Here is a 57,671-nt window from a genome sequence, read left to right on the forward strand (position 1 = left end):
GCCTTAGGTAGGCAATGGCAATTAGGAACTATTCAGGTAGATTACACCTTACCCGAACGTTTCGAATTAACATACAAGGGCAGTGATAATGAATTGCACCGTCCTATCATGATCCACCGAGCTCCTTTTGGTAGCATGGAACGCTTTATAGCCATTTTACTTGAGCATACTGCTGGTAATTTCCCACTTTGGTTAATGCCAACACAGGCTATTATCCTATCAATTAGCGAGAAATATGAAAAATACTCTGAAAAAGTTTTAAATTTGCTAGAAAATGACGAAATTCGCGCCCTTGTTGACCATAGAAATGAAACTATCGGAAAAAAGATTCGGGAAGCCGAAATGCAAAAATATCCGTATATGCTCATAATAGGTGAACAAGAGGAAAAAGAAAATAAAATAACTGTGCGTAAGCATGGTGGTGAAGATTTGGGAATGATTTCTATAGAAGACTTCTCAAAAATTATTAAAAATGATATTAATAAAACGCTCAAACCGTTTTAAAAAATAAGTTTAACTAAAAAAGGATAAGGCCATAGCAATTAGAAGAAGATCACAACCCCAAAAAAGGGTTTCACAAGAGGACAAACACAGAATTAATAACAAGATTACCTCACCAAAGGTTCGTCTTGTTGGCGATAATGTTGAAATTGGTATATACTCTATAAAAGAAGCTTTAAAAATAGCAGACGATCAAGGATTTGATCTTGTAGAGATATCTCCAAATGCCGATCCTCCTGTATGCAAAGTTATGGATTACAAGAAGTTTCTTTATGAGCAAAAGAAACGTGATAAGGCTTTAAAGGCCAAAGCAACTAAAGTTGTTATTAAAGAAATACGTTTTGGTCCGCAAACCGATGACCATGACTATGAATTTAAAAAGAAACATGCTGAAAAGTTCTTAAAAGAAGGGGCTAAGTTAAAAGCTTTTGTATTCTTTAAAGGGCGTTCCATCATATTTAAAGAACAAGGTCAAATATTGCTCTTGCGATTAGCACAAGACCTTGAAGAGTATGGAAAAGTAGAGCAAATGCCTCGTTTGGAAGGAAAACGTATGACGATGTTCATTGCTCCCAAAAAATAAATAGCGCTGTATAGTTATACAGCATTAAAGATAATTAAGCGAAATAATTAAAACCTAGGAAGAAAATGCCTAAAATGAAAACTAAATCCAGTGCCAAAAAACGTTTTAAATTAACGGGTACTGGTAAGATTAAGAGAAAGCACGCTTTTAAAAGTCATATCTTAACAAAGAAGTCTAAAAAGCGTAAGTTAGCTCTGACTCATGATACGTTAGTACACAAGTCAGACGAAGATAATGTTAAATTGATGTTACGTTTAAAGTAACAAACTATTTAACTGGTTAAATAAATTATAAACCCTGGAGTTAGGCCTTAAAAAGAGTTAAAAGTTAAGAGTTAAGAGTTAAGAGTTTCTAGAAACCAATAACAAACAACCGACAACATAAGACCGCCTACTACAAAAAACAATTAAAATTATGCCAAGATCAGTAAATTCTGTAGCAAAAAGAGCCCGAAGAAAAAAGGTTCTAAAACAAGCAAAAGGTTACTTTGGAAGACGTAAAAACGTTTGGACAGTAGCAAAAAATGCGGTAGATAAAGCCATGCTTTACTCGTATAGAGACCGCAGAAACAAAAAGAGAACATTCCGTGCTTTATGGATCACACGTATTAATGCTGGTGCCAGAGAACATGGTTTATCTTATTCTCAATTTATGGGTAAATTAAAAGCTAACAATATCGATTTAAACCGTAAAGTTTTAGCCGATTTAGCAATGAATAACCCAGAGGCTTTCAAAGCTGTAATAGAGAAAGTAAAATAAGGCGTTTCGCCTATTGTTAAACATATTAATTCGCTTAATAAAAAATCCGATTCTTTTAGAATCGGATTTTTTTATGCCCTAAAGGCCGTTAGTACTAGTGAGTGCTTACCTCCAGTCTTTAAATTAGCCTCTTAAACGCCGCATCACAATATTTTTTGTTCGACTTACATATTTATATATCATAGGCAACGGATCTTTTAACGCATATATAATAGGCGTGTTATTTAAAAGGTATTTTAACCTAAAAACAAAGAATACGTTATTTTTTATACGCCTTACCAAACCTTTTAATCCCAAATGTTCAATATGTTTATAGGTAGGTAATTCAAAAGGCCTATTTAAGCTTGCCATACAATATAAATAGGGAAAATTAACACCCGCCATTAAAGAGGCATCCAATGATCTCCAAAATCGGGTGTTTACTTCAATTACCTTAAATGTCTTGGTATTTACATCATACCTAAAATCTACATGAGCGACACCAGACCAATTTAGGGATTTCATTAATGCTGTAACACAGTCGTACAAAGCATTCTCATAAACCAATTTAACCCCCCACAATGGCTCAAAAGGATTATCGGCATGCATTATGGCTTTTTGCATGGTGTATGCTATTATTTCTCCATTCTTACACAGCACACTACAACCAATATCATATCCCTCAATATAAGCCTGTACAATATGATTGCAAGTAAACGTATGGTTTTTAAAGTAATATTGCAATGCATCCGGGTCTTTAAACAAACGCACTTCTTGCCCTCCTCCATAGCCTTTAACAGGCTTTGCTATTACAGGGTATTTGTAGGTATCTATCTTTTTTAATCCAGATACAGGTATATAAATAGCGGTTTCTGGAGCTAGTATGTTATTACGCTTTAAATGAGCAGCTAGCTTACCTTTATTCAGGGCTGTTTCAAAATTATTGGCAGAAGGCAAAACACACAGGGTTTCATAATGCGTAATTTTATCCTTGTGTCTTATAACGGCTTCTATACCCCTTTCAAATATGGGCATTAGCACATCTATTTGGTGGGCTGTTAGTTCCTTATTTATATTAGCTATCCATTTCGTTTCATAATCAGGATCAGGGTAATATGCAAAATGGTGAACATACCTAGAGTATCGCATAGGAATTTGCTTTTGCCCAGACATGATGTAAACTTTAAGCCCTTTAATGTGCGATAAACTATTAACTACATAAATCAACAAGTGGCTATCGCCATCAGGAATTAAAACCGATATCGTTTTCTTATCATACTTCATAAGCCATTTAATAAACCCCTTTACCCAAGTAAAACTAAAGTAATTTCATTAAGAGCGAAAATACACATTTAAACGATTATTTAATCGTAGTCATCTAAAATTTAAATGATATACTCTTAAATGCTATACATTTATGTTGTTATTTTAAATTGATTAATCGCAGTATGAATAAAAACTATTCATATTTAATTTAATAATAATTTTAACCATGCTATTTATTATGAAAAAAAAATTAATTAATCACTATGGACTATTAGTTTGTCTTGCCCTCATTTTTGGTCTTTATAGTTGTCAAACAGAACAACTAGGAGCCGAAGACGCATCATTATCTGCAGACGCAAATTTAGCTGCCAAAAAAGGTGCACCATCTATAACTTTTGCGGACTGTACTTCAACTTACGAAACCACTGACTTATATGCTGGCCAAAACATGCTGGTAGGTAACGTATCTGTTGAAGTTGTAGGCGATAACTACGAAATCACGTATAATATAACTGAACAAGGTTACTGCTTGACCTCAACGCATTTATCTGTAGTTAAGTCGCCTTATGATTTTCCTATGACAAAATCTGGCAATCCTATTCCTGGACAATTTGAATATTCTGGATCTCACGGTTGTATAACTTCTTTTATGTATGAGGTTCCAACTTCTAAAGGGATGTATATTGCTGCTCATGCTGTTGTAAACTGTGTAACAGATATTACAACTGAGGCTTTTGAAGCGTCTTTACCAGCTCAAGTAGAAGTTTGTGTAACAGAAAAAGGTCTAGAAGCTGTAGACAGCTACTTTAACATAGAAATCGCTCCTGAAAATTCTTTATCTGGTGCTTTCGATGCTTGGTGTGCCGATCAAGATGCCTCATTAAATGATGGCGAGTGTTTTACTGCCGATGTTTACTCTTCTTATGAAACATTACCTGCAGGGAAATTTGAAAAACCAGGGAACTTTGGTGCCGTTAACTGGCTTATGAACCAAGGTTTCTTAGGTATGGAAGCCACTCCTGAATTAGGTAACTATACATTTGGTGATATTCAAATTGCTATTTGGAATCTTATAGATGATAGTGTATGTTTTGAGTGTTTATATACCGGACCATACGATAATGATAGAATTGACATGCTAGTAGCTATGGCTTTAGAACATACCGACTATGTTCCTAGCTGTGGAGAGGATGTTGTAATTGTATTGGTGCCAACCGATTACAAGCAATCTGTATTCATTACCATTCCTGCACCATGTGGTGAGTGTGATGAAACTGCTTGGGGTGCTGGATGTGATTTCCCTGGAAATAATTGGGCTACCTATTTTCAATATGCAGCTGCACAATAATTAACAGTAACATATATTTAAAAAATCCGATTCTTATAGAATCGGATTTTTTTATGCCCCAAAGGCCGTTAGTACTAGTGAACGCTTACCTCCATAATCACGGTGTTCACATAAGTAAATACCTTGCCAAATTCCAAGATTTAACTGCCCATTCGTAATGGGTATTTGCAAAGAAGCTCCTAACAACGATGCTTTTATATGAGCTGGCATGTCGTCAGGCCCCTCATAAGTATGTTTATAATAAGGAGCGTTTTCTGGAACCATAGTGTTAAAATGACTTTCAAAATCGCTACGCACCGTATGGTCGGCATTCTCATTAATAGTTAAACTGGCGGAAGTATGTTTAATAAACACCTGCAACTGTCCTATATTTATATCTCGTATTTCGGGCAGGGCTTCTATAATAGTGTCAGATATTAAATGAAAGCCTCTTGGGTAAGGCTTTAGCATTATGGGCTTTTGGTAAAATTTCATAATGTTGCTTTTTGGTTTTAGGTTTTATGTTCTATTAAGTAGCTTTTAACTTTAAAAATAACGCTTCTCTATAAAAAAGACGATTTTTTACGCAACCATTTTATAGCTTTACCATCTAAATAAAAACAAACGGATTAAATTTTATGAAAAAATATTTTTTAATAGTGCTCGTAAGTGTACTTGCATTAACAAGTTGTTCTATAAATAATGACGATAATAGTGAAACTCCCGATGTAAAAATATTGTGGCACTTGGTTAATGTGTCAGGAGGTTTGGAAGGCGTAGATAACGATTTTGAATTGGATGATATTGTTTGGACTTTTAATGACGAAAACGGGATACTAACAGTTGAAAACAATAATACCGATGATACGCTTGAAGACGGATTGGATTCTGGCACCTATTCTTTTTCTGTTTCCAATGATACCGATAACTATTACTTGTCTATTGATGGTACAGAACTAGGCGCCTATACCATTTCGCAAACGGAACTAGTGATTGACGAAAACACAACCTCCAGTGGTGCTGGTGCAGATGGCTTTATATACACTTTCAAAAGAACTTTGGTTGTTGATGAATAATTAATTAGGTCTTCTGTTTTTTCTTTCTGGCTGCTGGAAATAAAACATTGTTAAGTATTAACCTATAGCCAGGTGAGGTAGGATGTAAATCGAGTTCGGTTTTGGAATCCCCTACCCGGTGTTGGTAATCTTCAGGATCGTGTCCGCCATAAAAGGTAAAGAATCCTTTTCCTTTTATACCATGAATGTATTTGGCTTCGCCATTGGATTTGTTTTCCCCCATAACCAAAACATTGGATTTTATCTCATTACGTGTAAAGGAGGTGGTTTGTCCCATAAACCCTTTAACTAAAGCAGTGTGATTTTGGCATAACATGGTTGGAACTGGGTCCCATTTTGCCGAAAACTCCATGAGTGAAAAGTAATCGATAGTCTTGGGCACCATACGTTTACGCGTCATGTCTATAGAGGAAAACTCATAAACCATAGGGCTTCGTTCCAAAGTATAATTTGTAAACGCAAAGGTTTTACTGTAATCAATAAGGTTTTGGTATCCTGCATCACTCCCATCGCCATCAAACATGGGTTCACAAATATCAACGCCCTCAGCCGATAAAGCAATATCAAAACTATCGGTAGCACTACACATGGCAAACATAAACCCGCCACCTATAACATAATCCCTAATCTTAAGGGCTACATCCAGCTTTTCTTTAGAAACTTTACTATAACCCAGTTTTGCAGCCAAGTCCTCTGCAGCCTTTTTTTCTTCTATGTACCATGAGGCAGCTCGGTAAGCACCATAAAACTTCCCATATTGCCCCGTAAAGTCCTCGTGGTGCAAATGCAACCAATCAAACAACAACAAGCCATCGTTAAGCACTTCTTCATCATATACCGTTTCATAGGGTATCTCGGCATATTGTAAAACCATGGTTACAGCATCGTCCCAAGGTTGGTTGCCATAAGGTGTATAAACCGCTATTTTAGGTGCCTTTTCTAAAACCACTGCTTCCATGTTCTGGCTGGGGCTACTAATGTCTTGAAGAATACTTTCTGTTTTGGCATCTGAAATCACTTCAAAGGAAATACCCCTAATTTGGCATTCGCGTTGTATGGTTTCAGTATCTGGCAATAAAAAAGAACCGCCACGATAGTTAAGCAACCACTTTACTTTTAGTTCTTTACTTAGTACCCAATACGTTAGTCCGTAGGCCTTTAAATGGTTTTTTTGACTCTCTGCATCCATAGGAATAAGCACATAAGATGCAAATGCATTGATAGAGAGGCATAAAAACAATAGAATAATCAGGGTCTTCTTCATAGACCGAAAGGTAATCAAAAATTGCGATTAGTTAAAATGGTACATCACTCTCATCGTCCTCATTAAAAGAGCTACCAAAAGCTTCATCAGGATTCGCCTTAAAGTTGTCTGATTTAAAGGTGTCATCGTTGGCAGCTGCATTCATTTTGGAATGGAATTCAAAGGGAGAATCAAAATCATCCAAATTGTCAAACTTACCTAAATGCCCAATAAATTTTAAACGAATATTTTCCAACCCACCATTACGGTGCTTAGCGACAATAAACTCGGCCTGTCCTTCGGTTGGAGAGCGTTCCTCGTCATCCCACTCATCAATCTTATAATACTCTGGTCTGTAAATAAAGCTTACAATATCGGCATCTTGTTCTATGGCACCAGATTCACGTAAATCGGATAATAGTGGTCGTTTACTCCCACCACGGGTTTCAACGGCACGCGATAATTGCGATAGGGCTATTACAGGCACATCCAGCTCCTTGGCCAAAGCCTTTAGGTTTCTAGATATCATTGATATTTCCTGCTCCCGGTTTCCGCCATGCGAACTACCCCCCGTCATCAACTGTAAATAATCGATCATGATTAGCTTAATACCATGTTGCGATGATAAACGTCTAGCCTTAGCTCGCAAATCGAAAATAGAAAGCGACGGGGTATCATCAATAAACAGCGGTGCTTTTTCCAGTCCCTTAACTTTAACATTTAGTTGTTCCCATTCATGTTTTTCCAATTTTCCTGTCCTTAATTTCTCGGACGATAAGCCCGTTTCACTTGAAATTAAACGGGTTATTAATTGTACCGAAGCCATCTCTAAAGAGAAAAATGCAACAGGAATGTTTTGATCTACAGCAATATTTCGTGCCATAGAAAGCGTTAAAGCCGTTTTACCCATACCAGGACGTGCTGCTACAATAATCAAATCAGATGGTTGCCAACCAGATGTTAGTTTATCCAACTTGGTAAACCCTGTTGGAATACCACTAAGCCCTTCTTTATTGGAAATCTCCTCGATCTTCTTTTTGGCTTGTATAACCAAATCTTGAGCCGTTTCACTGGACTTCTTAATGTTGCCTTGAGTAACTTCATATAGTTTTGCTTCAGCTTTATCCAAAAGGTCAAAAACATCCTTGGTTTCGTCATAGGAATCCTCAATAATCTCACTGGAAATTTTAATCAAACTACGTTGGATAAATTTCTGCAGAATAATACGTGCATGGAACTCAATATGTGCTGAAGAGGATACTTTTTGTGTAAGCGAAATAAGATAAAAATCGCCTCCTACCAATTCTAATTTTGCGCTTTTCTTTAATTGTGTTGAAACAGTTAATAAGTCAATGGGTTCACTATTTTCAAACAACTGAAAAATAGCCTCAAAGATGTGTTGATGGGCCTCTTTGTAGAACGCCTCAGGACTTAAAATATCAATAACCTCATCAACCCCTTTTTTATCAATCATCATAGCACCTAATACAACTTCCTCTAAATCAAGTGCTTGCGGTGGTATCTTACCCTTCTCTAGGTTAATGATCGTGCTTTTATCTATCTTGTATCCTTTAATATGATCGGGCTGTTTCATAACTACGAAAGTAACTAAAAAGAACTTGTTATTGAACAGAAAATAATTTTCTATTATTAACTGGTCTTTAACAATCTAACTGTTAATAACTTAAAAAAATTGTGAATAAGCACAAAAAAAACCTGATGCCAGTAACATCAGATTTTACTTTGTGATGGTTTTAAGGGTAATATCATTTATATACCCCCATATCGGTATATTTTTCCATTCGCTTTTCAACCAAATCTTTTGGTGATAAGTTTTTAAGTGTGTTAAAATGTTTTACAATAGCATTGCTAACCGAAGTGAATGTTTTTTCTCTATCACGATGCGCACCTCCTAGTGGCTCCTTAATAATACCGTCTACCAATTTAAGCTTTTTCATATCGGTGGCCGTTAATTTTAAGGCTTCAGCAGCTTGCTCTTTAAATTCCCAACTATGCCACAAGATGGATGAACAGGATTCTGGAGATATTACAGAATACCAAGTGTTTTCCAACATCAACACCACATCGCCAACACCAATTCCAAGGGCGCCACCAGAGGCGCCTTCACCTATAATAATGGTAATGATTGGTACTTTTAAACGGGTCATTTCCAAAATGTTTCTGGCAATAGCTTCACCTTGTCCGCGCTCTTCGGCCTCTAAACCAGGATAAGCTTCAGGAGTATCTAAAAGCGTCACTACTGGGATACCGAATTTTTCGGCAGACTTCATTAAGCGCAACGCTTTTCTATAGCCTTCAGGGTTGGCCATTCCAAAATTTCTGTATTGGCGTGTTTTGGTATTGTACCCTTTTTGCTGACCAATGAACATAAAGCTTTGATCACCAATTTTACCCAAACCTCCTATCATGGCCTTATCATCTTTAAAGCTTCTATCGCCATGTAGTTCTAAAAACGTATCACCGCATATCGCTTTAATATAGTCTAGTGTATATGGTCTGTTAGGGTGTCTAGACAACTGTACGCGTTGCCAGGGGGTTAGGTTTTTGTATATGTCTTTTTGGGCCGCAGCCAATTTTTTCTCTATTTGAGCGCATGTTTCTGTAACATCCACTTCACTTTCTTCTCCAATAACACGACATTTTTGTAGCTGGTCTTCTAATTCTTTTATTGGGAGTTCAAATTCTAAGTATTCCATAAGAATTTTAATTAATGCTATTAATTGTAGTTAGCCTACAAATATAAAAACTTTAATTATGTTACACAGCTAAGATGGTGTTCTTTTTACTTTTCTAAAGCTTTTTAGCACACCATTCAATAATACCGTAACAATAATAATAAGGGCTCCGTAATAAAATGAGGGACTCATTTGTTCTTTCTCTGGAAACAATACCACAGCCATTGCTATGCCGTAAACAGGCTCTAAATTAAAGGTAAGCACTACGGTGTAAGGGCTAATCTGCCGCATAACGTAAATGGCCGCTATAAAAGCATATGCCGTGCATACCGATGCTAAAATAAATAGGTAACTATAATCGGAAAGGCTTAATTTAAAAAAGCTGATGGAGAACCCATCACCAAAAAAAGCAATGTACAAGGTTAAAAACAGCACCCCACTTAAAAACTCATAAATAGAAATAACCGTTGCGGTATGCTGCTTTAAGAAACTTCCATTCAACACTGCAAAAAGCGCTGACAGAAATGCCGAGCAAATGCCTAAAACAATACCGTTTGTATACCGTGCTTCGCTTTGGGTAACAATGTAAACACCTATAATGACTAATATACCAAATAAGATTTCGTACCAAACAATACGGCGTTTGTAGATAATGGGCTCTATAAGCGATGCAAAAAAAGCTCCTGTAGAAAACATGGCCAGGGCAATAGATACATTAGCAACATCAATAGCACCAAAAAATGTAATCCAATGCAGTGCTATAATAATACCTGCCAATGAAAACCGCAAAATGGATTGTGGCTTGGCATACCATGTAATGTTAGCCACTTTAATATATACAAACATTAAAATGCTTGCCATAACCATTCTAAACCAAACCAAAGGCACGGCCGTAATGGTAATAAGCTCGCCTAAAATAGCCGTAAACCCAGCTATAAAAACCAAAACATGAAGGTGCAGGTAATTTTTTAAACTAGCGCTTAGCATTCTGTAATAGGTAAATGGCTAAAATACCAAAAAGGACATTGGGAAACCAAACGGCCACAAGAGGCGAAAAATCAGATTGCTCTGCCATAACACCAAAAATCTTATCAAAAAACACAAATACCATGGCTATACAAATACCAACGGCTAGGTTTACCCCCATACCACCACGGCGTTTTATAGATGATACTGCAACAGCAATAATGGTTAATATAAACACCGATACCGGTAAGCTCCACTTTCTGTAAAGCACCAATTTAAAACGTCCCACATTGGAGGAGCCACGCGCTTCTTCTTTAGCAATAAAACGCTTTAAATCGCCATACATTTTTGTTTCTGCTGCATAAATAACGGGGATTAAATCTTCTACATCAAAATTAAACAGCGTGTCCTTACGCTTTTCAAATTCAATGGTGTCTTCATTTTCACCCACATACCGCTTGGCATAGCTGGTTAATCGGTAAATAGAATCTTCTTCCATATACCTAATGTTAGTAGCCGTTATTTTGTACTTTAGTTCATTGCCTTCAAAATGTTCCAAGGTAAAATCCCGGCCGTTTTTATTCTTAACATCAAAGCTGCTTACATAAATAATGTCGTTGTCGTTAATTTGCCTAAATACATCTACATTGGTGTTTTCAAACTTGTTTTTCCCTTTCTTAAGGTACTTATAACTAAAGTCGTTAAACCCTTCACTGGCTTTGGGTGCCAAATACAGGCCCATAACAATGGCCAGTACAGCAACCATAGAAGCCCCAATCATATAGGGTCTTAAAAATCTTGAAAAGGATACCCCCGAGCTTAAAAAGGCAATGACCTCGGTATTATTTGCCAGTTTGGATGTAAACCATATAACGGACAAAAATAAGAACAGCGGAAACAGTAAGTGGGCAAAATAGATGGTAAAATCCAACAGGTACATCATAACTTCGCCAACGGGCACTTCGTTTTCTAGAATACGCCCAATCTTTTCTGCCAAGTGTACCGTAATTCCAATGGGAATAAAAAGCAGCAACATCATAAAGAATGTAAACAAATAGCGCTTTAATATGTACCAATCCAGTATTTTCATTTAGCTATAAACGATTATCCATTTGCTTAACCATGGTGTCTTTCCAAGTTCTAAAATCTCCTGCTAATATATGCTTTCTTGCTTCGCGAACCAACCACAAATAAAAGCCTAAATTGTGTATGGTAGCAATTTGTTTTCCCAAGAGTTCGTTTACCGAAAACAGGTGCCTTAAATAGGCCTTACTATATTCGGTATCTACAAAAGTAATCCCCATAGGATCTACAGGCGAAAAGTCGGCTTCCCACTTTTTATTTTTAATATTTATCGTTCCATGCGCTGTAAACAGCATACCGTTTCTGGCATTACGGGTTGGCATTACGCAATCGAACATATCTATACCTAACGCTATATTCTCTAAAATATTGATAGGGGTACCAACCCCCATTAAATAACGGGGTTTATCTTCTGGTAAAATGTTACAAACCACATCGGTCATGGCATACATATCCTCAGCTGGTTCGCCAACCGATAAGCCACCAATGGCATTTCCAACAGCTCCGGCATTGGCTATATACTCGGCAGACTGCTGCCTTAAATCCTTATAGGTACTTCCCTGTACAATTGGAAAAAAGGCTTGATTATACCCATATTTTAAAGGTGTTTTCTCTAAATGGTTTATACAACGGTCTAGCCAACGATGGGTCATGTGCATAGAACGCTTGGCATACCTATAATCACACGGATATGGCGTACACTCATCAAAAGCCATGATAATATCGGCACCTATGCTTCGCTGGATTTCCATCACATTCTCTGGAGTAAACACATGGTAACTACCATCAATATGCGACTTAAATTTAACACCCTCTTCCTTGATCTTTCTATTGGCGGACAATGAATAAACTTGATACCCACCCGAATCGGTTAAAATATTACGGTCCCAGTTCATAAACTTATGGAGTCCGCCAGCTTTTTCAATAATATCGGTTTGCGGGCGCAAGTACAAATGGTAAGTATTTCCCAAAATGATATCAGGATTAATGTCTTGCTTTAGCTCCCTTTGGTGCACCCCTTTAACGGTAGCCACTGTACCAACGGGCATAAAAATGGGGGTTTCAATAACGCCATGATCGGTTGTCATTTTACCAGCGCGCGCTTTGCTTTGTGAATCTTTGGCCTCTAATTGAAATTGCATCTATTTAAATAATTCTTCGATTGGCAAACCTACATATTTTTTTATTTATATATAGCTTTGGCACCACTAAAGTGTATGGATTTTTGCTGTCATTTAACAAAATCATTAGCTTGCCATAAATAAAAGAATTATACAAGCTACCGATAATATAATCGGTTTGGCAACGTTTTTGATTAGTAAGAAGTCAAATCTATAAAATAACTATTTATGAAATGTTTAAAAAAATTGAGCAAGGACTTTAAAGGTAAAAGTACTGCAAGCAAATCCCTCTTTTTTATTTTATTGGCAATAGCATTTGTACCAGCAACCAGTTTAGCACAAACTGCTACAGGTTTTGGTTTTAAAGCTGGATTAAACTACAATGCCAATGGACATTATTTTCAATCTATAAGCGCTACTTCCAAAAATCCCGATAGAAATATAGGGTACCACTTTGGCTTTTTCGGTAAAATAGGGAATGAATTGTATTTTAAACCTGAACTGGTTTATACTAAAACCAAAAGTGATTATGACGATGATAGTTTTAAAATGCAAAAACTGGATGCCCCTTTATTGGTTGGTTTAAAAGTTTTAGGTCCCGTTAGTGTATTTGCCGGTCCTTCGTTTCAATATATCCTAGACACTGAGTTTGATGGTATTTCTATTGATGATGTTGACAACGATTTAACCGTGGGGCTAAACTTTGGTATTGGCCTTAATTTAAATAAAGTTGGTATCGACTTAAGATATGAGCGCGGATTTAGCGACAATGAGGCCACCTTTTTAGATAACAATGGTATTGATACAAGCAGGATTGATACCCGACCCGATCAATTAATTTTAAGTTTATCACTTATTTTATAACACAAAAAAGCCTCGCCAATTGACGAGGCTTTTTTTATTTAACACTTAATAATTGTTTTGTTATAGATTTGATTCTATTTCTTCAGGATCTAAATACTTAGCAATGCCATTCTTCCCTATATCATTCGTTGGGTCGCCATCACCATCAATATCCTCATTTTTGGTAGGAATACCGTCACCATCATCATCACTATCTGCATAATCGGGTATAAAGTCACCATCGGTATCATCATCCGTCTCATCATCAGCATTTTCAAAATTAACGACAAACTCACCATCACCATCTAAATCTTCCATATAAGAAGGCACACCATCACCATCGTGATCATTTACGGCCGTTTTCAACAATTCAAACTTAAAGTTTATACATGAATACGACGATATTCCAGAACTGGCACCAGAAAAGTAACCTAGTCCAGAAGGTAAGAACATCACGCCCAAACCGTGGTCCTTAAAATCTACCGTACCATCTTCATTATCGGTAAACGATGCCGCTACATTAAAATAAGGCATCACCTTGCGCCAACCCGGTATCACCGATGTTAAATCGAAGATTACGGGATTTACAGAGTTATCAAAAATATTATTGCTTAACGTAAATCCTTCGTAATTAACCAATACGTTATCGGCAAAAGTAGGAGACTCTGCCCCACCACCTTTATTAATTTCAAGAATATAAAACTCATAATCGGTATCGGCGTATACAATGGATTTTGGTTCTCCCACGGCATCCAACAACAACGTGTGTCCTTCAGGAACCAATTCCGTAGCACCAAGTTTAGTAATAATAATGTCTTGTATATTGGGATCTGGCAAGGTATCCAAATGCGTAGAATTGTAATAATGCTCGGTTAGGTATTTAACCAAGGAATCTTTGTCTGCCAATTGTTGCTCAGCTCTATCTCTGGTAGTATCTATCACTTCTCCACCATCATCATCATCTTTTTTACAGGATACAATACCAATTGTTAAACACATTAGCATTAGGGCTATATTCTTCAATTTCATGTATTTTTTGTTTCAGTTTTTAAGTTTCAATATAGATGCACGCTTACCATACACTTTTTAATATCCGTAAAGCAATCGTAAATCGTAAATTGTCAATCAAACTTATTTACTATTTTTGAGGTCGCAAGATACAATTTTAATATAATCCTGCACAACAACATTAACGTAGTTTTTACATTAAATAATATGCGTGTTGATAAGTATTTATGGTGTGTTCGCTATTACAAAACCCGAAGTTTGGCAACAACGGCCTGTAAAAAAGGGCATATTAAAGTTAATAACGATGTGGTAAAGCCCAGCAGAGAGGTATATCCACAGGATGTTATTGAGCTGCGAAAAGACCAAATAAACTATAAACTGAGAGTCAATGATATTCCAGAAAGCCGTGTGGGTGCCAAATTGGTAGATATTTATAGAACCGATACCACCCCTAAGGATCAATTTGAAGCCCGCGAACTCTTAAAATTTTCTAAGGACTACTACCGCAAAAAAGGGACGGGCCGACCCACAAAAAAAGATAGACGGGATATTGATGATTTTAAAGATGAAAATGAGTAATTTTATACCGCACATACAATAGAGTAAAAATTATGACTGTTACCAATAACGTGATTTTAAACCATGATGAGATTATTCATAAAATAAGACGCATTGCATTTCAAATCTACGAGAACAATGTAGATGAAAGCGAAGTGGTTTTAGCTGGCATTGATACCAATGGTTATATTTTTGCCAAAAAACTAAAAACGGTGCTGCAAAATATCTCAGACATTACCCCGGTACTTTGCAAGGTAAGCATGGACAAAAAAAATCCATCACAGCCCATTAAAACTTCCATTCCTCCTGAAGCCTACCAAAACAAATCATTGGTGTTGGTAGATGATGTACTAAACTCTGGAACTACCCTTATTTATGGTGTTAGGCATTTTTTAGAGGTCCCACTGAAGCAATTTAAAACGGCGGTATTGGTTAACAGAAACCATAAGAAATATCCGGTTAAAGCCGATTTTAAAGGCATTTCACTATCTACTTCCCTGCATGAGCATGTTAATGTGGTGCTAGAAGGCAAAACCTTTAAAGCGGTATTAGAATAGTTTTAAAACCAGTTCTTCTACAATATCCTGCTCCTTTTTATTATCGGTCGTTAACGTATCGTGTGCCATACTGTAAAAGGGCGAACGCTCAAACAGGTGTTTACCAATAAACTCCGTAAGCAGGGCATCGGTTTCAATATGGGCTATTAGGGGGCGCTTGCTTTTCTCGGGTTTTAAGCGGGCCACCAAAGTAGGTATCGTAGCTTTTAAATATACACTCTTTACATGGGGCGCACTTAAAATAAGTTCCATGTTATTATGGTAGCAGGGCGTACCGCCACCCAAGGACAGCACCAAATTGGTTTTGGAATCCAAAAGTGCTTTTAAGTGCCTTGCTTCTGCCTTTCTAAAATAGATTTCGCCCTTGTTTTTAAATAGCTCAGCAATGGTAGCTTGTTCCTGTGCTTCTATATAGGCATCTAAGTCCATAAAATCATAGCCCAAGGTCTTTGCCAAGATTTTTCCTATGGTAGACTTCCCAGAAGCCATGTAGCCAATTAAAACTAAAATCATTTTTATGCTATAAATTGATTATTAAAAACATACGCTTTCAAGTGGCAAAAAAACGAAAAAAATCTTTAAAAAAAGGCTTGTTTAATTAAAAATAGGTTTTATATTTGCACCCCGTAACGGAGAAACAAAATGACCTGGTAGCTCAGTTGGTAGAGCATCTCCCTTTTAAGGAGAGGGTCCTGGGTTCGAGCCCCAGCCCGGTCACAAAATAACGTTACGGAATACTTAAAAAGCCTGTAAAATATTTATTTACAGGCTTTTTCATTTTCTATACTTTCAATTGATATCAAGTAAAACTATTGAAATGGACTTGAAATTTATTATCGGATTTGAATATTTTTTAAAAATAAAAAATATTGGTAATCAGAATACCATAACTAAGTACATAACCAACCTGAAAAAATTATTAGGTTATAAAATTTTGATGTAGTACTTTTAGTTCCTGTTTTTTATAAAAATCTTTAAAAAAGATTAAACATTTATTAATTCTACCATTACAAAATTATTATGAATAAAATTTATTTTACTACAGTTATTCTTTTTTTTATAAGTGTAAATTTTAATGCACAAATGCAATTAGGCAGTGATATTGACGGAGAAGCCCAAAATGATATATCTGGTGAGAGTATTAGTTTGTCGGGAGATGGTTTACGTTTAGCTATAGGTGCTTATTCTAATAGTGGAAATGGATATTGGTCAGGGCATACACGCATTTTTGAATATAGTGGTTCCGCTTGGATTCAATTAGGTGGAGATATTGATGGGGAGGCCGGTGAAGACCATTCAGGAAGTGTTAGTTTATCAGATGATGGGGCAATTGTAGCTATTGGTGCATATGCCAATGATGGTAGTGGTAATGATGCTGGTCATGTGAGAGTTTTTCAATATGATAGTGGTAGTTGGATTCAGATGGGAAGTGACATTGATGGTGAAGCAGCTGATGATTATTCGGGTTTTAGAGTTAGTCTGTCCAGCAATGGGTTAAGGGTTGCAATAGGGGCCTATAATAACAGTGATAATGGCTATTGGGCAGGTCACGTGCGTGTTTACGAATATAGTGGATCCGGTTGGATCCAATTAGGGAGTGACCTAGATGGGGAAGCTGAAGGAGATTGGTTTGGATCTAGTCTCAGTTTATCCAGCGATGGCAATAGGCTAGCTGTGGGAGGCTTACTTAATGATGGCAATGGGGATGGAGCGGGTCATACACGTATTTTTGAATACAATGGTTCCGCTTGGATTCAATTAGGGAATGACATTGATGGCGAAGCAGCAGGCGACTTATCAGGTGGCAGTGTTAGTCTATCCGATGATGGATCAATTGTGGCTATTGGAGCATATAGTAATAGTGATAACGGTTTTCGGGCTGGTCATGTTCGTGTTTATGAATATAATACAACGGACTGGGTTCTGTTGGGCGGCGATATCGATGGAGAGGGAATAGACGATAGATCTGGTTATAGTGTTAGTTTATCCGGCGATGGATCCAGAGTGGTAATTGGTGCTCCATATGGTAATTTAGATGACTCTGGTAAAGTTAAGGTTTTTGACTACGATGGTACAAATTGGATTGATTTAAATAGTGATATGAATGGGGAATCTTCAAGTGATTTATCAGGATGGAGCGTTAGTTTATCCAATGATGGAACGCGAGTAGCAATTGGCGCTCCATATAATGATGGCGATGCGATCGATAAAGGACAAGTACGTGTTTATGAATTAGGAGGAGTTTTATCTGTAAAAAATCTTGGGATAAATGTTTTCAACGTATTTCCTAATCCTGTTAGTGATATGATAAATATTAAGCTAAATGCAGATGCACAGTTAAAACGAGTAAATTTATACAATACCTTAGGAGAAATGATTTTAACATCTAACCTTCTAAAAATACCGGTAAACCATTTAACCAAAGGTGTTTATTACATTAAAATAGAGACCGAAAATGGTATATTAGCTAAGAAATTAGTTGTAGAATAGTTATATTGAACGTCTAATAAATGTTTATTCTGTTTTACCTTCATTTAAGTTCATTTTTTAGTATGATTTAATTCGGTGCGTACCAGATAAAATCACTTTTTAACTATTAGCTTTGTTTTATACGCTCTATTATTATCTGCAAGCATTTTTTAATCAGACATCTACAACAAAGCCCTATCTCCAATCATTTTATCAAGAAAAATAAAACAGCACAGTACAGGATAGTCCTTTGTAAATAAAAAAATAAATTACACTTTTCATGAAGAATACATTTGCGTTATGAAGACAAATGACTTATACATCTTAGAGAAGCTTAAACTTGGAGATCCCGACGCTTTTAAGGAGTTATTTGATTTATATTATGTGGCATTAAACACATACGCACTAAAGTATTGCGATTCTTTTGTCTTGGCCGAAGATATTGTCCAAAATTTATTTGTTAAACTTTGGGATGAAAAACTATACATGAAACTTGAAGGCGCTATCGGCCCATATCTTTATAAATGTGTTAAAAACAATACGCTTCTAGCCATAAAAGAAAAATCTAAATATCGTTTTGAAGATATAGAAAATCAGGTCAACAACTTGATAATAGATGAAAATTTAAATGCAATGTTATTGGAAGAAGAAAAGCATAGATTGCATAAAGAGGTTGCGGCTTTACCTAAAAAAAGTCAAGAAGTGTTCAAGGCCATTGTACTGGATAATCTTAAATATAAAGAAGTTGCATACCAACTGGGCATTTCTATAAACACTGTTAAAACACATCATTCCAGAGCTTTAAAGCAGCTTAGAAATGCTTTGGGAATCATCGTATTATACTTTTCTATTAAATAAGTTTATTTTTTTGTCACCCATTTTTGGGTTTTTGTTATTATAGTTAATATAGAACATGTTAATGTTAAAATAACACACTTTTAAAACCCAAAATGAAAACGATCAGTCCTTACATTATTAGGCTCATTTCAAATTACATATCTGAAGACATAAGTGAAGCGGAGTTTTTAGAACTAAAGAAATGGCTACATAATGACCCAAAAAATAAACAATTCTTTATTGATCATTTGCAAATTTACAAGAGATCAAGAAGAATACAATTTATTAAGATTCTTGATAAAGATGCTGCGTGGGAAAGTGTTTTATCAAAGCTAGAAAAGCCCGCTAAGGAACTTGCTACACCAAAAAAAGCCACTTTTAGGATTAAGTCTTTAAAAGCAACTGCTACTGTCTTTAAATACGCAGCCATTATGACTTTGCTTTTAGCCATTGGATATTTTTATCAAAATGGGTTTTTCAATAGCAAAAAAGAAGCCGTTATTCCTTCCGAAAGCATTACACTTCAATTAGAGAATGGTAACATTCAAATCATTAACGAAGATGGTTCAAACCAACTGGTAGATTCTGAAGGCAACATTATAGGGGAACAAAAAGGAAGCCAGCTGGTATATAAGCATGCGGTTAATAAAACAACTGTGGTTTACAATACACTAAAAATCCCTTATGGGAAACGGTTTGAAATTCAATTGTCAGATGGCACCAATGTACAACTAAATTCAGGCTCATCTTTAAAATACCCTGTTAAGTTTATAAAGGGGCAAGACCGCCAAGTATTTTTAAACGGCGAGGCATTTTTTTCGGTGACTAAAGATGCTGAACATCCTTTTATTGTTAATTCAGATAATCTAAATGTAGAAGTACTAGGAACAGAATTTAATATTTCTGCCTATCCTGAAGATTCGCATTCTGATGTTGTTTTGGTCGAAGGTTCTGTTGCCATGTATAAAAATACCGAAACAAAAAAGGAAGGCACCATGCTAGTTCCTGGTACAAAAGGAACTCTTAATAAAGAAAGCCTAAATATAAGTACAGAAAAGGTTAACCCCCAAATTTATACTTCCTGGAGGCAAGGGGAATTGTTTTTTAGAAATATGTCCTTTAAAAATATTGCTAAAAAAATGGAGCGCCATTATAACATGAAAATAAATATCAATAATGAGCCATTAAAAAACGAAATCTTTAATGCCAATTTTAAAGATGAGCCTATAGAAAAAATATTAAGCTATTTCAGTGATAGTTTTAACATCAAATACAGCATAACAGATAATATTGTATCGATAAATTAATTAATCTTAAAAAAGCAGACTATATGAAAAAAAGCTAAACTAAACCAACAACTAAAACACTTTAATAGCTCTATTAAAAAGAGATAAAAAAACCGGAAAATGCGCCAACATTTCCCGGCAAATATAAAGTGACAACTAAAATTTAGTCATTCACCAATTAAACATTTAAAAATATGAAAAAAAATCATCATAGAAAAGGCATAAAACTATCTTGTCTGAAATTTGATTTAAAAATGAAACTAACCACTTTATTCGTATTTGCATCGTTCTTTAGTATGCTAGCAAATACAGGCTATACCCAGACAATAACAATAAATGTAGAAAATGTTTCTGTTTCACAACTCATTGACAAAATTGAAGCAACTACAGAGTATCGCTTTGTGTACAATACGAAATTTGTTGATCTTACACGCAAAATTTCAATAAAAGTTGAGGATGCTAAAATAGAAACCCTGTTAAATAATTTATTTAGCAATACAAACACTACTTATAAAATACGTAACACCCAAATTGTATTAAAGCACAAAAAAAACAATGCTGGTATATCCATAAATAATCGGCCGGCCGTTTTAGATATTAAACAACAAAAATTTGATATTACAGGAACCATTATAGATAATAATGGGCAACCCCTACCAGGTGCCAATATTATTGAAAAAAACACCTCTAATGGTACCCAAACAGATTTTGATGGCAACTTCTCTTTATCTGTAGAAGATGAAAACGCCATACTTGTTGTATCCTATTTAGGGTTTCTTACCCAAGAAATCCCTGTTAATAACAAAAAAACACTTACCATAACCTTAAAAGAAGATGCCGCTAATTTAGACGAAGTTGTTATTGTTGGCTACGGTACACAATCTAAAAGAAATGTTACTGGTTCAGTCGAAACTGTTGATGCCACTGCGCTTACTGAAATGCCTGCGGCCCAGCTTACCCAAAAATTACAAGGACAAATATCGGGTGTGCAAATTAATCAACAAACTGGAACACCGGGTCAAGGCATGTCTGTGCGCATTAGGGGGCAAGCATCTATATTGGCAAATAGTGATCCGCTATATGTTGTAGATGGGTTTCCTATTACATCTGATATAAATGCTATTAATCCTGATGAAATAGAAACCATTACCGTTTTAAAGGATGCATCTGCAACTTCATTATATGGTTCGCGTGGTGCCAATGGGGTTGTTCTTATTACCACTAAAGGCGCTCAAGTAGGACAGTCTAGATTTAGTGTTAATTTCTATACTGGATTTCAAAAAGTACCACAAAGAAGCAGACCAGACCTAATGAATGCTAGAGAATTTGCGCAATTTAAAAAGGAAAGTTATGAAGCAAAAGGCGAAACAGTTCCCGCAGAATTCCAAAACCCAGAACAATATGGTAAAGGTAGCGATTGGTATGGTGCTTTGTTAAATGATGCTGCACCAATACAAAACTATAGTGTTTCCTATTCCAAGCGCGATGAAAAGCATAGTGTTTCTGTTATTGGTAGCTATTTTAACCAAGAAGGTGTTGTAAAAAATTCGGAATATAAAAAGTATTCTTTAAGAACCAATACCTCCTTTAATATTACAGATTGGTTAACATTGGGTGTTAATTTAGCACCATCCTATACGGTAGAAAGTAGGTTAAATACAGATGGTTTGTTTTTTGCTTCTGGAGATCAAATACTGGCAGGTGCCATTCAGGCATGGCCAACCAATCCAATTAGGAATCCCGACGGAACCCTTTCTGGAACAGCAAACACGGCTTTTAATGCCCCTAACTGGCTTTTTACAATTAATAATATTGACAGAGATTATAAAACAACCACTTTAATATCTAATGGATATATTGAGGCAGATATTATTGATGGGCTAAAAGTTAAAACAACCATTAATGCAGAGTTGGGACAAACCGTAAACAAGAATTTTACGCCTTCGTATGTGTCTACCAGCTGGATTGCTGCGCCACCACGTACAGCCATATTAGAAAACAACAACCTAAATTATTTTTCTTGGCTAAACGAAAACACTGCGACCTTTAACAAAAGGCTGGCAGATAAACATGACTTTGAATTACTAGCTGGTTTTTCATCCCAAAAGTACAGATTTGAAGCCACTAACATACAGGCTTCAAATTTTCCTGATGATCGTATATCTACCATCCAATCCGCTATCAATATAGATAGGGGCGATACAGAAAATCAAATTGAAGAGTGGAGTTTGCTTTCTTTCTTTTCTAGGCTTAATTATAACTACGACGGGAAATATTTATTTTCAGCCTCCTTTAGAACAGATGGTTCATCACGTTTTGGTCCTAATAACAGGTGGGGTAATTTCCCTTCTGTTTCAGTTGGTTGGATTGTTTCAGAGGAAGATTTTATGGATAACCTTAACGCCATATCTTTCTTAAAATTAAAAGCAAGTTACGGTGTTACCGGAAATAATAATATAGGTAACTATACCCACTTACAAAATGTATCTATTACCGATGCGGCAATTTTTGGATCTACAGTTGCCAGTGGTGGTGCTTTAGCAGGAATAGGAAATCAAGATTTGGGTTGGGAAAAAACGTCGCAAACCAATCTAGGGTTCGAAATAGGGTTCTTAAAAAACAGAATTCAACTATCCTACGATTATTATTCTAAAAGAACTACAGATTTATTATTTAACCTGGATGTACCTAGAGAATCCGGATTTAGTTCTATTACATCAAATGTAGGGGAGCTTAAATTCTGGGGTCATGAAATAGGCCTTAAAGCCAATGTGCTGAATGGCGATTTTGTTTGGAATACCAACTTTAATATTGCTGCTAGCGATAATAGAGTGGAAGCATTATCAGGCTTAACGGATAGATTGTATTTTGATGACTTTGGCCGTGGCACAACCATAACTAAAGTAGGTGGCAGAATCGGGCAATTTTACGGACTTGTTCAAGAAGGGGTTTATGTAGATCAAGCAGACTTTGATAATTCACCCAAACATATTAGATCGGGTGTTGGAACTATTAAATTTAAAGATGTTAATGGCGACGGTGTTATTACTGAAGGTGGCGATGATGATGATCGAACTATTATTGGTAATCCTTTTCCAGATTTCATATTTGGCTGGACAAACAATTTTTCATACAAAAATTTTGATTTAGCAATTGTTATGGCAGGATCTGTTGGTAATGATATTAACCGCCGATCGGATGAAGGAACCACTAATTTAGATGGTGTGTTTAATGTCCTTAAAGAGGTTAAAGACAGATGGCGTTCAGAATCCGATCCAGGATCTGGAAGGTATGGAAGAACCGATGGAGATACTGGTTTAGATAGAGGGCCAGATCATTCACGCTATATTCATGATGGTAGCTACCTAGCGGTTAAAAACCTAACATTAGGTTACAACATGCCACTTAAAGAAACCAGTGCTTTTAGTGCTGTTAGGCTATATTCAAGTGTACAACAACTATTGGTAATATCTGGCTATAGAGGCAACCCCGAAGTTAGTACACGTGCCGGAAGTAACAATGCAACGGCATTGTCTCAAGGTATCGATTTTTCTGCATATCCAGTGCCTCGTACGGTAACATTGGGTGTTAATTTAACGTTGAAATAATTGCTTATTCTCATGAATTTAAAATTAGAAAAAATGAAAACAAAAATATTATATATAGTATTGGCAATTTCCATGGTTGCCTGCAGTGATTTTTTGGAAATTGACTCTGAAACAGAACTAAGTAATAGCACCTTTTTTAAAACCCAAGAAGATTTTGAAAAGGCTGTAAATGGTACGTATGCACCACTACGCGATTTATATGAAAAAGCGGCATACGTAATGGGCGAAATGCGATCTGATAACTCCCACTATGATTATAATGGTGATAACAGGGGCCAAAACCCCCCAGAATTTATAGCAGATTTTATAGAAACATCTACTAATGAATATTTGCAAATTAAATGGGACAATAACTATTACATCATTTCAAGAGCTAATAAAGTACTTGCTTCTATTGATGATATTGAGTTTGATGATACTAGTTTAAAAGACAACCTTATAGGGCAGGTTTTATTTTTACGGGCGCTTTCTTATTTTGATCTTGTACAGTATTTTGGCGATGTACCGCTTCATTTAGATCCTGTTACAACACTAGAAGAAACGGCTTTGCCCTTATCAACTACCGAGGTTATTTACCAACAAATTATAGATGATGTACAACGTGCCATAACATCGCTTCCCAACAAAGCCAATCAAGAACCCGGGCGGGCCACCAGTGGTGCCGCAAAAACATTATTGGGTAACGTTTATATGGTGCTTAAAATGTATCCACAAGCAGCCACTATTTTTCAGGAAATTGTAGATTCTCAACAATATATGTTAATTAATACAGGTTCAAATACCGATTATGCAAATGTTTTTGATCCTAATAACAAAAATAATAGTGAATCTATATTTGAAGTTCAATATCTAGAAGGGGCATCTGGGTATAATAGTAATTTTATTTATCAGTTTTTACCACAACCAATCACTGCCGAAGAGGTTGCCCAAGTTACTGGGGTTTCAAATGCGCAATCTATGGGGGTAGAAGGTTTTAATTTACCAACGCCCGATCTTATTGCCAGTTATGAAACTGGAGATTTTAGAGAAGATGCCACAATCAATTATCTTTTTGTCTCGGCCTCTAATATGCTAACACCATATGTAGCCAAATACAATCATCCACATTCCCAGTTTAATAATACAAATGATAACTGGCCAGTATACAGGTATTCAGAAGTATTGCTTTTTTTAGCTGAAGCACTCAATGAAACAGGTTCTGGAGACCCATTAATTTATTTAAATGAAGTAAGAAATAGAGCTGGTCTTGCCGATATTGTTATAACTGATAAGGAGCAATTAAGAGCCATTATTCTACATGAAAGAAGAGTTGAACTCGCTTTTGAAAATAAAAGATGGCTCGATTTGGTTCGTACAGGTAATGCCGATGCTGTTATGAAGGCTTTTGGAGCAAATGTTAAAGCGAATCCGCAGGATTATTACTATCCCGTAGGAGTTGGTCCATTACCATCAGCATATACTACTATTAACACACTATTCCCTTTACCATCAAGAGAAGTTATTTTAAATCCAAACTTTTAGGTTAATTAATTTAGTTTATTTTTATATTACAAGGCATGGGCTCTATGCCTTGTAATATTTTTGTTTTGTTCTCAATATAAAGTTCAAAAACTTTAATAGGTTAAATCAATAACTTCAATTTTAACCATTGCCAAACCAAAACACTTACTCCCCTCCTACTCGAATTCTTCTTGTATAAAATGTATTAGATTAAAAAATTCATAAAACCTCACAATACGGTTTAATTGATTGAATTATTAAAACCATTCTGGCATAATATATAACACATTTAAAAATATTTAGTTAAAAAACTATCATTATATGCAATAATTAATTATTATTGCGCAATCGATTACATTTTATTCAACTAAACCAAATAATAGACCATGAAACAGTTAAAGGTGTTTTTTATATTGGCCCTGCCATTTTTAGTTTTTACCGCTTGTAGTAGCGATGGTGATGGCGTAGATGAAAAGAAGGCTATTCTAGTGGAAAAGGTTATTATCAATGCTACCGATATTGATAATGGTCAAGCTCAACAATTACAAGTTGTGGTGTTGCCCAATAACGCTACAAACCGCTCCGTTAGCTGGTCGGTTTCCAATGCCTCTATAGCCTTAATTTCAGATAAAGGGCTTTTAACCCCCTTAGAAAACGGTACTGTAAAAGTAACGGTTACGGCCAACGATGCATCGGGTATTTCGGCAGAAAAAACCATTAACATCTCTGGCGTTGCCGGGCCCGTAGTACTTGTTGAAAGTATTGCTATATCGGGAGGCGATATTACCGATGGTGCCTCTAAACAACTCACGGCCCAGGTACTGCCTGCAGGGGCCACCAACAAGGTTGTGGCCTGGTCGGTTTCTAATACCTCCATAGCCGAAATCAATAACGAAGGCCTCTTGGTTCCCAGTAAAAATGGCACTGTAAAGGTAACCGCTACTGCTACCGATGGCAGTGGTATTAAGGGCGAACTGGATATTAATATTTCTGGCGTGGTTCTAACAAACCTAAGGGCAGAAAACATTTTGCTGTGGCAACGTAGCAATGGTGGATGGCCCAAAGAGCCCCATAATGATTTTTCTGGGTACGACAGGCCACAAACCGAGGCCGAAATAGCCGAAGCCGAAAGTAAAAAGAATAATACCGATACCACCATTGATAACAACCATACCATTGATGAAATTAGAATTCTGTTAAGCGCTTACAAGGCCACCAACAACAATGCCTATTTGGAAGCTGCCGTAAGAGGCATCGATTTTATTTTTGAAATGCAGTACGATAATGGTGGGTGGCCCCAATATTACCCCTTACGTAATGACTACAGCCGTTACATTACCTATAACGATAATGCCATGACCAATGTTATGAACTTGTTGCGGGATATCTTTTTAAAGAAAAACAACCTGGAACTTATTAACGAGAGTTATGTAACCAAGGCCCAAACAGCTTTTGATAAAGGTATTGCAGTCATATTACAAACCCAAATTATAGTTGGTGGCACCAAAACAGCGTGGTGTGCACAGCATAATGAAGTTACTTTAGCGCCCGCCAAAGCCCGGTCTTACGAGCTGGAATCCATTAGCGGTTCGGAGTCTGTTGGCGTTGCCCGGTTATTAATGTCCTTAGAGTCACCCTCGGCCGATGTTATCGATGCTGTACATAAAGCAGTGGCTTGGTTTGAAACTGCCAAGATTGTGGGGTATGCCCTTGTTGATGTTACGGGTTCTGAATATGAAAACGGCTATGATAAAATTTTAGTGGAATCGCCTGGCAATGTTATGTGGGGGCGGTTTTATGATTTAGAAACCAACGAACCCTTTTTCTGTAGCAGAGATGGCATAAAAAAAGCTACCATTGCCGAAATATCCCATGAAAGAAGAAATGGCTATGCCTGGTATGGCAACTGGCCCAAAAATTTAATTAGTACCGAATATACGGCCTGGAAAACAAAGCATGGCATTTAAGTTTGCCATAAAATAAGAGCAAGCCTGTTATAGGGCTTGCTCCGTACATTTATTAAAAAAAACAAAATCTTATGAGAATTGATTATGATCACTAAAATTAATACACAATTTCTCTGATTAAGTTCTATTAATTAAACATTTGAAAACGCACTTACCCTAAAAAAAATCCAAACTTTTTTTCGGTAACCTAAGGGTCTATAAAATAAAACAGCAAGTTGCTATAACTTGCTGTTTCGAACATACACCCCCTAAACGCTTGGGATCAAGCATTTAGCCCATATAACGTAAAATATTTAATACTTTTTATAAAAATAACAGGTGATTGACCCCTCGCACACCTGTTATCTTAAATAAACACCAAACAAGTTATTGTTTGGCCACGTTCAAAATTTCAAAGCTTATACTGCTTCAATACTAAGCTTTGAAATTGTGAGTTTTAATTTTAATCCAGAAGCTTAGCAGACCAGTAAAGGCCTGCGAGCTTCCTCCTCATTGGAATGATTAATAGCAGTCACCAACAAAAACTCGTATAATAGCAATGACTACACTATTAATACGTTTGAAAAAGCAAAAACCCTTACTCTGTCATATTACTTTAACATAAGTTTAACATGTATTTTAACATTTAGCCCTCACTTACATAGGAAATATTCCAGTTATGATACCTGTCTTTAGTTGCCGAAATTTATATAATATTATACATTATTAACCTCATATATAACAGAATATATATACAATTTAAAAAAAACAGCTTCATTTTTCACTAAAAATACTATCAACATGTACGAATATTAAGTATATTTATCTCGCTAAGTATTGTGTGGATGAACACCATGGCGTTTGTCCATACAATATACAAACCGAACAAAAATGCCTAGTAGTGGGTATTGTATTTAGTTAAGTAGATTAATTTCTTTTAAAAAACACCAATCATGAAAACAAGAATTTTTTTGGCCATCCTTATAGGGTTGCCAATCTTCATATATGCCAAAATGATTTAAAAGAATTAGAAATATTACCAGAAAACATTCAAAAAGCTTTAGAACAAAGAGAAAAAACTGTTGGGACTAATTTACCCCCAGAAATTGAGAAATTAGTTTCTTCAAGTGTAATCGAAAAAAGTAAAATTTGGAATGAAAGTGTACTAAAAGTCAGTTTTAAAGGAGGTACACCATCACTGCACAGATTAATTGCAGAAACCGCTAATATTTGGACAAACTATGGAGATATTACTTTTGATTTTGGGTATAATCCTATTAAAAGAACATTCAGAACGTGGAAAGCAAACGATTCAAGCCATATTCGCGTTGGATTTGATTATAAAGGGTATTGGTCAATCGTTGGTAATACAAGTGTTGATTGGTCGATAATACCAAAAGGACAAATTTCACTCAATCTTGAAAATTTTGACAAAGGAAATCTTCCACAAAATTGGAAAGCAACCGTATTACACGAATTTGGTCATTCGCTTGGATTTAAACATGAGCATCAATCACCAGACAGTGATTGTGACTTTGATTGGGCAAAGGTATACACAGAACTTGCCAAAGCGCCTAATAAATGGGACAAAGCTAAAGTAAATCACAATATTAGAAAACTACAAGAAAGAGGATTAATGTTTTCAACATATGACATAAACTCAATAATGCATTATAGTTTGCCATATTGGATGTTTCTAACTGGAAAAAAGTCTAAATGCTATACCGAGCAAAACACTAAATTATCAGCATTAGATAAAAAAATGATGAATAATATCTATCCATCAAAAAATTCCGATTTTACATCACAAAGGCAAAAAATATCGGTCATTTATGAGCAAATTAAATTAGCCTATGAAACATCTGACTCTATTACTTCTACTTCAAGTCGTGTTGCCTACGAAATATTTAGTAAAAAAGCAGATTATTTTTCCAAAGAGCGAAATGAAAACAGTAAATATATAGTTGGTATTCAAGGGTTAAATATTGATGAACAGGCCTATTCAAACTTTGCTCAATTTATTATAAACAAAGGTTATACAATAAATTTAAACAGCAATTACAAAGAAAATAAACCTTGGTTAGCAAAAGTATCAATTGTTTTATACTATCATCGAAAAAACAAAGATAAGGCTAGACAAATAGCACTGGAACTATCAAAAGTTACTAACCAAAATTTCAAAATAGGTAGGGGAAAAGGTTTAGCGGTCTTTGACCCAGCAAAACAATTTTATATTCATTGGATACCAAGCAACTAAAGCATGCTTAAAACAAGTTACTTTAAAACAAAAATTATGAAAAAAATAGTATGTATTCTAACAATTTCAATTTACCAGATGGCTTTTGGCCAAGTTAAACTTTGGAATAGTGAACTAAACAAAATTAAAACTAAAGGAACATTTCTTACTATTAATAAAGAACTAAAAAATGCGCCAGAAACAGAAGATATAAATGAACTCTTTGGCATATTTCCAGCAACAACAGTAGTAGGTACTTTACTGCCATTTGCTTTTCAATATGGTAATACTGCTTTAAAAACTTTAACATCTAAAAATGAAAAAGACTATTTATCAGAAAATATTTGTCTAAACAGTCTTACTATACCATTTAGTGAATTAGAAAATAGCAGCGTAGATTTTAATGCAACGCTAAAATATTATGAAAAAGGAAATAGTATAAGTTCGGTTGCATCAAAATACACGTTTTCAATTAGGCAAGAAGATAATTCACTGGTAATTTCCTTAAATAATACTCAAGAAGAAAACTATATTCCAATTAAAAGTAAAAAGAAATATGATTTTATAATTGAGACTTTTGATATTACGATTCAAGCAGAAATGCACTCTAAAATAAATGATTCCATTAAAAAAGTCGAATTAAAAGAATTAGGTTCAACAAAAATAACAAGGACTATAGCAAGCTTCACAAAAGATGTTGACAAAATTTTAAATAATGGCATGGTATTATATCCAAAAAACGATAGTAAGGGTAATGAAATCAATATAGAAAATATCATTCTTACTTGTAAAATCACCTATTTAAACCCTTATGGATCAACACAAAGTTCACTTAATAAATTCCTCGAAAACAATTCTGATACTAATGAAGCCTTGTTCAATGCCATTTTTATTAAATCAGAAGACTAATATTAAAGCCTGCATATAACAAAAACATGTATAATGCATTGCTGCGGGTTTTCTATTCGGTTTGTATTTGCTAAATTAGGTGCTTTCCCGGCCCGATCCCGATAGTTATCAGGACTATCGGGACAGCAACAAAATATACACAAACTGTGGTGCTACAGTTAAAAATTACGTCTAAAAAGATAATGATAAGATTAAATTTGTAACTTTGGTATTATGGATTTAAGTTTAGAAAATAAAAAAATAGAATTAATTCAATGGTTATCAACATTGAATGATAAATCTCTGATTGATAAACTAATGAAATTAAGAGAAAAAGAAAAAAACGATTGGTGGAATGAAATTTCAGCAAACGAAAAAGAGTCTATTGAAAAAGGAATTTTAGATGCCGACAACGGAAAATTAACTTCTCACTCAAAAGTGAAAGGGATTTATGAAAAGTGGTTATAAAATACTGTGGACCGACCACGCTATATCTGAACTTAAAGAAACTATTGAATACCTAGAAAATAATTGGACGAAAAGAGAGTTAAGAACGTTTTCTGCAAAATTGGACCACACCATTGAACTGATTTCAAAATCACCCGAAATTTTTCCAGAATCATCAGAGAAAAAGCATGTCCGAAAGGCTGTCGTTGAAAAACACAACAATCTCTATTATAGAATTAATAAAAACTCTATTGAGATTGTTTCTTTATTTTCAAACAGAAAAAATCCGAAAAAGAAAAAAATATAAAAACCGTTGCATAGCAATAGTTATAAGCAATTGCCTGTTCTCGCACACTTCTGAAATTCTCACAGATTTTCTATTCGTTTTGTATTTGCTAAATTAGGTGCTTAAACACGTAACGAAATTATACACTAACAAACCTGGCTGGGTTGATAATTTATAAATAGAACTGTTTACAACATTTGTATAGCTCATGACAACATTTTTATGATGGAGATTAAACTGGATAAAAAAACAAGGTCAAATTAGAAATCAAAAGTCATTTCAGACGAAAAAAAGTAGATTTACCGAGAGTCAGATCATCAAGGTCTTAAAGGAAAACCAACACATAAGCATTAAGGTACCGCATACCGTAAGCATGTAACACCTGCATGCCTATGGTATAAAGCTTCTTCATATCACCGTATGAAGGTGCTTCTAATACTAATCTGAAGCACCTTCACATAGTAATGAGGATTTGTTTCATATAGTAAGCATGCAGGTGTTGCATATAATAGGCATGTTGATGCTTTATGTAAATTAACTACATAAAAAAAGCACACCTTTTGGGTGTGCTTTTTAAATAAAATACCAACCGCTACAGTACGGTTAACAATTTAGACAAACTGCCTGTACGCAATGTAACCGTATCTAACAAGCTGCGTACCTCTAAACGGTAGGTGCCCGTTGCAAGTACTGGCGGGTTTAAAAAAATTAGCTCCCCCGGTTTGTTACGTAGCAACTTGCTAGCTATGCGTGTGGCCGTTCCTGTTGCTATATCAACAAAAAAAATGCCCTGCGTGGCATCGGCCTCATCAAACTTTAGCAAGGATCCCACAATGCGTCCGCCACCATTGGCAGTAGCTTGGTCATCCTGGGTCTCAGAGGCATGGTCGTAATAATGTGCCAAAACTGGGGTACGCTCTCTAGAGGCTATCTTTTTAACGGGAATCTGCGAGGCTGCGGGCGACAAGCGCGTGCCAACATTTACATTAATGTTAATCTTGTGCTTGCTCTTATTAAACACCTCATCCTCAGAATTAAATACGCCACTAATCCCCGAGGTAATATTTACCAGTGGGGTGGTAATGGAGTGCCCCTGCTCTACTAGGTTAATCATGCCCTGTGTCATCTCTTCCCAACCCGCTAGGGCCTCGCCTTTGGTAACAGTAGACCCCTGTCGGGTAATATAATCAAACACATCCTCTAGGCTATAGCCATTGGCATTACTGCTCACAGCCATATAATCATCTGGATCGGCTGTCATTTGGTTGGGTATTAAATAATACTCTAAAGCCATAACATGGGGTTTTTAGGGTTGAACCATCTTTTTGTCTCCGGTGTTTTATTTAATTCCCTTCCGGTCTTGGAACGTCTTTGCTTTATCATAATATGATATTTAAAAAGGTTAATAATTTATTTTTTGCTATTAATTTTTTAAGATGTAAAGCTGTTTTATTGTTTAGGTTAGCTCCAATCACTAATCATTAATTACCACCCCACCTATCACTCCCACCAACACCCCGCCAATGCCCGCGCCAATAATCCGCCAGGTGTTCCTTTGTTGTTCTTGCTTAATATGTTCTTCGGTGGCTATAAGCTTAAGGTTCAGTTCCGAAAGCTTAAGGTCGGTTAGCAGCAATCGGGTGCGCAGTTCGGTATTTTGGGTCCTTATGAACTGGAACAGGGCTTCCACATTGTTTTGCTTTTGGGCGAACAGACTTTGCAGGCTGTCCAACCGCCCCTGCTCCTGTAGCAAGAGGCTTTCCAATAGCTGTTTGCAGTTATAGTCTAGGGTTACCACCAGGCTATCGTTTAGCAGGGTTTGGGTTGGTTGTTGCGCTTGGGCTGTTGTGGTGTATGCTAGTAGTAGCAATAGGATGGGGATTCGTTTTTTCACTTTTAACTTTTAATTTTTAACTTTTAACTTTTAATTTTTCACTTTTAGTTTTTCACTTTTAGTTTTTCACTGTTGTGTGTTTACTGTTGCTGTTTAACTCCCCGGATTGCTGTTGCACAATGCCCGCGCGCCTCCTGGCTCCTTCACTAAATCTTTCCACTGGAAAGATTTTTAACGCTCGGTCCCCCCATCTTCGGAAAAGAAGAGGGGAGCCAGATTCGTCTGGCTTTTTAATTTCGTCTGAGTAAGCAAACTCTGAACTCTGAACTCATAACTTGTCCAAACTTTTCACTTTTAGTTTCTGGTTGCATTGTTTTCTGTTTTATTAATTTCGTCTGAGTAAGCAAACTCTGAACCCATAACTTGCCAACCCACATTTCGCTTGTTTTTTAAAATTTTTCATTTTTTGTTAGTTCTTTAATGTTCAACTTAATGGAGGGTTAAAAACCCAACCGTGGTATTCATAATCCTGAATCCTGAATTTTTATCTAGTCTCTAACAGCAAAGCGGTCTAGCATCTAGTTTCTATTTTACTGTTCATTCTTTTAACTTTTCACTTTTAGTTTTTCACTTTTAGTTTCTGGTTGCATTGTTACTGGATATTTTAACTTGTTTATGTTATTGTTTTTTTTACCCTTACTTTTTTATTCGTCCATTCTATTTTTTTTTAGAGGAACTCATGATGTGCTCCGCAATTCATTGATAAAAAAGTAACAAAAAATCTAGGCTGATTTGCCCTTCCGCCATCTGGCCCGTTCACTAAAAATGTCCACAGGACATTTTCTTGACGTTCCGTCCTCTTGAAAATCCGCTTCAAGGCTCTATCATGCGCGTTGCAACCGCTACGCTAGGCAACGCTCCACAGCCACCGCTTCGCCTTGAACGCCTTCGCGCCATCTGGCTCCTGCACTAAATCTTTCTACTAGAAAGATTCTTAACGCTCGGCCCTACTACGGAATTAAAAATAGGCCGTTTACCTGCCTCATGGCCCTTGACCAACGATAGTGACACTCTTAACTTTGAACTCATAACTTGCCAACCCACATTTCGCTTGTTTTTTAAAATTTTTCATTTTTTGTTAGTTCTTTAATGTTCTACTTAATGGAGGGTTAAAAACCCAACCGTGGTATTCATAATCCTGAATCCTGAATTTTTATCTAGTCTCTAACAGCAAAGTGGTCTAGCATCTAGTTTCTATTTTACTGTTCATTCTTTTCACTTTTAATTTTTCACTTTTAGTTTTAGTTTTAGTTTTTAGTTTTTAACTGTTCTTTTCAAGTTGAGATTCTTCGGTCGTTGCCTCCCTACCGATGACGTATTTTGCAACGTGTTCATTTTTAACTGTTTTAAGGTTCTCGACTGCGCTCGAACTGACACTATGATTACAGTTGTTCGTCATCTCATTTTGTGTGTTTGGGTACCAAAAATTTTGTCTCTGAATGACAGACTTATCACTTTTAACTTTTAATTTTTAACTTTTAACTTTTCACTGCTTTTCACTGCTTCTCAATCAAGTACCCCGTTAACTCCCAAAACCCTTCCATTTCCTGTGCCATGTTAAACACTTGGCTCCAGCCCCCTGCTAGCTGCAGTATTATGGTGCCTTTTTTAAACACTATGCTTTTAAGGGTCATGTTGGTGCGCCGCTCTATAACTGCCAATACCTGGGGCAATAGGCCTTTTACGTTTGTTGTGGTGATGGTCATCTTAAAAATAGGGTTAAGGTCATTTTGGCTCATAGGTATTTAATTGGGACTTTATATGGTTTAGTTCTTCCTGCCACTGGTTTAGCAGGGTATTGATGTTTTCATTAATTTCATTATCGGTAGTACGGTAGTGCCACAGGCCCCGTTCTAAGCTGTCTATGGCCGCTTTGGCCTGTACCAGTTGGTCTTGGGCATTGGTAATACGCTGCTGGGTAGCTTCTAGCTTTTGCTTAAGGGTTCGGGCGTTTTGGTACTGCCCAATGTTGAGTAGGAGCATCAACAGGGTAAGCGCCCAGCCCAGGGACTTGATAAGGCCCTTCCCTATTCTAGACCATAAGCTTGTTGTTGGTAGTTTAAGGCGTTGTAATGTCATATTCGTTTAATTAAAATTGTAAATCATATATCGTAAATTTTAAATCCATTTCCTGTATAATTTAAAAACTTTTCACATACAGTTGTATTCATAATTATCAATATTTGTTTTTATTTGTCATTTTTCAGTTGCAAATATGTCAAAAATCATAGGAATAAACATACCTAATCTTAGTCCCGTGTCTAAGATTAGGTGTACCCAATTGGTTTTCAGATATAAAAAAATTGCTTTTTTAGAGGTTTTTACGGACTCAGTAGTTCAGTGCCACGTATTTAATAAACAAGGTTATGAGTTTCTTTAAAAAAATGGCCTTGTTTATCTTGCGGTTGCGGATTTTAGCCACGGTACGCCGATAGTCCTTTAGGTGAGTACCAAACAGGGTTTCAAATACCCTAATGGTCTCTGCCAAACTTTGGTTTTTATTGACGATAAAACCACAGGCATGGAGGATGTAGACAAACTCTATCAATTCTGTTTTGGTACCCTTCCATTGCAACAGGGCGGTTTTCTGCGGCCCTGCTTCGGGTGCTGTGGTGTCCAGGTCCAACAGCGCTATCTGTTCCCTTAGGGTCTCTATCAGTCGCTCGTAGGCCAATAGGGTGGCCAGGATGTTGTCGATCCCGGTGGTAAGGCCGGGAATGCTGAACAGGCAATAGGGCCCGGCGTTTAGGCAGGGGGTGTTGTTCTCTGTATTTAAATAGATGGTCTCCAGGGTGGTGTCGCCACGCTTGTAGGCGCGGTACAGGTCCTGGTGGGTGTTTATGTAGTCCTGCCTTTTCTGGATTTCCCTGTCCAGGTACTTGATCTGCTTTTTTACCGTGCCCAGGGGCAGGTTTATCTGTACGGTGTAGTGCTCGCGGTAAAAGATCCAGTGGCCCAAAACCTGGGGCAGCTGCTCCTTGCGGAAGGCCCGTATATCGTTCTTGCTGGCAAAGTCTGCCTTTAGCGCCATGGCCTGTATCTGGCACAGGTACTTTTGGCTGCACTGGGCGCCCTGTTCGCATTGTTCCAGTAGGTCTGGGGTGTTGGTCTGTATTGTTTTTATCTCTGCTTCGAATTGTTCAAAGGTTTGATTCATTGGTACTTTGTTTTTTTATGTATTAGTATTTCTTTCTTTTCATCTTGTTTGCTATTAATTCTTTAGGGTTAATCATATTTTAGGCCCTTTTAGGGCTACGCTTTGTTTTTAATAAATGTATTTCGAGTGGTGTGTGGTTTTCTAGGTCATGGTCTTTGGGTTTTAGGGTTATACATTTTTTATAGCCCCGAGGCCAAAACCTCAGGGCTTTTTGTTTTAATCTTTTACTTTTCTATTTCTCACTGTTGACGGTACTCGTTGCAACCTTAAATGGAAAAACATACCCTTCAGGCTCTCTAATCACCAATACATCTACCTCACGCTCTTGTAAAGTAAAGTGCATGCCATATTTTTGTAACACTTTGTTTAATAACTTATAATCTCCAATATTTAGGTTTGCACCTGAGTCAATGTTTCCAAGGTAGCCTTTGAAATTGGTTTCGTCTATTATAGGATATTTTAAATAATCATACCCTACTTTACTCTCAAGGTCATATAAAAATTTAGAAATTTTAATCTTGTTTAGTGCTAATGTGTCAAAAATCATGTTTTTCTTGCCTCCATTCTTGTATGATATTTGAAGAGTATCCAATGCGGTTAGTATCAAACATTTCTTCTTTCGCTTTTCCCATGACACATCTAATCCAACATATCGTTTTAAATCTTGCTGCATCTCCTGCTGCATTTCTAAATGCGAAGAAGCATTAGATTTTAATTGATAAATGTAACAGTCTTCAATCTTGAAACCTTTTGAAGAAGTAGCTGAATATTTAATTGGATTGCTAACATCTAATTCAATAAACTTCCATTTTACAGGCTCTGCCTCAAACCTCATTTTTCTCTTACGAAAATTATTAGTATACGCCAACGCATATAAATTAATAATATCATTTTGTGCATAAATAATTTTTTCCTGTTTACCAGGTAAAGATTTTATGTCATTAAACAAAAAATACGAATCAGGCTTATACATTTTTGATTTAGCAAACATAGATAATGAAAGTATTTGCTCTTGGGCACCTTCATTATTACTAATAAATAGTGGTTCCAAATAATTATTTCTAAACATGAATTCAACATTTCTATATTGAGGAATATTAAGCTCTTCTCCTTTCAAATAAGAATTAATATTTTCATAGCTTATCGGACTTCCATTGGTCAAGTACTCTACAAAACCATTTTCATTAACCCAAATAACAAAAGGAACTCCATCATACATTTTAAATAGCTTTGTGACTTCTATATCTGGTCCACTCATAGAGGGTAAATTCATCTCTATACCTTTTGCTCGTTTTTGTTGTTCAAATGTTTTTATTACTATATCTTGAGATTGCCAAGGATTCATAAGTATTATCTGAATTTGGTTTTTAAACTCTTTTTGTAACTTCAATAATTTGGGCCAAGAATCTATGCAACTCCTGCAACCTGTTGTCCAAAAATCGAATAACACCAACTTTCCTTTAAAATCTGTAAGCTTTGCTTCTTTTTCGGGATAGTTAATTAGATTTGAGATAGTATAATCAGGTAACTTATCACCTTGTTTTATAGGTTGAATACCTTGTGTATGTCCTATTGTTGTCAATAACATATAACAACACAGTACGATAAAGTTCTTCATGATAATATGCATAATTTAATTTTTATTCATTGACAAGAGTTTATCTAAAAGGATACTACATCACTCCGTTTGTAATAAATCAACATTTAACCTTTATAGATATACTCTTGCTCTTTTATTTATTATTCGTAACCTGGATTTTGAGTAGTATTTGGGTTGTTATCGATTTGAACTTGTGGAATCGGATATAATACATCTGTAGATTGCCAAGTAGCTCCCTTAATTGGTGCCAGCACAATATCAGCTCTATTCCAACGTTTTAGATCAAACCAACGGTGCCCCCATTCTGTAAATAATTCTACAAAACGTTCCTGCTCGATAGCAGACATTAAATCGGTTTGAGTTGCAGCTATAATGTCAGGTAAACCAGCTCGGGAGCGAATGACATTCAAATCTTCTTGAGATCCCACCATATTCCCTTGCTTAGCCCTAGATTCAGCACGAATTAAGTATTGTTCTGCCAATCTAAACACCATTGAATACTCAACTGGAGTTACGCTTTGTTTAATTTTATATTTATACGGGAAATAATAAATGTCTCCTGTAGCTGAATCAACATAACTATTTATCCAATATGTTCTTCTATTATCGTTTGGCTCAAAAGCAGTAATCATTTCATCAGTAAGTGAAACTTGGTTAGGATTTCCATTTAGAATAAATAAAGCAGCTTCCTTTGTGTTTTCATTTGATGGGTCACCAAAAGCTCCTTGAGCTTTCAATTGCCATATTGCTTCAGTACTGTTGGCCAAAAACACCTCATTCAAATCACTTTTTAGACTGTACTGAGATAAATTAATTATTGATGTTGCTTCGTCTTCTGCCTTTGACCAATCTTCCTTATACAAGTAAACTCTAGATAGTAAAGCAACAGCAGTCCACTTATTTGGCCTTATTCTATGAGAAGTAACATTACCATTTTCTAAATAATCTTCAGATAATAGGTTTTTAGCTTCTAGCAAGTCAATGATAATTTGTTCATAAACTTGTAATTTACTTTGTCTAGGTGATTGAGTATTCTCATTATAGTTTGTAGTAGTAACCATGGGAATGTCCCCAAATAAATTGGTTAAATAAAAATGACAAAAGGCTCTAATAAATAACGCTTCTCCTCTCAGTTGGTTTTTAGTTGCTGAAGTAACAGCTGAATGGCCAGACAAGCCCTCTATTATAGAGTTTGCATTATAGATATGTTTATAGGCTTCTGCCCATAAAGATGTGCTTAGCGTCTGATTATTTGGTAAAATAGAGTTAGAGTAGAATCCAACATAGTCTGATGATGCAATATTGAAGTTAATTAATTCATCAGATGAATTACCACATAAACGTGTAACACTTGAACGCCCCCCACTTGCAAATCCATCACTACTTTCATTGATCATTTGACTATACATGCCTGCCAAAGCCAGCTGTGCTGTTCCATCATTTGAATAAACTGACTCAGTAGTTATCTCATTTTTTGGAGCATCAATTTCTACAAAGTCTTCACAAGAAACAAGAATAAATATTAGTGAGAATACACAAATATTCCATTCTAACATTCTACGATAAAAAAATATGTTTTTCATAATTCTATATTAGTTAAAAAGTGATTTTAATTCCTGTAGTAAAAATTCTTAAAGAAGGAAGTGATTGACCGTTTTGAGTTTCAGGATCTATACCAAAATATTTGGTGACAGTGAACAAGTTTTGCCCTTGAATATATATATTAAAGTTTTGAATATTTAAATCATTTACCCATTTTGCAGGCAGACTATAGGATAGTGCTACATTTTTTAGTCTAATAAATGAAGCATCACTAATAACGGCATTACTGTTTCTATAATAAAAATCATAAGTTACATTAGCATTTCCTGTACTGTACTTTTGAATTTTGGTCAAATCTCCTTCTGCTTGCCATCTATCTAAAACCTCCACAGGTTGATTATTTGCAGTTCCAGGCATAGAACTGAAAGCCCAATAATTATAACCTTTTTGCTTAACAAATTGAAAATTAAAATCTAGCTCAAACCCTTTTAAGCTTAGATTATTATGGAATCCTCCATAAAATTTAGTGCTAAGATCAATAGCTTTTGTGTCATCATTGTTAATTATTCCATTGTTATCTATATCTTCTACTATATGTAAACCAGTATTTGGGTCTACCCCTATATAATTATACACTTTTCTTATATATAAAGGCTTGCCTACTATATATTTATTTGCGTAGGAAGAACCTTCTATATTTGGATAAGCAATGAGTTTGTTATTTGGAATAGTTAAATTAAAGCTACTACTCCATCTAAATACTTTTGTGTTTATATTTTGAATATGCAAATCAAATTCCCATCCTGTATTTTGTACTACTGCTGGCAAATTGAATTGAACTGAGGAGAAACCTGTTGTTGGAGCTAAAGGATAACCCACTAGTTGATCCGACGATCGATTATGATACCAACTGCTATTTATATCTATTTTATTGTTAAAAAGTCCTAGTTCTAAACCTATTTCTAATTTTTTATTGGTTTCCCAAGAATATTCTGGGTTAGAAATTCTAGTAGGCACTAAACCATTAGTGTTACGATATGGATAATCTGTTGATGTATATGAGTCTAAAAAACCATAATTCGGAATTTGATCACTTCCAGTAATACCATAACTAGTTCTAATCTTACCAAAAGATAAAATTTTGGAATTTCTAAACCATGCTTCATTAGAAAATAACCATGCCACACCAACTGCCCCAAAATTAGCAAATTGCTTTCCAGGCCCAAATTTACTGGAGCCATCTCGTCTTCCTGTTAAATTTACAATGTATCTGCTTTTAAACTCATAGTTTAAACGTCCAAAAATAGCATGATATTTATATTGGGTATAATTGTAATCATTTAAAGTAATACTTGATGCAGCTTTAATATTATCAATTAAAGCATCTGTTCTAAAACCAGAAGCAAATAGCGATTCTCTTTCTGACATGTTTTCTTGAAATGCTGCTCCTAGGAGAACATTCAATTTTCCTGATGAAAAATTCTTTGTGTAGAACAACTGTGGTTCAAAAATCCACGAACTAGTTTTGCCATCACCATATGCAGCACTTCCTGTGCTATTAGGAGTAGGTCTAGTCCTAGCACTTATGGGATTTTTAGAGGTTTCTTCTAATTGAATCTTATTATGCCCCATGTTTATTTTTATTTCTAAACCCTTTAAAAGTTTATATCCTAATACTGCGTTCAAAATCAAGTTATTCACATCGCTATCATAGGTCTTTTCTAAGGAACTATATGGATTATCATCCCAATCATTTAAAGTTCCATCTTCATTATATCCTGATGGGGCATTTGGCGGTAAATTATAAGCACTTCTTGTAAAATCATTACTTATTAAGTTATTGTTTTCACCTACATAGTTCATTGAAAAATTAATACTTAACCTATCATTTTTAGATCTATGATTTATATTCATGTTTAGTGATAGCTTTTTGTAATATAGATCACCGGGAAATACTGTTCCTTGCCTAAAATAGCCACCTCCTAATAAAAATTGAGTTTGTTTATTTCCTCCAGATACTGAAGTTTGAATATTTGTGACTTCTGCTATTCCTCCTATAAGTTCTTCTTGCCAATCAGTATAACGATCTTGCTCCCATCTTTTTACATCAGGCCAAAACCTATCATACCTTGTACTATTGAGAAGACTACCAAATCCATCATTCGTTATCCCTTCAATACGCATTTCTAAATATTGTTCTGTATTTAATAAATCTATTTTCTTTGGAACTTGTCCAATTCCAGCATACACGTTCAAGTCCACCTTTGTTTCTTCTGATTGTCCTCTTTTTGTAGTAATTAAAACCACGCCATTTGCTCCTCTAGAGCCATATATTGCTAAACCATCAGCGTCTTTAAGAATCTCTATACTCTCAATATCGTATGGGTTAATCGCACTTAAAGGACTTCCTCCCTGAAGAGGAGATTGGACGAAAAATTCAGAAGTAAGTAAATCAGACGAATATGGTACTCCATCTATAATATATAAAGGATTATTTCCATCATCCCTTAAACTATTCCTTCCCCTTATTTGAATATTAATAGCAGCACCAGGCAATCCGTTTGCTTGTGTAATAAAGACTCCTGGCATCCTACTTTGTATGGCCTGTAATGGGTTAGCTACGGGTTGTTTCTCAATGTCTTTTGCTTTTACTTTTGCAATACTACCTGTTGCTGTTCTTCTTGTCGTATTATAATACCCCGCATTCAAAACCACCTCATCCAGCTGCCCTACTTCTTCTTTAAGAGTCACGTTAATAATACTTTGGCTGCCTACGGTAATTTCTTGTTTACCAAACCCTATGGCTGAGAACACCAAAACATTCTCAGGATTAGGCACCACAATACTATAACTACCATCAAAATCAGTAGCCGTACCTTTGGTAGTGCCTTTAATAAGCACAGTAGCCCCGGGAATGCCCAGGCCTTTTTCATCGGTTACTTTACCAGAGACCCGTATTTGCTGTATGGTACTAGCATCCTTAATAATAATGGTATCATCTTGGGAAAGTACAATATTATAGGTTTTATTGGACAGGCTGTTTTGCAATAGCTTGCTTACGCTTATGCTGCCTTTTTTAAGGGATACTTGGGGTTGCCCTTTAAAGAGGTCTTGGGGGTATAAAAAGCGGTATTTGGTTTGGGCCTGTATTATTTTAAATACATCGTCTACAGACACGGTTTTATCGGCATCGATAACAACGCGATCTTGCGAAAATCCTATTTCAGTTGTTAAACTAAAAACGGTAGTGCATAATAAGAAAACAAAGGTTCTCATAAGTATCAATATCAGCCTTTTATTGATTAAATATCGGGCTTTATTTGTTTTAAATTCCATAAATTTGCTCTATTAGTTAGTTAAATTTTTTAATTAATTAATAATCTTTTGGGGGATATAGCATTCTTCTTGCCGGTTGAAACTATGTCCTCCATTTTCTTTTTTTTAGACTTGCTATATGAGATAAAAAACTGCTAAACTCATAACTTCAAAAAGTCTTTTATCCTTTAGTCTTTGTTCTATGCTATGTTGGATGTCTTTTCATATATGTTGTAGTTTTTATTTAGTGGTTTTGTTTTTTTACTTAATATATAGTTTGTTGCCGTGGATTTCGTAATTGGTAATTACACCAAAGCTTTTAATGGTTTCCATAATTTGCTGGATGTCCTGGTTTTTTCCTAATGTACCGTTAAAGCCTACACTTTCTAGTTCGGGGTTATTAAATACTACATCCATATCGTACCAGCGCGCCAATACTGCCATGATATCTTTAAGGGAGGTCCTTTGGAAAATAAATAGCCCGTCTCTCCATGCGATAACGTTGTGTACGTTTACGGTAGCTACGCTTAGGGTGTTGGTGGTTTTGTTTAGGGTGGATTGTTGGTTAGGTTTTAAGATTTGAGTATTGGGTATTGAGTATTGAGACTTCTCGACTGTACTTGGGGTGACAGATACTTTGCCTTCTACTAGGGTCGTATAAATGTGGGGTTCGTCTTTGTAGGCTTTGATGTTGAATTGGGTTCCTAGGACTTCTACTATTTGGCTTATGCCATCCCGCCGGCTGGCTCCTTCGCTAAAATAGTCCACTGGACTATTTTTTGACGCTCGGCCCGGCTTTTGGCTGTTAGCAGTTAGCACCTTAAAATGAGAGCCACCGTGGTCGGTGCTTGGGGAAACATCGAAATAGGCTTCGCCGTAAACGAGGGTGACTTCGCGGGGTTGGCCTGTTATAAAGTTAACGGGGTATTGTATTTGGGTGTCGGAGTTTAACCATATTTGGGTGCCGTCGGCTAAAGCTAGTTGGTATTGGCCGCCTCTTGGTATTGTTAAGGTGTTTGTTGTTAGTCGGTTAGTCGTTTGTTGCTCACTGTTGCGGTTATCTGTGTAGGTGATGGCTTCGCCATTACTGTTGGCGTATGTTGTTTGGTAACTCGTTCCTTTTTCTAAGACTACGACAGAACCGTCTTCTAATGTTAAAGTGGCTTTGTTGGTGCCTACTTCTATTTGGTTATTGACTATGATTGGCCCTTCGACTGCGCTCAGGGTGACATTGGTCTTTATTAAGATGGTGATAGCGGCTATTAGCAAAATAGCGGCAGCGGCAGCGTATTTGTATATGGGTTTTAAACGGAATGTGCTTTTGGGTGTACGCTCTGCTTTTAGTTTGGCCTCAAACTTTTTAAGGGCTGCCTGGGCATTAAATTGTAGGTGGTGGGTTTTTAAAAGGTAATCGTTCTGTACAACCTGTTTAAAGGTTATTAGGTTTTCGGGTACTTTTAAAAGCGCCTCTAGCTGTTGCAACTCGGTGTTTGAAATCGTGTTGCTTAAATACTTTTCTATTAAATCATCTAATATCATAAGGGCCTTTTATGTGCTTTTGTATCCGTAGGACGAACGGGTTTTAAAAATCCCGTACTCCTAAACTTATTTTTTTTGTTACTTTGCCAAATAAAGTTAATCTTTTCCTCTCAATATGACCCTTGAAATTGATGATAATAGCATGATAACTGCCTTAAAACAAGGCAATAAGGACGCTTATACACAAATTTATATAACTTATTACGATAGGTTATGTAAATATGTTTACACCTTGTCATCTGAAGCCAAACAAGTGGAAGATGTGGTACAGGATACCCTAATGGGCCTTTGGGACAAACGGGATGATCTGGAGATTACCACCTCTTTAAACAGCTATTTGTACCGTGCCGTACATAACCGCTTTATTGATGTTTGCCGCAAGGACGCACGTAATAAAATATTGGTAGATACTTTTAGGCAGGAAGCGATTATTGAACTTGAGGACCTTGATAAGGAAACTAAAGAGGCACGCCTTAAAGCCCTGCAAGAGATTATTGATAGCCTGCCCCCCAAACGCAAGGACATTTTTATATTAAGCAAACTAAACCAATATAAATACAAGGACATTGCCGAAATGCAAAATATTTCGGAACGTACGGTAGAGACACACATTCGCAGGGCCATGGATACTATAAAGGATGAAATGAGCAAACGCCAATTGTTGGAAATGACACCGCTTTTGATATGGTTGCTTCATAGGTAGGTGATTTGAGATGTGAGATTTGAGATGTTAGACTGCTTACTGTTGCGGAGATTCTTATCTGCAAAAGTTCTTTTTTTAACCATTGCTTCCTCATATCTTCTATATGTTTTTCTTTTTTGTCATTCCGACCAGCGGGAGGAATCTCATCCCACATATCATGAGATTCTTCGATCATTCCACCACGCCGGCTGGCTTCTCGCTAATCCCGATAGCTATCGGGACCACCGGACATTTTCTTTACGCTCGCCCCCCTCTGAATGACAGATGATCTTTTATCTTTTGTCTGTTTTTACGTTGGATGTTTTTTCATGTTTTTGTGGTTATTAATTGTTTGTTAGTTTAATGTTATTTTATGTTCATTTTCTTTATTCGTCTATATCTAATTTGCTAGTGGAACTCATGATGTGCTCCGCAATTGCTTGTCCAAAGAAAACGAACCAAAAGAAAAGACACCCCTTCGATAGGAATTTCTTCTCTTGCTACCGCTAGAGAAGAACCAAGCCCAAAACTTCGCGTCGCCCCTTCTCCACCCTCTGCTAATGCTCCTGGATTTCGAAGCTTTTGGGCTTATATTCTTACGAAGGGTGGGGCCTGCCGTTTGGCCGTTGACCTACGAGCAACTTATTGGATTAACTGTCCTTGTATGGTGTTTCATTTATTTATTAGTGGTTTAATGCTCCGTTTCTACTTCTTTGCCGAATGTTTTTCTTTTTAATCCCGCACACAATTCCCGCAACCGTGAGCAACTCATAACTCTGAACTCTGAACTTTGCTACTTTGAAACTAATTTCACTATATTTACACGCTTTTTATAAGGCGCACGTGGCGGAATTGGTAGACGCGCTGGCTTGAGGGGCCAGTATCCGTTTAGGATATGGAAGTTCGAATCTTCTCGTGCGCACTTTTTTATAACCCATCACTAAGGTTTTTCCATCCTAATTTATACACTAAACGCCCCTCTAATAAGTAACATTTACGGATTTGCTTAGCTTACATAAATAATTATTATTACTTTTGTTGAACGTTAATTGCTATTTAATGAACAATATACAGGTTAATTTCAGCATCAAGGATCTAGAAAATCTAACAGGCATTAAGGCCCATACCATACGTATATGGGAAAAGCGCTATAATTTGTTATCTCCCAACAGGACAGATACGAATATAAGAACATACAATATATCTAGCTTACAAAAGCTATTGAATATCTCGTATTTAAACGATAACGGACTTAAGATTTCTAAAATAGCGAAGCTTAAGGACGATGAAATTCCTGTTAAGGTTAGGGAAATAGCCTCTAGGGCCAAAATTGAAGACCATGCCATTAATGCTTTTAAGGTGGCTATGATTAATTTTGACCAGGTGCTTTTTTACAATACCTATAACAACTTACTGGAAAACAAAACGTTTAGTGAAATTTTCTATACGGTATTCTTACCCCTACTTAACGAGATTGGCCTGTTGTGGCAAACCAATACCATTACCCCTGCACACGAACATTTTTTGTCTATCCACATCAAGCAAAAAATTCTTTTAAATATTGAACGCCTACAGCTTTTAGAGCCCAAACCCAAGTCTAAAACCTTTGTGCTGTTTTTACCAGACCATGAAATACATGATATAGGCTTGCTGTTTATTAACTACCAACTAAGAAGCAAAGGCTACCATACTATATTTTTAGGAGAAAGTGTGCCCATGAAAAGCCTGGCGGATATGCATGAGTTTTTTAATGATATTACGTTTATATCCTACTTTACCATTTACCCTGAAGAAAACAACCTGTTACAGTACCTTAACGACTTTAGTGATTTGTTATTAAACAAGCCTAACAGCCACCTTTTGGTATTGGGTAAAAAGCTATCGGTTTTGGAACACGAAACGCTTCCTGAAAATATTACTATCTTCAATTCTATAGAAAATTTAGTTAAAGTCGTGTAAATAGATTTTTATTTGTTTAACTTTTAACTATATTTGTTAAACAATATGAAATCATCTATAATTATTATCGGTTCCGGGTTTTCATCTTTAGCTGCTGCTTGCTACTTAGCCAAAGCAGGCTATAAGGTGACGGTTTTTGAAAAAAACAAAACGGTTGGCGGCCGTGCCAGACAATTGGTTAAAGACGGCTTTACCTTTGATATTGGCCCTACCTGGTACTGGATGCCCGATGTTTTTGAGCGTTTCTTTAACGATTTTAACAAAAAACCATCGGACTATTACACCCTTGATAAGCTAAACCCCGCTTATAGTGTTTACTTTGGTAAGAACGATTACATAACTATTGAAGATACCTTAGATAAAATAGCCATCGCCTTTGAAAAGGAAGAGCCCGGCAGTTCTAAAAAACTGTACACCTTTATAGAAAAGGCCAAAAACAATTATGATATCGCTATAAAGGATTTGGTTTACAACCCCGGCGTATCGCCTTTAGAGTTGATAACACCTGCAACGGTACAAAAGCTCAATCAGTTTTTCAGTACCATAAAACGGGATGTGCGCAAAGCTTTTAAAAATGACCGCCTGATTAAAATACTTGAGTTTCCGGTACTGTTTTTAGGGGCTAAGCCCGGTGATACGCCTGCATTTTATAGTTTTATGAATTATGCCGACTTTGGGTTGGGCACTTTTCATCCCAAAAAAGGGATGTACCAAGTGGTACTGGCCTTAAAACAGCTTGCCGAAACACTTGGTGTGGTTATTAAAACTGAAAACCCCGTTGATAAAATTATCGTAGATAAGGGCAAAGCAACGGGTATTATTTCTAAAGGAACAACATATAAGGCTGATGTTATTGTAAGTGGCGCCGATTACCACCACACGGAAACGCTTTTGGATAAGCCTTACAGGCAATACTCTGAACAATATTGGAGCAGGAAAACATTTGCGCCTTCATCACTCCTGTTCTACGTCGCTTTTGATAAGAAACTGAAACATGTAAACCACCATACCCTGTTTTTTGATGTGGATTTTGATGCGCATGCCAAGGCTATTTATGATGATCCGCAATGGCCGGAACATCCCCTATTTTATGCCAGCTTCCCCAGTATGACTGATGCTAGTGTGGCCCCAGAAGGTAAAGAGGCCGGCATATTTTTAGTGCCCTTGGCCCCAGGATTGGTGGATATTCCTGAAGTACGCATGCAATATTTTGATAAAATTATTGACCGTTTTGAAGCTTTAACATCACAACATATAAAAAAACATATTATCTTTAAGGAAAGCTTTTGTATTAATGATTTTGTAAAGGACTACAATTCATACAAAGGAAACGCTTACGGTATGGCTAATACGTTAACACAGACTGCTTTTTTAAGACCTAAATTAAAAAGCAAAAAAGTAAAGAGCCTGTTTTTTACGGGCCAGTTAACCGTGCCTGGTCCTGGTGTGCCACCCTCCTTAATTTCCGGAAAATTAGTAGCCGATTTAGTAACCAAACACCATGGCCTATGAAAGCATTATTCGACACCGTTTCCTATAGCTGTAGCAAAATTGTAACGCGTACTTACAGTACGTCTTTTTCTTTGGCTACTAAAATGCTATACAAATCCATTAGGAGCGATATTTACAATATTTACGGATTTGTACGCTTTGCCGATGAAATTGTGGACTCGTTCCATGACTATGATAAGGCAACGTTGTTCAACAACTTTTCTAGGGATTTGGAGGCCGCTTTGGTAGATAGAATTAGTTTAAACCCCATTTTAAACGCATTTCAGCACACCTACCACAAATATGGCATAGAAAAGCACTTGGTGGATGCCTTTATGAACAGCATGCGCATGGATTTACACAAAAACACCTATTTAACCGAGGCAGAATACAAAGCCTACATTTACGGCTCTGCCGATGTGGTGGGGCTGATGTGCCTAAGGGTATTTGTAAAGGGAGACGACAAAAAGTATGAAGCTTTAAAAGATACAGCTATGTCGCTGGGTTCTGCGTTTCAAAAAGTGAATTTCCTTAGGGACCTTAAGGCAGATTTTGAGGGCTTGAACCGTACCTATTTCCCCAATACCGACCTGAGCAATTTAAATGAAGCTTCAAAAAAAGAGATTATAGATGATATTGAACGGGATTTTGAGGCTGGACTAAGCGGCATTAAAAAATTACCCATTGAAGCTAAGTTTGGGGTGTTTATGGCCTATAGATACTACAGGCAACTCTTGAAAAAGCTTAAGCGCACACCAGCGCTACAAATTAAAAATACACGCATTAGGGTGTCTAACCCCAAGAAAATAGAGCTCTTGATGCGGAGTTATGTGAAATATCAATTAAAATTAATGTAAATTTATAGGATGCAAACTGTACTGTGGATACTTATCTTTTTAGCAACTTACTGCATCATGGAATTTATGGCGTGGTTTACGCACAAATATGTGATGCATGGCTTTTTATGGCGCTTGCACAAGGACCACCATAAAAAGGACCACGACAGTTGGTTTGAGCGCAATGATGCCTTTTTTATCTTTTATGCCGTGGTTAGCATTGGTTTTTTCTTGTTATGGAAATATGATGGTTTATGGGCTGGACTTCCTATTGGGCTGGGTATTTTAGCCTATGGTATCTCTTATTTTATTGTGCATGATATTTTTATACACCAACGTTTTAAACTTTTTAGAAATGCCAATAATTGGTATGCCAGAGGGGTAAGGCGCGCCCACAAGATGCACCACAAACATTTAGGCAAGGAAGATGGTGAATGTTTTGGCATGTTGGTGGTACCCTTTAAATATTTTAAAAAACAGTAAATGCCTTATTTATATCTATTACTGAACCTAGGATCGGTTTTGGTCCCTTTTCTGTTTAGTTTCCACCCCAAGCTTAAGTTTTACAAACGTTGGCCCTCTTTGGCCGCAGGGATACTTGTTGGCATGCTTTTCTTTATTCCTTGGGATGTGTGTTTTACTTTGGTGGGTGTTTGGGGCTTTAATCCTGATTACTGTATTGGTATTAAGTTTTTGGGATTACCACTGGAAGAATGGCTGTTTTTTGTGTGCATACCCTATGCCTGTATATTTATGCACTACGCACTGCTTTATTATGTTCCTAAATTAGAACTATCGTTGCCCGATACCAAATCGTTTGGCTTTTTGCTTATGCTATTGTTTGTAATTATCTCTTTTTACAATCATGATAAATGGTACACATTCATTAATTTTTTTCTAGCAGCTTTTGTAACAGGGCTTGTTCTTAACAAAAACCCCAAGCTATTAAGTACCTATTTATTAACATTTTTGGTAATGCTCCTGCCCTTTTTTATTGTGAATGGAATACTAACCGGAAGTTTTATTGTTAATGAGGTGGTGTGGTATAATGATAATGAAAACTTAGGCATGCGTTTATTTACCATTCCTATAGAGGATACCGTATATGCCTTTACACTTATTCTTTTAAGCTTGTTTGTAACAGAATACTTAGAACTAAAAAAAAACAAGCTATTTAAGTAACAAACTATCGATGGTACTTCTTACGGTATTGCTGTTCCAATTGGCCGCACCGCGCTTATCGATAATAATGTTTCCAGATTTATCTACTAAAAATGTTCTGGGAATGGTGGTAATGTTTAAAAATTCCGGGAATCCGTTTGCTGCACGGTACACTTTAAAAGTGTAGTTGTTTTTTTCTTGAAATGCACGAACCTCACTAAACCAATCGGTTGTAATAAAAACAAACGCCACTTGGTCTTTATAATCGTTATACAAAGCTTGCATACTGGGCATTTCGGCTATACATGGCGGACACCACGTGGCCCAAAAATTTATAAAAACAACTTCGCCTTTTACCGATTCCAGATTAAAGACACCACCATCTTGGTCCTCCAACTGCAACTGGTAGCTGGGTAGCTTGGCTACCTTATCAGTATTTTCTATAGAAGGACTTATTAATGCTAACCCTTTATGCAATAATACTTGTATGGGCTTACGGGTTTGGGGTATAACCAGTAGCAGTATAAGAATTAAATATATAATGTGTTTAAGCTTGGGTCTTGAAATCTTCATAATATATAAGGGCTTCTTGTTTACGCTACTCTTAGACTTTTAAATGGCCTAAGCATGATACACGCCTTTAGGTACTATTCCTCTTCGTCGTTAGAAGGCGCATCTGCTTCGGTACCCAAATCATCCAACATATTATGTGCTTGCAATAAATTGTACCATTGCACCACTTTTTTAATATCGCTGGCGTACACTCTGTCTTCGTCGTAATCTGGTAAGACATCAAAGAAATATTCCTCTAATTTATCTTTACTATCTTTTGGCTTTACAGAAGCTTGTTGTCCGTTTTCCTTTTTCTTAATGTTTTCAAAAACTTGCTTTAAGGGTACCTCTTCGGTTAATGTATAAATAGCAATTTCGCTTAATAAGCTCACATTTTGCTGTGCAGTGACCGATATACGCTTTTTATCAATTAAAGACTCGGCCACAAAACCACCACGCGTTTGGGTTACTAATTTATACAACCCGGGCTTTCCTGCTATTGATAGTACTTTTTCTAAACTCATAAATTACTTTTTGAAAGGGGCAAATATCAACTGTTTATTGATGTCTTGCAAATATTATCGTTTCTTTTTTTGGTCTGGAAATCGCATTCTGTAATCTACACTAATCTTACCTTTAGAGATGTTACTAAGACGTCCTTTTAACAAACGCTTTTTTAAACTGGATAGTTTGTCGGTAAACAAAATACCTTCAATATGGTCGTATTCATGTTGTATCACCCGGGCTATAAGTCCGTCAAATGTATCCGTATGGGGTTTAAGGTGCTCATCAAGGTATTCAATAGTAATCTTGGGTTGCCTGTACACATCTTCACGAACATCTGGTATGCTTAAACACCCTTCGTTAAAAGCCCATTCCTCTCCTGATTCTTCTGTAATGGTTGCATTTATAAACACGCGCTTAAAGCCATTTAGTGCTTTTTGCTCATTAGCAGTTAATTCGTCATCTTCAGAAAACGGTGTGGTATCTACAACAAATATGCGAATTGGTAAACCTATTTGTGGTGCTGCTAGTCCTACCCCATAGGCATTGTACATAGTATCGAACATATTTTGGATAAGTTCTTTTAGGTTGGGGTAGTCTTTATCTATATCGGTTGCTGTTTTTTTTAAAACAGGATCGCCATAGGCAACAATTGGTAATATCATAATTCGCTATTAAGTTTTTGCAAAAATACAATTTATACAGTTAAACTACTAACAACTAAAAGTGAAAAACTAATGGTGTTATTTAAACTGTTTATTATTACCTACTCGCTCTGGAAGACAAATAACTCTGTAAAATAAGGGTGGCACTAATTTCGTCTATAAGTGCTTTATTGCTTCGTTGCTTCTTTTTCAATCCACTATCTATCATGGTTTGAAAGGCCATTTTAGATGTAAAACGCTCATCTACCCGTTGTATGGGAATGTTGGGAAATTGCTTGGCAAGCTTTTCTAAAAAGGGAATGATTAACACTTCACTTTCTGATGCTTCATTATTCATTTGCTTGGGTTGGCCCACTACAAACAGTTCCACCGGTTCTTTAGCGACGTATGTTTTTAAAAAAGCGAGCAATTCTTTGGTATTGACCGTTGTAAGTCCTGAAGCAATAATCTGTAATACATCTGTTACTGCTATACCTGTACGCTTCATACCATAATCTATTGCTAAAATACGTGCCATATCTTGTGTTTGTTGCAAAAGTAATGTAATAAAATAAAAAAGGCTGTCTTTTCAGACAGCCTTTTTTTGGATGTGTTAACCTTAAATATAATTATTTGAAATATGAACGTTTTTGGTATTAAGCCTTTTGGGCTTTATTGATTTTAGGAAATAACAAGCTAATGTTATCTACTTTTCTTAAGTGGTTAAAGTAACTTCTAATATCACTAGTACTACGTGCAATAGAAGCTTTAAGTGCTTCAGCATCTATTAAAAGTGCTTCTTCTTCATTTACTTTATCGGTAGAAGTTTTAACAGTAGCTTCAACTTGATTATCTTCTTGAGAAACAACTACAGTATTAACAGTTTCAACTTTGATAGTTTCTTTAGTGCTTTGTGCATTTGCAAAAGAGAAAGAAAGTAAAAAAATTAATAATATGTAAAAATTTGTTTTCATCTGTTTGTTTCGATTTGGTGAGTCAAATATATATCGACATGAAGCCTAACACACAAAAAATTAGTTGTAAACCCTTGAATTTTCGATTAGTAGTGGAGCGACTATTTTTTATCGATAAACAGATAAAGTGTGCTATTTTAAGGATTAAATACACGAAAAATGCATTTAATCGGATATTGTTTTTATTTGAAAGGAAAAATGCCGCTTCCTTTTTGGCAAATTGATGGATGAAACGCTCAAAATTTTACAAGCATTAAAAATAATATTTAAGTCTTTTTGATTCCTGTTATTTTAATGGATACTATTATATTTGTTCCAAATTTTAAGATTGATGACAGAATTAAGACAAACCATTGAACAAGCTTGGGAAGATAGAGCGCTATTAAATGATGAAAAAACAAAATCTGCTATAAGAAAGGTGGTAGATTTATTGGATAAAGGTGAATTACGTGTTGCGGAGCCTGTTGAAGGTGGATGGCAAGTAAATGAATGGGTAAAGAAAGGCGTGGTGCTATACTTCCCTATTCAAAAAATGGAAACTATAGAAGCTGGCCCTTTAGAGTTTCATGATAAAATTCCATTAAAGAAAGGCTATGCTGAAAAAGGTATTCGTGTGGTGCCCCATGCTGTGGCCAGACATGGTGCCTATATTTCACCAGGAACCATATTAATGCCTAGTTATGTAAATATTGGTGCCTATGTTGATGAAGGTACTATGGTAGATACCTGGGCTACGGTTGGTAGTTGTGCACAAATTGGAAAGAACGTACATTTATCTGGTGGTGTAGGTATTGGTGGGGTTTTAGAACCTTTACAAGCGGCCCCGGTTATTATTGAAGATAATGTGTTTGTGGGATCGCGCTGTATTGTGGTTGAAGGGGTACATGTAGAAACGGAAGCTGTTTTAGGTGCCAATGTTGTACTGACCATGAGTACCAAAATTATTGATGTAACTGGTGATGAGCCTAAAGAAATGCGAGGTCGGGTACCTGCGCGTTCGGTAGTAATACCTGGAAGCTATACTAAAACGTTTCCTGCGGGAGACTACCAAGTGCCCTGTGCATTGATTATAGGAAAACGAAAAGAGAGCACGGATAAGAAAACATCTTTAAACAATGCACTTCGTGAAAACGATGTGGCCGTATAAAAATCAATCTCTTTTAATACCATAAGGCGTCCAAGGGGTTTTTGAATCCCTTGTGTGCTTTCTTATGGCTTGGTTTTTGGCAATGGACTCTGGTGTTTTGTAACCACGCTTGTGGTCTAAATGTACACAAATGGCACTGTATCGTATTTGCTTTGGCTTAATACCGTAATTGACGAGACGTTCTCCCAACTCTCTATCTTGTCCACCATACTGCATACGCTCATCAAAACCATTTATGGCTAAGATATCGGCCTTCCACCCCGATGCATTGTGTCCGTTCCAACTAGGGCGTGTGGGTGTTAGTACATTTAATAGCTTCGATTTTAAGCCTCTAGCTGTTAGTTTATTGTTCTTAAAAGACGATTTTAAACCATGTTGTTTTAACCATTTTAAATTAAAACAGTTTCCGGATAAAATATCATGCTTGTCTATTTTTAAGGAAATATCCATGGGCAGCATGAAATATCCCCCAGACAAAAAGCAGCCCTTTTCTTTATACTTATGGTGAACTTCCAAGAAATCGCTACGTGGTATACAATCACCATCACTCATAACAATATAATCTGCCTTACAAGCAACAATGGCCTTGTTTAGGATACGCGACTTTTGAAAACCGTCATCTTCCTGCCAAACATGCACTATGTTTAAATTTGTTTTACTGGCAAAGGTGTTTATTAAATCTTTTGTTTTGGGCCCAGAACCATCATCTGCTATAACTATTTCAAAGTCTTGAAATGATTGGCAGCTATATCCCCAAAGCACCTTTTCTAACCAAGCTTCTGCATTGTAAGTACTTATGATAACCGATAGTTTTGGCATAATTGTTTTATAAAAACGAATGGATTAATTGTTCAGCAAAATATGAAAAGAACATGTAATACTAAAAAAAATAACCCTAAAGTATTTACTATATTTGTTTTGTATTTAAGAAACCATAATGAAACTTATAAAGGAACTCCCAAAATCTTTAGTATATAGCACATTTTTACATTTTATCCCTGCCACTTACTTATTGTCTAAAAAAGACACTTTGCCAGTTATTGTTTCCATGACTTCTATTCCGTCACGTTTAAATACCATCCATCTTGTTATAAAAAGTCTTTTTAACCAAACACATGTGCCTACTAAAATTGTTTTATGGCTTCATAACGACTTAAAGCATAAGCTGCCCAAACGATTGGCAGCATTACAATCGGCACGCTTTGAAATTAAATACTCTAAACTAACTTGTTCGCATAGAAAACTTATCCACACCCTTAAGGAACATCCTGATGCCATCATTATTACCTGTGACGATGATTTAATTTATAGAAAAAAGCTTCTTATAAATTTATACAACGAGCATTTAAAATACCCTAAAGATATTATTGCCAACACAACCTACCAAATAAAGTTTGATGGTAATAATGGATATCTACCCTATAAACAATGGAAATACAAAGATGCCCCTGTAACAAACCCAAAAACATTAATCCCCGTAGGCGCCTGGGGTATATTATATCCTCCTGGGGCACTTGCAAATGAGGTACACCACGAGGCTTTATTTTTAAAATTAACTCCCAAGGCTGATGATTTGTGGTTTAAAGCCATGGCTTTATTAAAGGGACGTATTTCAAGACAATCGGAACAGGTTCCTAAAGACCCCATTCCCATTATTGGTTCTCAAAAAGTGGCCTTGAAAAATGATAATGTGTCCAAAAACAAAAATGACTTGCAATGGGCTGCTTTATCTGAGCATTTCAACCTCTCCGAATTAATTAAATAACTTATATTTGCCCATTAAACCCCAATAAATGATTAAACTTTCAGCTGTCATAATTACATATAATGAAGAAGAACATCTAAAAAAATGCTTAAGCTCTTTGGTTGGTGTGGCCGATGAAATTATTGTGGTTGATTCGTTTTCTACTGACAGTACTCCTGAAATATGCCGATCGTTTAATGTAAATTTTATCCAGCATGCTTTTGAGGGGTATATTGAACAGAAAAATTATGCTGTTGCCCAAGCTAAATATGACTACATTTTATCACTTGATGGAGACGAAGCCCTTTCTGAAACTTTAAAAAGCAGTATTTTAAAAGTAAAAGCCCTTTGGCAATATGATGGGTATTATTGCAACCGTCTTAATAATTATTGTGGCCAATGGATTAAACATTCTGACTGGTACCCTGATAAAAAGCTAAGACTCTTTAAAAAGGGTTGTGGTAGCTGGAAAGGTATTAACCCACATGATACTTATGTGCTTGATAAAAAAACAAAAAGCGGCAAACTAAAAGGCGATTTACTCCACTGGGTTTTTCGGGATTATTCTGAACATAATTTAAAGGTTGAACATTTTTCAACCATTTCTGCCAATGCCTATTACAAGCTTGGAAAAAAATCGTCTATCTGGAAAATTATTTATAGACCTGCATGGGCATTCTTTAAGGCTTACTTTTTAAGGCTAGGGTTTCTTGATGGTCTTAATGGATTGGTTATATGCGTTCAAACATATAATTTAACCTTCTTTAAATATGTGAAGCTGTACAAGCTTTGGAAAACATAACTTATTGTTTTTTTAAAAGCTTTTTTTTGAGGCGTTTTTTACGATGGAACTTTTCCTGAAACCGTTGTGTTTCTTCCCACATAAGATTAAATACCGCTTCGTAATTATACCCAGAACACTTGGCATATTCATCACTCATAACTTCTACCATGGATTTATGGATGGTTAACCTTGCAAAGTTTTTAATTCGCGTTTCAAAATCCAATACCCCAAACTCCATACGGTTTAAGTCTACCAAATAAAAATTATAACCTGTAGTGGTTCTCTTTATTAAAGTGTTTCCTGGGGAATGGTCTAAAAAATGAATCCCCTTCTCATGCAAGCCAAAGGTGAACCTCGTAAAGGCACGCAGCATAGCATCGTAATCTGGATAATTGAAGTTTTTTGTAAGCGCTCTATAGGTTAAATCGCAATCCTGTTGTTCGCTTATATAAAAACTCTTCTTAAATAAAAAGTGTGTTTTATACTCAAAATAAGCAATGGGCCTGGGAGTGCCAACACCAAGTTTCAATAACTTATTGGCATACTCAAAGGAACGCTGCGCCTTACTTTTTCTAAAAAAATTATAAACAATCTGGTTTACTATATTAGGAATCTTAAAAGCCTTTATATTTAAATTAAGGCCATTTAACTTGAGGGTTTTTATAATATTTCGGCTTCCTTCACCACCTTCAATGGCTCCAAAATTATGAATGCTTTGGGTTAGGGTTTCTTTAAAAACACCATCTAAATCTTCATTAAAAACCTTAACTTCTCGCATGGGTTTGTTTTATGGTTTCAAAGTAGTAATGTTTTACTGCTCTTTATTTTTTCTGTTGTAAATTTGCGCCGCTGCAAATATAAGATTCATAACATGAATGAGGAAATAAATAACGCACTACAAGCTTTAAAAAATGGCGGACTGATACTTTACCCTACCGATACGGTTTGGGGCATTGGTTGTGATGCCACCAATATAGAAGCTGTTAAAAAGGTTTACCAACTAAAACAACGTGAAGACAGTAAGGCTTTAATTTGTTTAGTGGCCGACGACCGTATGCTTAAAAAGTATGTAAAGCA

At 36.1% G+C, this 57,671-nt stretch carries 55 protein-coding genes and 2 tRNA genes (2 of these 57 only partly in view); 31 read left to right on the plus strand and 26 right to left on the minus strand.

What is annotated here, in order from left to right; genetic code table 11:
* The 4 genes from thrS to rplT form a co-directional block, all read left to right on the plus strand.
* On the plus strand, positions 1 to 504 hold the final stretch of the coding sequence (thrS, locus tag AC5SR4_RS00130; RefSeq protein WP_495357521.1) for a threonine--tRNA ligase. The gene continues 1,431 nt to the left of window position 1, outside the view; 504 of the gene's 1,935 nt are visible here — the last part of the coding sequence; its start codon lies beyond the left edge, outside the window; its stop codon occupies positions 502 to 504.
* Between the two features lie 31 nt (positions 505 to 535).
* On the plus strand, positions 536 to 1,084 hold the full coding sequence (gene infC, locus AC5SR4_RS00135) for a translation initiation factor IF-3 (protein WP_495359127.1): 549 nt from the start codon (positions 536 to 538) through the stop codon (positions 1,082 to 1,084).
* Positions 1,085 to 1,149: 65 nt separating this feature from the next.
* Positions 1,150 to 1,347, plus strand: coding sequence for a 50S ribosomal protein L35 (gene rpmI / locus AC5SR4_RS00140; protein ID WP_119029238.1), 198 nt, complete (start codon positions 1,150 to 1,152; stop codon positions 1,345 to 1,347).
* 151 nt (positions 1,348 to 1,498) lie between these two features.
* Positions 1,499 to 1,843: a 50S ribosomal protein L20 gene (gene rplT, locus AC5SR4_RS00145; RefSeq protein WP_495357522.1), complete on the plus strand. Its 345-nt coding sequence runs from the start codon at positions 1,499 to 1,501 to the stop codon at positions 1,841 to 1,843.
* Positions 1,844 to 1,966: 123 nt separating this feature from the next.
* Here rplT and AC5SR4_RS00150 read toward each other — a convergent pair whose 3' ends face one another.
* A complete protein-coding gene (locus AC5SR4_RS00150) occupies positions 1,967 to 3,106 on the minus strand; it encodes a carboxylate--amine ligase (RefSeq protein WP_495357523.1) in 1,140 nt (379 codons plus the stop codon).
* A 220-nt stretch (positions 3,107 to 3,326) separates the two neighbouring features.
* Between AC5SR4_RS00150 and AC5SR4_RS00155 the strand changes: the two genes are divergently transcribed.
* On the plus strand, positions 3,327 to 4,436 hold the full coding sequence (locus tag AC5SR4_RS00155; RefSeq protein WP_495357524.1) for a hypothetical protein: 1,110 nt from the start codon (positions 3,327 to 3,329) through the stop codon (positions 4,434 to 4,436).
* 51 nt (positions 4,437 to 4,487) lie between these two features.
* Here AC5SR4_RS00155 and AC5SR4_RS00160 read toward each other — a convergent pair whose 3' ends face one another.
* Positions 4,488 to 4,910: a secondary thiamine-phosphate synthase enzyme YjbQ gene (locus AC5SR4_RS00160; protein ID WP_495357525.1), complete on the minus strand. Its 423-nt coding sequence runs from the start codon at positions 4,908 to 4,910 to the stop codon at positions 4,488 to 4,490.
* A 143-nt stretch (positions 4,911 to 5,053) separates the two neighbouring features.
* On the opposite strand from AC5SR4_RS00160, the gene AC5SR4_RS00165 reads away from it, so the two are divergent.
* Positions 5,054 to 5,491 (plus strand): hypothetical protein, encoded by a 438-nt coding sequence (locus AC5SR4_RS00165; RefSeq protein WP_495357526.1) that lies wholly within the window; start codon positions 5,054 to 5,056, stop codon positions 5,489 to 5,491.
* Positions 5,492 to 5,495: 4 nt separating this feature from the next.
* Here the strand turns inward: AC5SR4_RS00165 and AC5SR4_RS00170 are convergent, their stop codons facing one another.
* The 6 genes from AC5SR4_RS00170 to tgt form a co-directional block, all read right to left on the minus strand.
* A complete protein-coding gene (locus tag AC5SR4_RS00170) occupies positions 5,496 to 6,680 on the minus strand; it encodes an asparagine synthetase B (protein ID WP_495359129.1) in 1,185 nt (394 codons plus the stop codon).
* Positions 6,681 to 6,786: 106 nt separating this feature from the next.
* The gene (gene dnaB, locus AC5SR4_RS00175; protein WP_495357527.1) at positions 6,787 to 8,328 is read right to left on the minus strand and encodes a replicative DNA helicase; all 1,542 of its coding nucleotides are present in this window, start codon (positions 8,326 to 8,328) and stop codon (positions 6,787 to 6,789) included.
* A 172-nt stretch (positions 8,329 to 8,500) separates the two neighbouring features.
* A complete protein-coding gene (locus AC5SR4_RS00180; protein WP_495357528.1) occupies positions 8,501 to 9,451 on the minus strand; it encodes an acetyl-CoA carboxylase carboxyltransferase subunit alpha in 951 nt (316 codons plus the stop codon).
* A 69-nt stretch (positions 9,452 to 9,520) separates the two neighbouring features.
* A complete protein-coding gene (locus AC5SR4_RS00185; RefSeq protein WP_495357529.1) occupies positions 9,521 to 10,417 on the minus strand; it encodes a DMT family transporter in 897 nt (298 codons plus the stop codon).
* Positions 10,404 to 11,486 (minus strand): LptF/LptG family permease, encoded by a 1,083-nt coding sequence (locus AC5SR4_RS00190; RefSeq protein ID WP_495357530.1) that lies wholly within the window; start codon positions 11,484 to 11,486, stop codon positions 10,404 to 10,406. The genes AC5SR4_RS00185 and AC5SR4_RS00190 overlap by 14 nt, the downstream gene beginning before the upstream one ends.
* Positions 11,487 to 11,490: 4 nt before the next feature.
* Positions 11,491 to 12,621 (minus strand): tRNA guanosine(34) transglycosylase Tgt, encoded by a 1,131-nt coding sequence (gene tgt / locus AC5SR4_RS00195; RefSeq protein ID WP_495357531.1) that lies wholly within the window; start codon positions 12,619 to 12,621, stop codon positions 11,491 to 11,493.
* Between the two features lie 207 nt (positions 12,622 to 12,828).
* On the opposite strand from tgt, the gene AC5SR4_RS00200 reads away from it, so the two are divergent.
* Complete coding sequence (locus AC5SR4_RS00200; RefSeq protein WP_495357532.1) at positions 12,829 to 13,464, plus strand: outer membrane beta-barrel protein; 636 nt, start codon at positions 12,829 to 12,831, stop codon at positions 13,462 to 13,464.
* Positions 13,465 to 13,524: 60 nt separating this feature from the next.
* Here the strand turns inward: AC5SR4_RS00200 and AC5SR4_RS00205 are convergent, their stop codons facing one another.
* On the minus strand, positions 13,525 to 14,472 hold the full coding sequence (locus AC5SR4_RS00205) for an FKBP-type peptidyl-prolyl cis-trans isomerase (RefSeq protein ID WP_495357533.1): 948 nt from the start codon (positions 14,470 to 14,472) through the stop codon (positions 13,525 to 13,527).
* 186 nt (positions 14,473 to 14,658) lie between these two features.
* On the opposite strand from AC5SR4_RS00205, the gene AC5SR4_RS00210 reads away from it, so the two are divergent.
* Together AC5SR4_RS00210 and AC5SR4_RS00215 are read left to right on the plus strand one after the other, a co-directional pair.
* Complete coding sequence (locus AC5SR4_RS00210; RefSeq protein WP_495357534.1) at positions 14,659 to 15,030, plus strand: RNA-binding S4 domain-containing protein; 372 nt, start codon at positions 14,659 to 14,661, stop codon at positions 15,028 to 15,030.
* A gap of 32 nt (positions 15,031 to 15,062) precedes the next feature.
* Entirely contained in the window at positions 15,063 to 15,566 is a 504-nt protein-coding gene (locus tag AC5SR4_RS00215) for a phosphoribosyltransferase family protein (RefSeq protein ID WP_495357535.1), read from the plus strand.
* Here the strand turns inward: AC5SR4_RS00215 and AC5SR4_RS00220 are convergent.
* Complete coding sequence (locus AC5SR4_RS00220) at positions 15,558 to 16,079, minus strand: shikimate kinase (protein ID WP_495357536.1); 522 nt, start codon at positions 16,077 to 16,079, stop codon at positions 15,558 to 15,560. The two genes, AC5SR4_RS00215 and AC5SR4_RS00220, sit on opposite strands and share 9 nt — an antisense overlap.
* 131 nt (positions 16,080 to 16,210) lie before the next feature.
* Here AC5SR4_RS00220 and AC5SR4_RS00225 point away from each other — a divergent pair.
* From AC5SR4_RS00225 to AC5SR4_RS00275, 11 genes are all read left to right on the plus strand, one after another.
* Positions 16,211 to 16,283, plus strand: a tRNA-Lys gene (locus tag AC5SR4_RS00225).
* A gap of 303 nt (positions 16,284 to 16,586) precedes the next feature.
* Entirely contained in the window at positions 16,587 to 18,056 is a 1,470-nt protein-coding gene (locus tag AC5SR4_RS00230) for a T9SS type A sorting domain-containing protein (RefSeq protein ID WP_495357537.1), read from the plus strand.
* A 279-nt stretch (positions 18,057 to 18,335) separates the two neighbouring features.
* The gene (locus tag AC5SR4_RS00235; RefSeq protein ID WP_495357538.1) at positions 18,336 to 18,893 is read left to right on the plus strand and encodes an RNA polymerase sigma factor; all 558 of its coding nucleotides are present in this window, start codon (positions 18,336 to 18,338) and stop codon (positions 18,891 to 18,893) included.
* 92 nt (positions 18,894 to 18,985) lie between these two features.
* Positions 18,986 to 20,179 carry a FecR family protein gene (locus tag AC5SR4_RS00240; protein WP_495357539.1) on the plus strand — a complete coding sequence of 398 codons (1,194 nt, stop codon included), beginning with the start codon at positions 18,986 to 18,988 and terminating at the stop codon, positions 20,177 to 20,179.
* A 173-nt stretch (positions 20,180 to 20,352) separates the two neighbouring features.
* Positions 20,353 to 23,766 (plus strand): TonB-dependent receptor, encoded by a 3,414-nt coding sequence (locus AC5SR4_RS00245; protein WP_495357540.1) that lies wholly within the window; start codon positions 20,353 to 20,355, stop codon positions 23,764 to 23,766.
* 33 nt (positions 23,767 to 23,799) lie between these two features.
* A complete protein-coding gene (locus tag AC5SR4_RS00250) occupies positions 23,800 to 25,287 on the plus strand; it encodes a RagB/SusD family nutrient uptake outer membrane protein (RefSeq protein ID WP_495357541.1) in 1,488 nt (495 codons plus the stop codon).
* Positions 25,288 to 25,652: 365 nt separating this feature from the next.
* Positions 25,653 to 27,233, plus strand: coding sequence for a pectate lyase (gene pelA, locus AC5SR4_RS00255; RefSeq protein ID WP_495357542.1), 1,581 nt, complete (start codon positions 25,653 to 25,655; stop codon positions 27,231 to 27,233).
* A 1,177-nt stretch (positions 27,234 to 28,410) separates the two neighbouring features.
* Complete coding sequence (locus AC5SR4_RS00260) at positions 28,411 to 29,469, plus strand: M12 family metallopeptidase (protein ID WP_495359130.1); 1,059 nt, start codon at positions 28,411 to 28,413, stop codon at positions 29,467 to 29,469.
* A 36-nt stretch (positions 29,470 to 29,505) separates the two neighbouring features.
* Positions 29,506 to 30,357, plus strand: a complete 852-nt coding sequence (locus tag AC5SR4_RS00265; RefSeq protein WP_495357543.1) for a hypothetical protein — start codon at positions 29,506 to 29,508, stop codon at positions 30,355 to 30,357.
* 213 nt (positions 30,358 to 30,570) lie between these two features.
* A complete protein-coding gene (locus AC5SR4_RS00270) occupies positions 30,571 to 30,804 on the plus strand; it encodes a hypothetical protein (protein WP_495357544.1) in 234 nt (77 codons plus the stop codon).
* Positions 30,788 to 31,090, plus strand: a complete 303-nt coding sequence (locus AC5SR4_RS00275) for a type II toxin-antitoxin system RelE/ParE family toxin (protein WP_495357545.1) — start codon at positions 30,788 to 30,790, stop codon at positions 31,088 to 31,090. Before AC5SR4_RS00270 ends, AC5SR4_RS00275 begins: the two co-directional genes overlap by 17 nt.
* 571 nt (positions 31,091 to 31,661) lie before the next feature.
* Here AC5SR4_RS00275 and AC5SR4_RS00280 read toward each other — a convergent pair.
* The 9 genes from AC5SR4_RS00280 to AC5SR4_RS00320 form a co-directional block, all read right to left on the minus strand.
* A complete protein-coding gene (locus tag AC5SR4_RS00280) occupies positions 31,662 to 32,363 on the minus strand; it encodes a DNA-binding domain-containing protein (RefSeq protein WP_495357546.1) in 702 nt (233 codons plus the stop codon).
* Positions 32,364 to 32,543: 180 nt separating this feature from the next.
* Positions 32,544 to 32,939, minus strand: a complete 396-nt coding sequence (locus AC5SR4_RS00285; RefSeq protein WP_495357547.1) for a hypothetical protein — start codon at positions 32,937 to 32,939, stop codon at positions 32,544 to 32,546.
* Between the two features lie 1,520 nt (positions 32,940 to 34,459).
* A complete protein-coding gene (locus AC5SR4_RS00290; protein ID WP_495357548.1) occupies positions 34,460 to 34,702 on the minus strand; it encodes a hypothetical protein in 243 nt (80 codons plus the stop codon).
* A complete protein-coding gene (locus tag AC5SR4_RS00295) occupies positions 34,689 to 35,042 on the minus strand; it encodes a hypothetical protein (protein WP_495357549.1) in 354 nt (117 codons plus the stop codon). The genes AC5SR4_RS00290 and AC5SR4_RS00295 overlap by 14 nt, the downstream gene beginning before the upstream one ends.
* A 250-nt stretch (positions 35,043 to 35,292) precedes the next feature.
* Positions 35,293 to 36,120 carry an RteC domain-containing protein gene (locus AC5SR4_RS00300; protein ID WP_495357550.1) on the minus strand — a complete coding sequence of 276 codons (828 nt, stop codon included), beginning with the start codon at positions 36,118 to 36,120 and terminating at the stop codon, positions 35,293 to 35,295.
* Positions 36,121 to 36,352: 232 nt separating this feature from the next.
* A complete protein-coding gene (locus AC5SR4_RS00305) occupies positions 36,353 to 37,738 on the minus strand; it encodes a TlpA family protein disulfide reductase (protein ID WP_495357551.1) in 1,386 nt (461 codons plus the stop codon).
* 122 nt (positions 37,739 to 37,860) lie between these two features.
* Positions 37,861 to 39,303 (minus strand): RagB/SusD family nutrient uptake outer membrane protein, encoded by a 1,443-nt coding sequence (locus AC5SR4_RS00310; protein WP_495357552.1) that lies wholly within the window; start codon positions 39,301 to 39,303, stop codon positions 37,861 to 37,863.
* Between the two features lie 13 nt (positions 39,304 to 39,316).
* Entirely contained in the window at positions 39,317 to 42,598 is a 3,282-nt protein-coding gene (locus AC5SR4_RS00315) for a SusC/RagA family TonB-linked outer membrane protein (RefSeq protein ID WP_495357553.1), read from the minus strand.
* A 240-nt stretch (positions 42,599 to 42,838) separates the two neighbouring features.
* The gene (locus AC5SR4_RS00320; RefSeq protein WP_495357554.1) at positions 42,839 to 44,116 is read right to left on the minus strand and encodes a FecR family protein; all 1,278 of its coding nucleotides are present in this window, start codon (positions 44,114 to 44,116) and stop codon (positions 42,839 to 42,841) included.
* Between the two features lie 115 nt (positions 44,117 to 44,231).
* Between AC5SR4_RS00320 and AC5SR4_RS00325 the strand changes: the two genes are divergently transcribed.
* From AC5SR4_RS00325 to AC5SR4_RS00355, 7 genes are all read left to right on the plus strand, one after another.
* Positions 44,232 to 44,819: an RNA polymerase sigma factor gene (locus AC5SR4_RS00325; RefSeq protein WP_495357555.1), complete on the plus strand. Its 588-nt coding sequence runs from the start codon at positions 44,232 to 44,234 to the stop codon at positions 44,817 to 44,819.
* Between the two features lie 816 nt (positions 44,820 to 45,635).
* Positions 45,636 to 45,720: transfer RNA gene (locus AC5SR4_RS00330), tRNA-Leu, on the plus strand.
* A gap of 137 nt (positions 45,721 to 45,857) precedes the next feature.
* Positions 45,858 to 46,757, plus strand: a complete 900-nt coding sequence (locus AC5SR4_RS00335) for a MerR family transcriptional regulator (protein WP_495357556.1) — start codon at positions 45,858 to 45,860, stop codon at positions 46,755 to 46,757.
* A gap of 45 nt (positions 46,758 to 46,802) precedes the next feature.
* Positions 46,803 to 48,269 (plus strand): bifunctional phytoene desaturase/3,4-desaturase, encoded by a 1,467-nt coding sequence (gene crtID, locus AC5SR4_RS00340; protein WP_495357557.1) that lies wholly within the window; start codon positions 46,803 to 46,805, stop codon positions 48,267 to 48,269.
* Positions 48,266 to 49,105 carry a phytoene/squalene synthase family protein gene (locus AC5SR4_RS00345; protein ID WP_495357558.1) on the plus strand — a complete coding sequence of 280 codons (840 nt, stop codon included), beginning with the start codon at positions 48,266 to 48,268 and terminating at the stop codon, positions 49,103 to 49,105. The genes crtID and AC5SR4_RS00345 overlap by 4 nt, the downstream gene beginning before the upstream one ends.
* A gap of 9 nt (positions 49,106 to 49,114) precedes the next feature.
* Complete coding sequence (locus AC5SR4_RS00350) at positions 49,115 to 49,567, plus strand: sterol desaturase family protein (RefSeq protein WP_495357559.1); 453 nt, start codon at positions 49,115 to 49,117, stop codon at positions 49,565 to 49,567.
* Positions 49,568 to 50,266 (plus strand): lycopene cyclase domain-containing protein, encoded by a 699-nt coding sequence (locus AC5SR4_RS00355; protein WP_495357560.1) that lies wholly within the window; start codon positions 49,568 to 49,570, stop codon positions 50,264 to 50,266.
* On the opposite strand, the gene AC5SR4_RS00360 is transcribed toward AC5SR4_RS00355, so the two are convergent.
* The 5 genes from AC5SR4_RS00360 to AC5SR4_RS00380 form a co-directional block, all read right to left on the minus strand.
* Positions 50,255 to 50,818, minus strand: a complete 564-nt coding sequence (locus tag AC5SR4_RS00360; protein ID WP_495357561.1) for a TlpA family protein disulfide reductase — start codon at positions 50,816 to 50,818, stop codon at positions 50,255 to 50,257. The genes AC5SR4_RS00355 and AC5SR4_RS00360 overlap by 12 nt on opposite strands.
* A 74-nt stretch (positions 50,819 to 50,892) precedes the next feature.
* Positions 50,893 to 51,321 carry a DUF5606 family protein gene (locus AC5SR4_RS00365; RefSeq protein WP_495357562.1) on the minus strand — a complete coding sequence of 143 codons (429 nt, stop codon included), beginning with the start codon at positions 51,319 to 51,321 and terminating at the stop codon, positions 50,893 to 50,895.
* A 54-nt stretch (positions 51,322 to 51,375) separates the two neighbouring features.
* Positions 51,376 to 51,966, minus strand: coding sequence for a peptide deformylase (gene def, locus AC5SR4_RS00370; protein WP_495357563.1), 591 nt, complete (start codon positions 51,964 to 51,966; stop codon positions 51,376 to 51,378).
* A 97-nt stretch (positions 51,967 to 52,063) separates the two neighbouring features.
* Positions 52,064 to 52,483, minus strand: coding sequence for a Holliday junction resolvase RuvX (ruvX, locus tag AC5SR4_RS00375; protein WP_495357564.1), 420 nt, complete (start codon positions 52,481 to 52,483; stop codon positions 52,064 to 52,066).
* 118 nt (positions 52,484 to 52,601) lie between these two features.
* Complete coding sequence (locus tag AC5SR4_RS00380; protein WP_495357565.1) at positions 52,602 to 52,919, minus strand: hypothetical protein; 318 nt, start codon at positions 52,917 to 52,919, stop codon at positions 52,602 to 52,604.
* A 331-nt stretch (positions 52,920 to 53,250) separates the two neighbouring features.
* Here AC5SR4_RS00380 and AC5SR4_RS00385 point away from each other — a divergent pair, with 331 nt between their 5' ends.
* Positions 53,251 to 54,066: a 2,3,4,5-tetrahydropyridine-2,6-dicarboxylate N-succinyltransferase gene (locus AC5SR4_RS00385; protein ID WP_495357566.1), complete on the plus strand. Its 816-nt coding sequence runs from the start codon at positions 53,251 to 53,253 to the stop codon at positions 54,064 to 54,066.
* A gap of 3 nt (positions 54,067 to 54,069) precedes the next feature.
* Here AC5SR4_RS00385 and AC5SR4_RS00390 read toward each other — a convergent pair whose 3' ends face one another.
* Positions 54,070 to 54,885 (minus strand): glycosyltransferase family 2 protein, encoded by an 816-nt coding sequence (locus AC5SR4_RS00390; protein WP_495357567.1) that lies wholly within the window; start codon positions 54,883 to 54,885, stop codon positions 54,070 to 54,072.
* 118 nt (positions 54,886 to 55,003) lie between these two features.
* On the opposite strand from AC5SR4_RS00390, the gene AC5SR4_RS00395 reads away from it, so the two are divergent.
* Both AC5SR4_RS00395 and AC5SR4_RS00400 read left to right on the plus strand, forming a co-directional pair.
* Positions 55,004 to 55,831, plus strand: a complete 828-nt coding sequence (locus AC5SR4_RS00395; protein WP_495357568.1) for a hypothetical protein — start codon at positions 55,004 to 55,006, stop codon at positions 55,829 to 55,831.
* Positions 55,832 to 55,859: 28 nt separating this feature from the next.
* Complete coding sequence (locus AC5SR4_RS00400) at positions 55,860 to 56,612, plus strand: glycosyltransferase family 2 protein (RefSeq protein WP_495357569.1); 753 nt, start codon at positions 55,860 to 55,862, stop codon at positions 56,610 to 56,612.
* A gap of 1 nt (position 56,613) precedes the next feature.
* Here the strand turns inward: AC5SR4_RS00400 and AC5SR4_RS00405 are convergent, their stop codons facing one another.
* Complete coding sequence (locus AC5SR4_RS00405; RefSeq protein ID WP_495357570.1) at positions 56,614 to 57,372, minus strand: lipopolysaccharide kinase InaA family protein; 759 nt, start codon at positions 57,370 to 57,372, stop codon at positions 56,614 to 56,616.
* A 93-nt stretch (positions 57,373 to 57,465) separates the two neighbouring features.
* Here AC5SR4_RS00405 and AC5SR4_RS00410 point away from each other — a divergent pair, with 93 nt between their 5' ends.
* Positions 57,466 to 57,671: the start of an L-threonylcarbamoyladenylate synthase gene (locus AC5SR4_RS00410; RefSeq protein ID WP_495357571.1), read on the plus strand. It continues 355 nt past the right edge of the window; the window shows 206 of its 561 coding nt (coding positions 1-206); its start codon is at positions 57,466 to 57,468; the stop codon falls past the right edge of the window.

Source organism: Aestuariibaculum scopimerae (assembly GCF_059428085.1).

Excerpts from the sequence above, each read along its gene's own strand:
- rpmI (WP_119029238.1), top strand. The coding sequence starts at position 1,150 with ATGCCTAAAATGAAAACTAAATCCAGTGCCAAAAAACGTTTTAAATTA.
- rplT (WP_495357522.1), top strand. The coding sequence starts at position 1,499 with ATGCCAAGATCAGTAAATTCTGTAGCAAAAAGAGCCCGAAGAAAAAAG.
- AC5SR4_RS00150 (WP_495357523.1), bottom strand. The coding sequence starts at position 3,106 with ATGAAGTATGATAAGAAAACGATATCGGTTTTAATTCCTGATGGCGAT.
- AC5SR4_RS00155 (WP_495357524.1), top strand. The coding sequence starts at position 3,327 with ATGAAAAAAAAATTAATTAATCACTATGGACTATTAGTTTGTCTTGCC.
- AC5SR4_RS00160 (WP_495357525.1), bottom strand. The coding sequence starts at position 4,910 with ATGAAATTTTACCAAAAGCCCATAATGCTAAAGCCTTACCCAAGAGGC.
- AC5SR4_RS00165 (WP_495357526.1), top strand. The coding sequence starts at position 5,054 with ATGAAAAAATATTTTTTAATAGTGCTCGTAAGTGTACTTGCATTAACA.
- AC5SR4_RS00170 (WP_495359129.1), bottom strand. The coding sequence starts at position 6,680 with ATGGATGCAGAGAGTCAAAAAAACCATTTAAAGGCCTACGGACTAACG.
- dnaB (WP_495357527.1), bottom strand. The coding sequence starts at position 8,328 with ATGAAACAGCCCGATCATATTAAAGGATACAAGATAGATAAAAGCACG.
- AC5SR4_RS00180 (WP_495357528.1), bottom strand. The coding sequence starts at position 9,451 with ATGGAATACTTAGAATTTGAACTCCCAATAAAAGAATTAGAAGACCAG.
- AC5SR4_RS00185 (WP_495357529.1), bottom strand. The coding sequence starts at position 10,417 with ATGCTAAGCGCTAGTTTAAAAAATTACCTGCACCTTCATGTTTTGGTT.
- AC5SR4_RS00190 (WP_495357530.1), bottom strand. The coding sequence starts at position 11,486 with ATGAAAATACTGGATTGGTACATATTAAAGCGCTATTTGTTTACATTC.
- tgt (WP_495357531.1), bottom strand. The coding sequence starts at position 12,621 with ATGCAATTTCAATTAGAGGCCAAAGATTCACAAAGCAAAGCGCGCGCT.
- AC5SR4_RS00200 (WP_495357532.1), top strand. The coding sequence starts at position 12,829 with ATGAAATGTTTAAAAAAATTGAGCAAGGACTTTAAAGGTAAAAGTACT.
- AC5SR4_RS00205 (WP_495357533.1), bottom strand. The coding sequence starts at position 14,472 with ATGAAATTGAAGAATATAGCCCTAATGCTAATGTGTTTAACAATTGGT.
- AC5SR4_RS00210 (WP_495357534.1), top strand. The coding sequence starts at position 14,659 with ATGCGTGTTGATAAGTATTTATGGTGTGTTCGCTATTACAAAACCCGA.
- AC5SR4_RS00215 (WP_495357535.1), top strand. The coding sequence starts at position 15,063 with ATGACTGTTACCAATAACGTGATTTTAAACCATGATGAGATTATTCAT.
- AC5SR4_RS00220 (WP_495357536.1), bottom strand. The coding sequence starts at position 16,079 with ATGATTTTAGTTTTAATTGGCTACATGGCTTCTGGGAAGTCTACCATA.
- AC5SR4_RS00230 (WP_495357537.1), top strand. The coding sequence starts at position 16,587 with ATGAATAAAATTTATTTTACTACAGTTATTCTTTTTTTTATAAGTGTA.
- AC5SR4_RS00235 (WP_495357538.1), top strand. The coding sequence starts at position 18,336 with ATGAAGACAAATGACTTATACATCTTAGAGAAGCTTAAACTTGGAGAT.
- AC5SR4_RS00240 (WP_495357539.1), top strand. The coding sequence starts at position 18,986 with ATGAAAACGATCAGTCCTTACATTATTAGGCTCATTTCAAATTACATA.
- AC5SR4_RS00245 (WP_495357540.1), top strand. The coding sequence starts at position 20,353 with ATGAAAAAAAATCATCATAGAAAAGGCATAAAACTATCTTGTCTGAAA.
- AC5SR4_RS00250 (WP_495357541.1), top strand. The coding sequence starts at position 23,800 with ATGAAAACAAAAATATTATATATAGTATTGGCAATTTCCATGGTTGCC.
- pelA (WP_495357542.1), top strand. The coding sequence starts at position 25,653 with ATGAAACAGTTAAAGGTGTTTTTTATATTGGCCCTGCCATTTTTAGTT.
- AC5SR4_RS00265 (WP_495357543.1), top strand. The coding sequence starts at position 29,506 with ATGAAAAAAATAGTATGTATTCTAACAATTTCAATTTACCAGATGGCT.
- AC5SR4_RS00270 (WP_495357544.1), top strand. The coding sequence starts at position 30,571 with ATGGATTTAAGTTTAGAAAATAAAAAAATAGAATTAATTCAATGGTTA.
- AC5SR4_RS00275 (WP_495357545.1), top strand. The coding sequence starts at position 30,788 with ATGAAAAGTGGTTATAAAATACTGTGGACCGACCACGCTATATCTGAA.
- AC5SR4_RS00280 (WP_495357546.1), bottom strand. The coding sequence starts at position 32,363 with ATGGCTTTAGAGTATTATTTAATACCCAACCAAATGACAGCCGATCCA.
- AC5SR4_RS00290 (WP_495357548.1), bottom strand. The coding sequence starts at position 34,702 with ATGAGCCAAAATGACCTTAACCCTATTTTTAAGATGACCATCACCACA.
- AC5SR4_RS00295 (WP_495357549.1), bottom strand. The coding sequence starts at position 35,042 with ATGACATTACAACGCCTTAAACTACCAACAACAAGCTTATGGTCTAGA.
- AC5SR4_RS00300 (WP_495357550.1), bottom strand. The coding sequence starts at position 36,120 with ATGAATCAAACCTTTGAACAATTCGAAGCAGAGATAAAAACAATACAG.
- AC5SR4_RS00305 (WP_495357551.1), bottom strand. The coding sequence starts at position 37,738 with ATGAAGAACTTTATCGTACTGTGTTGTTATATGTTATTGACAACAATA.
- AC5SR4_RS00310 (WP_495357552.1), bottom strand. The coding sequence starts at position 39,303 with ATGAAAAACATATTTTTTTATCGTAGAATGTTAGAATGGAATATTTGT.
- AC5SR4_RS00315 (WP_495357553.1), bottom strand. The coding sequence starts at position 42,598 with ATGGAATTTAAAACAAATAAAGCCCGATATTTAATCAATAAAAGGCTG.
- AC5SR4_RS00320 (WP_495357554.1), bottom strand. The coding sequence starts at position 44,116 with ATGATATTAGATGATTTAATAGAAAAGTATTTAAGCAACACGATTTCA.
- AC5SR4_RS00325 (WP_495357555.1), top strand. The coding sequence starts at position 44,232 with ATGACCCTTGAAATTGATGATAATAGCATGATAACTGCCTTAAAACAA.
- AC5SR4_RS00335 (WP_495357556.1), top strand. The coding sequence starts at position 45,858 with ATGAACAATATACAGGTTAATTTCAGCATCAAGGATCTAGAAAATCTA.
- crtID (WP_495357557.1), top strand. The coding sequence starts at position 46,803 with ATGAAATCATCTATAATTATTATCGGTTCCGGGTTTTCATCTTTAGCT.
- AC5SR4_RS00345 (WP_495357558.1), top strand. The coding sequence starts at position 48,266 with ATGAAAGCATTATTCGACACCGTTTCCTATAGCTGTAGCAAAATTGTA.
- AC5SR4_RS00350 (WP_495357559.1), top strand. The coding sequence starts at position 49,115 with ATGCAAACTGTACTGTGGATACTTATCTTTTTAGCAACTTACTGCATC.
- AC5SR4_RS00355 (WP_495357560.1), top strand. The coding sequence starts at position 49,568 with ATGCCTTATTTATATCTATTACTGAACCTAGGATCGGTTTTGGTCCCT.
- AC5SR4_RS00360 (WP_495357561.1), bottom strand. The coding sequence starts at position 50,818 with ATGAAGATTTCAAGACCCAAGCTTAAACACATTATATATTTAATTCTT.
- AC5SR4_RS00365 (WP_495357562.1), bottom strand. The coding sequence starts at position 51,321 with ATGAGTTTAGAAAAAGTACTATCAATAGCAGGAAAGCCCGGGTTGTAT.
- def (WP_495357563.1), bottom strand. The coding sequence starts at position 51,966 with ATGATATTACCAATTGTTGCCTATGGCGATCCTGTTTTAAAAAAAACA.
- ruvX (WP_495357564.1), bottom strand. The coding sequence starts at position 52,483 with ATGGCACGTATTTTAGCAATAGATTATGGTATGAAGCGTACAGGTATA.
- AC5SR4_RS00380 (WP_495357565.1), bottom strand. The coding sequence starts at position 52,919 with ATGAAAACAAATTTTTACATATTATTAATTTTTTTACTTTCTTTCTCT.
- AC5SR4_RS00385 (WP_495357566.1), top strand. The coding sequence starts at position 53,251 with ATGACAGAATTAAGACAAACCATTGAACAAGCTTGGGAAGATAGAGCG.
- AC5SR4_RS00390 (WP_495357567.1), bottom strand. The coding sequence starts at position 54,885 with ATGCCAAAACTATCGGTTATCATAAGTACTTACAATGCAGAAGCTTGG.
- AC5SR4_RS00395 (WP_495357568.1), top strand. The coding sequence starts at position 55,004 with ATGAAACTTATAAAGGAACTCCCAAAATCTTTAGTATATAGCACATTT.
- AC5SR4_RS00400 (WP_495357569.1), top strand. The coding sequence starts at position 55,860 with ATGATTAAACTTTCAGCTGTCATAATTACATATAATGAAGAAGAACAT.
- AC5SR4_RS00405 (WP_495357570.1), bottom strand. The coding sequence starts at position 57,372 with ATGCGAGAAGTTAAGGTTTTTAATGAAGATTTAGATGGTGTTTTTAAA.